Annotated in this window: 49 protein-coding genes; 20 read left to right on the top strand and 29 right to left on the bottom strand. The window is 35.2% G+C overall.

The genetic code is table 11. From position 1 onward, the window contains the following. Positions 1-260: TIGR03643 family protein (locus EA412_08015; protein TVR78614.1), on the top strand; the 260-nt coding region annotated here is incomplete at its 5' end. Between the two features lie 163 nt (positions 261-423). Beyond that, positions 424-1029: a carbonic anhydrase gene (locus EA412_08020; protein ID TVR78615.1), complete on the top strand. Its 606-nt coding sequence runs from the start codon at positions 424-426 to the stop codon at positions 1027-1029. A 100-nt stretch (positions 1030-1129) separates the two neighbouring features. Here the strand turns inward: EA412_08020 and EA412_08025 are convergent, their stop codons facing one another. From EA412_08025 to EA412_08070, 10 genes are all read right to left on the bottom strand, one after another. Then, a complete protein-coding gene (locus tag EA412_08025) occupies positions 1130-1414 on the bottom strand; it encodes an RNA-binding protein (protein ID TVR78616.1) in 285 nt (94 codons plus the stop codon). A gap of 181 nt (positions 1415-1595) precedes the next feature. Beyond that, the gene (gene xth / locus EA412_08030) at positions 1596-2366 is read right to left on the bottom strand and encodes an exodeoxyribonuclease III (GenBank protein TVR78617.1); all 771 of its coding nucleotides are present in this window, start codon (positions 2364-2366) and stop codon (positions 1596-1598) included. 19 nt (positions 2367-2385) lie between these two features. Continuing rightward, positions 2386-3795: an Asp-tRNA(Asn)/Glu-tRNA(Gln) amidotransferase subunit GatA gene (gene gatA, locus EA412_08035; GenBank protein ID TVR78618.1), complete on the bottom strand. Its 1410-nt coding sequence runs from the start codon at positions 3793-3795 to the stop codon at positions 2386-2388. Between the two features lie 60 nt (positions 3796-3855). Continuing rightward, the gene (locus EA412_08040) at positions 3856-4110 is read right to left on the bottom strand and encodes a twin-arginine translocase TatA/TatE family subunit (protein TVR78619.1); all 255 of its coding nucleotides are present in this window, start codon (positions 4108-4110) and stop codon (positions 3856-3858) included. A 35-nt stretch (positions 4111-4145) separates the two neighbouring features. Beyond that, the gene (locus EA412_08045; GenBank protein TVR78620.1) at positions 4146-5384 is read right to left on the bottom strand and encodes a peptidase M23; all 1239 of its coding nucleotides are present in this window, start codon (positions 5382-5384) and stop codon (positions 4146-4148) included. Beyond that, the gene (locus EA412_08050) at positions 5368-6135 is read right to left on the bottom strand and encodes a DUF4292 domain-containing protein (protein TVR78621.1); all 768 of its coding nucleotides are present in this window, start codon (positions 6133-6135) and stop codon (positions 5368-5370) included. The genes EA412_08045 and EA412_08050 overlap by 17 nt, the downstream gene beginning before the upstream one ends. Further along, positions 6125-7894 (bottom strand): tetratricopeptide repeat protein, encoded by a 1770-nt coding sequence (locus tag EA412_08055; protein ID TVR78622.1) that lies wholly within the window; start codon positions 7892-7894, stop codon positions 6125-6127. Before EA412_08055 ends, EA412_08050 begins: the two co-directional genes overlap by 11 nt. A gap of 106 nt (positions 7895-8000) precedes the next feature. After that, positions 8001-9011, bottom strand: coding sequence for a nucleotidyltransferase (locus EA412_08060; GenBank protein TVR78623.1), 1011 nt, complete (start codon positions 9009-9011; stop codon positions 8001-8003). Between the two features lie 11 nt (positions 9012-9022). After that, a complete protein-coding gene (locus EA412_08065) occupies positions 9023-9469 on the bottom strand; it encodes a dUTP diphosphatase (protein ID TVR78662.1) in 447 nt (148 codons plus the stop codon). A 26-nt stretch (positions 9470-9495) separates the two neighbouring features. After that, complete coding sequence (locus EA412_08070) at positions 9496-10224, bottom strand: PorT family protein (protein ID TVR78624.1); 729 nt, start codon at positions 10222-10224, stop codon at positions 9496-9498. A 429-nt stretch (positions 10225-10653) separates the two neighbouring features. Between EA412_08070 and EA412_08075 the strand changes: the two genes are divergently transcribed. Continuing rightward, a complete protein-coding gene (locus tag EA412_08075) occupies positions 10654-11151 on the top strand; it encodes a hypothetical protein (protein ID TVR78625.1) in 498 nt (165 codons plus the stop codon). 120 nt (positions 11152-11271) lie between these two features. Here EA412_08075 and EA412_08080 read toward each other — a convergent pair whose 3' ends face one another. Continuing rightward, a complete protein-coding gene (locus EA412_08080) occupies positions 11272-11913 on the bottom strand; it encodes a hypothetical protein (protein ID TVR78626.1) in 642 nt (213 codons plus the stop codon). 157 nt (positions 11914-12070) lie between these two features. Here EA412_08080 and gcvH point away from each other — a divergent pair, with 157 nt between their 5' ends. The 5 genes from gcvH to EA412_08105 all read left to right on the top strand — a co-directional run bounded on the left by gcvH (position 12071) and on the right by EA412_08105 (position 15781). Continuing rightward, entirely contained in the window at positions 12071-12451 is a 381-nt protein-coding gene (gene gcvH / locus EA412_08085; GenBank protein ID TVR78627.1) for a glycine cleavage system protein GcvH, read from the top strand. 11 nt (positions 12452-12462) lie between these two features. Then, complete coding sequence (locus EA412_08090; protein TVR78628.1) at positions 12463-12837, top strand: VanZ family protein; 375 nt, start codon at positions 12463-12465, stop codon at positions 12835-12837. A gap of 9 nt (positions 12838-12846) precedes the next feature. Further along, positions 12847-13644: an energy transducer TonB gene (locus tag EA412_08095; GenBank protein ID TVR78629.1), complete on the top strand. Its 798-nt coding sequence runs from the start codon at positions 12847-12849 to the stop codon at positions 13642-13644. Positions 13645-13806: 162 nt separating this feature from the next. Further along, on the top strand, positions 13807-14610 hold the full coding sequence (locus tag EA412_08100) for an energy transducer TonB (protein TVR78630.1): 804 nt from the start codon (positions 13807-13809) through the stop codon (positions 14608-14610). A gap of 364 nt (positions 14611-14974) precedes the next feature. Next, positions 14975-15781, top strand: coding sequence for a DUF1566 domain-containing protein (locus EA412_08105; protein TVR78631.1), 807 nt, complete (start codon positions 14975-14977; stop codon positions 15779-15781). 333 nt (positions 15782-16114) lie between these two features. Here the strand turns inward: EA412_08105 and EA412_08110 are convergent, their stop codons facing one another. Then, positions 16115-17365, bottom strand: coding sequence for an aminotransferase class I/II-fold pyridoxal phosphate-dependent enzyme (locus EA412_08110; GenBank protein TVR78632.1), 1251 nt, complete (start codon positions 17363-17365; stop codon positions 16115-16117). A 168-nt stretch (positions 17366-17533) separates the two neighbouring features. On the opposite strand from EA412_08110, the gene bamD reads away from it, so the two are divergent. From bamD to EA412_08155, 9 genes are all read left to right on the top strand, one after another. Then, positions 17534-18346: an outer membrane protein assembly factor BamD gene (bamD, locus tag EA412_08115; GenBank protein ID TVR78633.1), complete on the top strand. Its 813-nt coding sequence runs from the start codon at positions 17534-17536 to the stop codon at positions 18344-18346. 9 nt (positions 18347-18355) lie between these two features. Next, a complete protein-coding gene (locus EA412_08120) occupies positions 18356-18703 on the top strand; it encodes an RNA polymerase Rpb6 (protein ID TVR78634.1) in 348 nt (115 codons plus the stop codon). Between the two features lie 6 nt (positions 18704-18709). Then, on the top strand, positions 18710-19933 hold the full coding sequence (coaBC, locus tag EA412_08125) for a bifunctional phosphopantothenoylcysteine decarboxylase/phosphopantothenate--cysteine ligase CoaBC (protein TVR78635.1): 1224 nt from the start codon (positions 18710-18712) through the stop codon (positions 19931-19933). Then, positions 19920-20855 carry a DUF4835 family protein gene (locus EA412_08130; GenBank protein TVR78636.1) on the top strand — a complete coding sequence of 312 codons (936 nt, stop codon included), beginning with the start codon at positions 19920-19922 and terminating at the stop codon, positions 20853-20855. Before coaBC ends, EA412_08130 begins: the two co-directional genes overlap by 14 nt. Positions 20856-20908: 53 nt before the next feature. Then, positions 20909-22576: a DNA repair protein RecN gene (recN, locus tag EA412_08135; GenBank protein TVR78637.1), complete on the top strand. Its 1668-nt coding sequence runs from the start codon at positions 20909-20911 to the stop codon at positions 22574-22576. Positions 22577-22647: 71 nt separating this feature from the next. Next, a complete protein-coding gene (locus tag EA412_08140) occupies positions 22648-23466 on the top strand; it encodes an enoyl-ACP reductase (protein ID TVR78638.1) in 819 nt (272 codons plus the stop codon). A gap of 53 nt (positions 23467-23519) precedes the next feature. Next, the gene (locus EA412_08145) at positions 23520-23777 is read left to right on the top strand and encodes a hypothetical protein (protein ID TVR78639.1); all 258 of its coding nucleotides are present in this window, start codon (positions 23520-23522) and stop codon (positions 23775-23777) included. Between the two features lie 55 nt (positions 23778-23832). Continuing rightward, positions 23833-25176, top strand: a complete 1344-nt coding sequence (gene mtaB / locus EA412_08150; protein TVR78640.1) for a tRNA (N(6)-L-threonylcarbamoyladenosine(37)-C(2))-methylthiotransferase MtaB — start codon at positions 23833-23835, stop codon at positions 25174-25176. 12 nt (positions 25177-25188) lie between these two features. After that, positions 25189-26127 carry a prolipoprotein diacylglyceryl transferase gene (locus EA412_08155; GenBank protein ID TVR78641.1) on the top strand — a complete coding sequence of 313 codons (939 nt, stop codon included), beginning with the start codon at positions 25189-25191 and terminating at the stop codon, positions 26125-26127. 53 nt (positions 26128-26180) lie between these two features. Here the strand turns inward: EA412_08155 and EA412_08160 are convergent, their stop codons facing one another. After that, a complete protein-coding gene (locus EA412_08160; GenBank protein ID TVR78642.1) occupies positions 26181-29024 on the bottom strand; it encodes a T9SS C-terminal target domain-containing protein in 2844 nt (947 codons plus the stop codon). A gap of 206 nt (positions 29025-29230) precedes the next feature. Here EA412_08160 and EA412_08165 point away from each other — a divergent pair, with 206 nt between their 5' ends. Further along, positions 29231-30211 (top strand): deoxyhypusine synthase, encoded by a 981-nt coding sequence (locus tag EA412_08165; protein ID TVR78643.1) that lies wholly within the window; start codon positions 29231-29233, stop codon positions 30209-30211. A gap of 1 nt (position 30212) precedes the next feature. Here EA412_08165 and pdxH read toward each other — a convergent pair whose 3' ends face one another. The 14 genes from pdxH to EA412_08235 all read right to left on the bottom strand — a co-directional run bounded on the left by pdxH (position 30213) and on the right by EA412_08235 (position 45548). Further along, positions 30213-30866: a pyridoxamine 5'-phosphate oxidase gene (gene pdxH, locus EA412_08170; GenBank protein TVR78644.1), complete on the bottom strand. Its 654-nt coding sequence runs from the start codon at positions 30864-30866 to the stop codon at positions 30213-30215. 1 nt (position 30867) lies between these two features. Next, positions 30868-32817 (bottom strand): S9 family peptidase, encoded by a 1950-nt coding sequence (locus tag EA412_08175; GenBank protein ID TVR78645.1) that lies wholly within the window; start codon positions 32815-32817, stop codon positions 30868-30870. A gap of 119 nt (positions 32818-32936) precedes the next feature. Beyond that, positions 32937-33389 (bottom strand): thioredoxin, encoded by a 453-nt coding sequence (locus EA412_08180; GenBank protein ID TVR78646.1) that lies wholly within the window; start codon positions 33387-33389, stop codon positions 32937-32939. 73 nt (positions 33390-33462) lie between these two features. Next, a complete protein-coding gene (gene murI, locus EA412_08185) occupies positions 33463-34293 on the bottom strand; it encodes a glutamate racemase (protein ID TVR78647.1) in 831 nt (276 codons plus the stop codon). A gap of 14 nt (positions 34294-34307) precedes the next feature. After that, complete coding sequence (locus tag EA412_08190) at positions 34308-34820, bottom strand: OmpH family outer membrane protein (GenBank protein ID TVR78648.1); 513 nt, start codon at positions 34818-34820, stop codon at positions 34308-34310. 79 nt (positions 34821-34899) lie between these two features. Beyond that, a complete protein-coding gene (locus tag EA412_08195) occupies positions 34900-35421 on the bottom strand; it encodes an OmpH family outer membrane protein (GenBank protein ID TVR78649.1) in 522 nt (173 codons plus the stop codon). A 72-nt stretch (positions 35422-35493) separates the two neighbouring features. Next, positions 35494-38163: an outer membrane protein assembly factor BamA gene (locus EA412_08200; protein ID TVR78650.1), complete on the bottom strand. Its 2670-nt coding sequence runs from the start codon at positions 38161-38163 to the stop codon at positions 35494-35496. Positions 38164-38253: 90 nt separating this feature from the next. Then, the gene (locus tag EA412_08205) at positions 38254-39003 is read right to left on the bottom strand and encodes an isoprenyl transferase (protein TVR78651.1); all 750 of its coding nucleotides are present in this window, start codon (positions 39001-39003) and stop codon (positions 38254-38256) included. A 36-nt stretch (positions 39004-39039) separates the two neighbouring features. Next, positions 39040-39981, bottom strand: coding sequence for a hypothetical protein (locus tag EA412_08210; protein ID TVR78652.1), 942 nt, complete (start codon positions 39979-39981; stop codon positions 39040-39042). Continuing rightward, positions 39974-40951, bottom strand: a complete 978-nt coding sequence (locus EA412_08215) for a M28 family peptidase (GenBank protein ID TVR78653.1) — start codon at positions 40949-40951, stop codon at positions 39974-39976. The genes EA412_08210 and EA412_08215 overlap by 8 nt, the downstream gene beginning before the upstream one ends. A 46-nt stretch (positions 40952-40997) precedes the next feature. Next, entirely contained in the window at positions 40998-42500 is a 1503-nt protein-coding gene (locus tag EA412_08220; GenBank protein TVR78654.1) for a cysteine--tRNA ligase, read from the bottom strand. A gap of 53 nt (positions 42501-42553) precedes the next feature. Beyond that, positions 42554-43654: a hypothetical protein gene (locus EA412_08225; protein ID TVR78655.1), complete on the bottom strand. Its 1101-nt coding sequence runs from the start codon at positions 43652-43654 to the stop codon at positions 42554-42556. A gap of 18 nt (positions 43655-43672) precedes the next feature. Next, positions 43673-44515: a hypothetical protein gene (locus EA412_08230; protein TVR78656.1), complete on the bottom strand. Its 843-nt coding sequence runs from the start codon at positions 44513-44515 to the stop codon at positions 43673-43675. Between the two features lie 115 nt (positions 44516-44630). Further along, positions 44631-45548, bottom strand: a complete 918-nt coding sequence (locus tag EA412_08235) for an alpha/beta fold hydrolase (protein ID TVR78657.1) — start codon at positions 45546-45548, stop codon at positions 44631-44633. A gap of 84 nt (positions 45549-45632) precedes the next feature. Between EA412_08235 and EA412_08240 the strand changes: the two genes are divergently transcribed. Beyond that, complete coding sequence (locus tag EA412_08240; GenBank protein TVR78658.1) at positions 45633-46358, top strand: hypothetical protein; 726 nt, start codon at positions 45633-45635, stop codon at positions 46356-46358. A 36-nt stretch (positions 46359-46394) separates the two neighbouring features. Next, entirely contained in the window at positions 46395-47303 is a 909-nt protein-coding gene (locus EA412_08245) for a DUF3078 domain-containing protein (GenBank protein TVR78659.1), read from the top strand. A gap of 30 nt (positions 47304-47333) precedes the next feature. Here EA412_08245 and EA412_08250 read toward each other — a convergent pair whose 3' ends face one another. Then, positions 47334-48218: an NAD kinase gene (locus tag EA412_08250; protein TVR78660.1), complete on the bottom strand. Its 885-nt coding sequence runs from the start codon at positions 48216-48218 to the stop codon at positions 47334-47336. Next, the gene (locus EA412_08255; GenBank protein ID TVR78661.1) at positions 48218-49318 is read right to left on the bottom strand and encodes a hypothetical protein; all 1101 of its coding nucleotides are present in this window, start codon (positions 49316-49318) and stop codon (positions 48218-48220) included. The genes EA412_08250 and EA412_08255 overlap by 1 nt, the downstream gene beginning before the upstream one ends.

The raw sequence follows: 49318 nt of genomic DNA on the forward strand, positions 1-49318 counted from the left end.
GGCAGAAAGACAGAATTATCGAAATGGCATGGGAAGACAGAACACCATTTGAGGCGATAGAAATACAATTTGGTCTTTCAGAAAAAAATGTCATTAAATTTATGCGCTCCCAATTGAAAGCTTCTAGTTTTCGGATGTGGCGAACAAGAGTCAACGGCAGAAAATCAAAACATCTGTCTTGCAGAACTTTTACTGTTGGCAGACATAAGTGCTCACTACAAAGACAAATTAGTGGCAATAAAATTTCTAAGCGCTTTTAAATAAAGTCTTTGTCAGACAATTTCTAATATTTTTTTATTTGCAAATGCATTTTTGATTTTGCTTTTTGACAAATCATGCCCGGGTAGTATTATCTAAAAAACATCAGACTTTCTTATTTTTGCCCAACAGAATAAATAGTTTTATTCTAAAAGTTGAAAAATTATGAGAGATATATTCAAGGGGGCAAAAGCTTTTCAGGAAATTGAATACCCTAAAAGGAAAAAGGTTTTTGATAAAATAAAAATAAATCAAAAGCCACATACATTATTTATAGGTTGCTCAGATTCCCGTATTAGTCCGGATATGATTACTCAGAGCTTGCCCGGGGAGCTGTTTGTCGTCAGAAATATTGCTAATATAGTACCTCATTACGATATTAATGAGGCTTTTTTGGCAACAACATCTGCAATAGAATATGCCGTAGAAGTTTTGAATGTAAAGAATATCATTGTCTGCGGACATTCTAAGTGTGGTGGATGCAAGGCTATGCACTCCGGTCAAAATTTGGATCATCTGCCGCATGTTAAAAAATGGATTGAAATGTCATGCCACAATTCGCAGCAAGTAGATTTTGGAGATAAATTCAGTGCGGATTCTAAGGTAGAATTAAATAATGTTATCGAACAGCTTGATAAACTTAAGACCTATCCGTTTATCAACGAAAAAATAGAAGAGAAAAAGCTTAAAATCTTCGGCTGGTATTATGATATAGGAGAGGGTAGTGTCTATAATTATGACAAAGAAGAGAAAGTCTTTAAAAGAATTTAATTTCTATACGGCCATTTTAAAAGATTACTAAAAAAGAAAAAGACTGTATTCACACTAATGTAAATACAGTCTTGAAAAATTAAATGCCTTTATATGCTATTTAGTCTCTATTGTAACCGCCGCGGTCGCCATCAAAGTTTTCACGCTTTGGTCTCGCTTTGTTAACAATGAGCTTTCTTTCCATAAACTCAGTTTCGTGTAAAGATTCGATTGCCTCGTTTCCGGCATTCTCGTCTTCCATTTCAATAAAACCAAAACCCTTAGAACGCCCAGTGGCATTATCAGAGATGATTTTAACAGAACTAACAGTTCCAAATTCAGAAAACAAATCGCTAAGGTCATTTTCTCTAGCTCTATAGCTGAGATTTCCTACATAAATTGTCATTGGTAAAAAAAATTATAAAAGTGAAATAAAAAAATGTAATAATGTCTATTTTAAGTTGTAGCAGATAATATCTTTTAAAGCTAAAATTTAGTTATATAACAAAGTTAGTAATTTAGTATTTCTAAACAAACTTTTTTGCAAATAAATTAAATAATAGGCTAATTCCATTTTGTTTTTGGTATTAAAAATCAAGTTGCATGTGCACAGGGCAATGGTCTGAGTGTTTTACATCGCTCAGCATTTTGCAAGATTTTATTTTATTTTTTAAAGCATTTGAAACCGTCCAGTAATCAATTCTCCATCCTTTATTGTTATTTCTTGCATTTGCCCTGTAGCTCCACCATGAATATGCATCTTTTTCTTCAGGATTACAATACCTGAAGGCATCTGTAAAGCCATTATCAAAAAAGGTATCCATCCAGGCTCTTTCTTCCGGTAAAAATCCGGATGATTTGGCATTTCTCACCGGATCGTGTATATCAACTGCACGATGACAAATATTAAAATCACCACCAACTATTAATCCTTTTCCGGATTTTTTTTCCAGGTTTTTAAGATAAGGCAATATATCTCTCAAAAAATCCATTTTTATAGCTTGTCTGTGGTCACCACTGCTGCCTGACGGGAAGTAAATATTCAGCAAAATAAAGTCGGCAAACTCAGTTTCGAGTATGCGTCCTTCTGAATCGTAAGCTGTAAGTCCGCTTTCTGTATTTACATTCAGGGGCGTTTGTTTAGTGAGTGTAGCCACACCACTGTATCCCTTTTTTTCGGCTGCTTTCCAATAGACCTGATAACCCAGCTTTTTAAAGTCTTCTAAATCAATTTGGTCAGGAGTGGCTTTTACTTCCTGAAAACAAATTATATCAGCCGGATTTTCTTCTATCCATTCAACAATCCCTTTTCTAAGGGCTGCCCGTATTCCGTTTATATTGTATGTTACTAATTTCATGCTTAAGTCTTGGAAAAAGTTAAAAATCTCTTGAAAAACTCAGCAGAGATGATTCATCAAATTTTTTACTCATTAGCTGCATCCCAAAAGGCATGCCATTGGAATGTACTCCGCAAGGTATGGAGATTGCCGGAAATCCGCATAAATTTGCCTGCACTGTAAATATATCAGATAGATACATAGTAACAGGGTCTTTAGTTTTTTCTCCTATTTCAAAGGCTGTGGTGGGTGTTGTAGGCGAAAGAATAAAATCAAAATCGGTATAAATTTCATTGGTAGCTTCAAGTATAAGCCTTCTGACTTTTTGCGCTTTTCCATAATAAGCATCGTAATAACCGGCACTTAGGACAAATGTGCCCAGCATGATTCTTCTCTTCACTTCTTTACCAAAACCTTCTGAGCGGGTTTTTTTATATGTTGATTCCATATCAGTAGCATCCTGACTTCTATAACCATATTTTACGCCATCGTATCTTGATAAATTTGATGAAGCTTCGGCAGTTGTCAAAACATAGTAAGTCGGTACGAGATAATCCAGATAAGGAAAAGATACAGCTTCTACAGTATGGCCGTCTGCTTTTAAAGAAGCAATTTTATCATTTAAATAAGTTTTAATTTCTTTATCTAAAGCCTCATTCTCAATTACTTCTTTGAAGTATGCTATTTTATATTTTTTATCAGAAAGTTGGAATTGACTATACTTTTCAACATTTTTTTCACTAGAGGTTGCATCATTTGGGTCTTTTCCGGAAATAACTTCCAATATGAGTGCCAAATCATCTACAGATTTTGCAAAAGGACCTATTTGGTCAAAAGAAGATGCAAATGCAATCATTCCGTATCGGGAAACTCTTCCGTAAGAAGGCTTTAAACCATAAATTCCACAAAGAGAAGCGGGCTGCCTGATGGAGCCGCCTGTGTCAGTGCCTAAACTTGCATGACATAAATCAGCTTGAACAGCAACGGCAGAACCGCCACTGGAGCCACCGGGTACTTTATTAAGATCCAATGCGTTCAATACATTTCCAAAAGCTGAGTTTTCATTACTGGAACCCATTGCAAATTCATCACAATTGAGTCGCCCAATGATTATGGCATCTTCAGCTAATAGTTTTTCTATAACAGTAGCAGAATAAATAGCCTCAAAGTTTTTTAGGATTTTAGAGGAAGCTTCCAGTTTATGGCCTTTATAACTGAGTATATCTTTAATTCCAAAGACAACTCCTGCCATTTTTCCGGCTGATTTGTCTTTTATTTTTTTATCGATGACTTCAGCACGGGCTATTGCTTCTTCAGAAAACACTTCGTTAAATGCATTTAAGTGTTTATTTTTTTCGATGTTTTGAAGAAAATAATTAACAATTTTTATGCAACTTATCTTTCCGGAATATAAATCCTTTTGAAGAGCAGAAATTTTAGTGTAGTTCATGTTGGATGGAATCAAAAGTCAATTGAAAAATAGTTTTACAATGAAGGTCGGGAAAGCTTATCATTCCTTTTTTTCATCTTTATCACTATCTTTATCCTTGTTTATTGACTTGTTTTTTTTTTCCTTATCGGCTTCATCCATTCCTTCTTTCATTTCACTTTCCAGATTAGTTCGGGCATCATTAAATTCTCTGATGCCTTTTCCGATGCCACGCATCAGTTCAGGAATTTTTCTACCGCCAAAAAGAAGTAGCACGACGAAAACGATTATGATCCACTCCCAGCCGCCCGGTAATCCAAATAAAAAGATATTCATGAGTTATGTATTTAAATATAGTGCGAAATTACGGTTTATTGACTTAATAACCATAAAGCAGGATTGAGTTTTTTAGTTCCCTGCCAAATTTCTAAATGTATTTCAGTTTTATCTTCAGAGCTATCAGTATAAACGATGCCTAAACGTTCACCTGTTCTTATTTCTTGTCCTGATTTAACAAAAACTTCACGGAGATTTGAATAAACAGTGAAATATTCACCATGCCGGACAATGATGGCATTTTGAAAACTTGGGTTATAAATCACACTGGAAATTCTCCCGTTAAAGAGCGCTCTGACTTCAGCATTTTCTTCCGTGCGAATGTTTATTCCATTATTTGTTATTTGAACACCTCTTAATACGGGGTGTGGATGTGTGCCGAAAGAAGATGTAACCACTCCTCTTTGCACCGGCCAGGGCAGTTTTCCCATATTGCTGGCAAAATCAGCTGAGAGCCGGGCTGCCTCGGGAGTCAGGCTTAAGACATTTCCGTCTTGTCTTTGTTGTGCTTCGGCAGCTCTTCTGCGGGCTTCTTCAATTTCCCGCTTAATGATATCTTCAATTGCTTTATTTAATCGTTCTGCTGTTTGTTGCTTTTGATTAATTTCTCTTTGAAGTTCTCTTTCCTGAGTTCTTAATTGATTAACTAAACGGTCGTGTTGGTTTCTCTCGTTAGATAATTGTTGCTTTTGTTGATTTTCCTGCTGAAGTAAATCGCTTTTTTCTGCGCGCACTTCACTGATTTCTTCAACACGTTTATTTAAGGAAAGTCTGGTGTCTTCAATTAAACCTGCTTGTTTTTTCCTGAAATCTGTAATCTCTCTGATGTAACGGGCTCTTGAAATTGACTTATTGAAGTCTTCCGCCGCAAAAATATACATGATTTGATTTAGGGATGAGCGGTTGCGGTATGCAAAAACGATTAATTGCGCATATTCTTCGCGTATACTTTCCAGATCTCTCTCTAAAGAGCTTATTACTTTATTGATTTCTTCAGATTTGTCATCCAGGAGGTTTAAATCCCGGGAGATATTCTGCATTAATTCTTCGCGAATCTGGATTTGACGATTTAATGTTTCCAATTCCTGGAGAGACTCCGTACGCGTTTGACGGGTTTGCTCAAGCATTTGCTGGGTAAGCTTAATTTCTTCCATTAGCTTACCTCTCTGCTTTTCCAGCTCAGATCTGCTTTGTGCATTACTTTCAAAAGATGCCAGAAAAAGCAGGCCCCCTAAAAGTAAAATTATGGCTGATATTTTATTCAACTCTTTCATAATTGTCGCTCACCCGAAATGGGAATGTTAAATCTTCGTCAAAGGTAATACGATTTAGGTTGAAATCTATTTTTAATCCATTTTCCGGGAATTCAAATTTTCTGCCAAAGGCTATGTGATTATTTTGAACAATCTGAAAATCCTTCATTTCGACAGTCATGCCCCTGTTAGATACTAAGTCTATCATGCTGGAATGATGTATTAAAAAGTTACCCGGTTCTACCCAATAATAAGATTCAATATATGGTGATTGGGATTTTAAACGGTGATAACGTTCGTCATGACTTGATTCCCAACGGTCGTCAGAATTATCCATAAAGACATTTCCGGCAAGTAAATCAGCCAATAAGTTTATATCTACTGAAAAGGGAACAAAAGTCTCCAGAAATTTAAAAGGCTTTTGAGTGTATTTACGGTTTAGGCGATCAATTACCTTTACTGTGTCTGAAGTTATCAAAACTCTGGCTGCCTCAACCCCAAGCGGACCGGTTATGCTTGCCCAAATTATGCTATCCCTTTTTGTTCTCAGGTTTAAGGTAAAGTTTTGGCTTTCATTTTTAGTCTCTGTACTAACTCTTGCCCGCAAAGAATAAGAATCATATTGGGGCAATTTTTCTTTTACATTATTTCTTAAACTATCGGCGGATAGCTCAGTAGTTATTTCTGTTTCAGGCAGAGCAACCTCTTTTTTGCTTTTACAGGAAAAAAGGATAATAAATGAGGCTAAGACTAAAATCAGGCTATTCTTCATAGAGCGTTCTGTCCTCTATTTTTTTACCGATAATATCTGACTCCAAACCTAAGTTTTTGGCTTTTTGCCAATATTTTACTGCCAACTCCAGCTCCCCTAATTTATAAAGTATGTCTCCATAATGGTCAAGTATCACTGCACTTTCATCACCTCCGTGCTCCAAAGCTTTTTCTATCCATTTTTTTGCTTCTTTATAATTGCCTTTTTTATACATTATCCAGGCATATGTATCTAAAAAAGCTTCGTTGTTTTCAATGAGTTCGTTAGATCTTCTGGACATTTTTTCAGCTCTTTCTAAATCTTTGTTTCTAATGCTCAGATTGTAACTGTAGTTATTTAAAACAAAAGCATTTTCAGGATTTAACTCGAGAGAACGTTCATAAGCAATATCTGATTTTGAATATTCTTCTAATGTTGAGTAAACGTCTCCGAGCGAACCATACATTTGGGATTGCAACTGCGGATTTCCGTAAGCTATCATTGCACCCTCTTCTAATATAGATGCAGCTGCTTCATATTCATCCAGTTGTATTTTTGCAATACCATTAAAGAAATAAGAAATCGCCTGATTTGGGAAGTATTCAATTGCTTCAGCGGAGTAATACTTTAATGAATCAAAATTTTGTTTATCGGAAAGGATGAATAGTATTTGCTGCCAAACCATAAAGACACTTTTGTCATAGTCAAGGGTTTTTATGTACATTTCCAATGCTTCATCAACCATATCTGCCTGGTAAAGTAGGTCGGCATAAACTGCATAAGCTTTGGCTTCTTCCGGATGCACTTTTTTTGTTATTTCGGCTAATTCAAGCGCTTCATTTTTTTTAATGCTGTCCTGCATACTTTCAATGTAAGTAACTAAGACACCAACTTTTGGATCTATTTCTAAGTCAGGATTTTCAAAACCTTTTTTTAGATATTTTATATAATTTTCACGGTCTTCCAATTGAAGAAAAGCATTTGCCATGGATAAAATAGCATACGGGTTATTTGGTTTGTTTTCTAAAAGTCTTTGATAGACTTTAATAGCCATGTGATACATATCATTAGCTTCATAAAGTTCAGCTAAAAGCCCGTAGTATCTAATGTCATTTGGGAACTGCTTTATTAAGTTTTCCAGTTCTTCTGCTGCTTTTTCAAACTGACCAAGACGAATATAAATTTGACGTTTTTGAAGTGCTATCTCTTCATCAAATCCTGTTCTGCTTTCAATTTCATTGTACACTTCTATTGCTTTTTCATATTCCTTAAGCTGGGTGTACATAAAAGCCAGATCAAAATATACCTCAATAAAGTTTTCATCCAGTTCGATGGCTCTTTCATACAGTTTTGCGGCTGCGGAATATTCTCTTAAAACAGCTTTTAATTCTGCATAAAAAATAACATACCATTTGTTATTCGGAGATATTTTAATGGCTTCTTTTATCTGGTTTTCAGAATCTTCCATCATCTCCATAGCATAGAAAATGCGAGCCAACTCAAAACGAGCGGCATCATTATTGGGGTCTAATCTGACAGCTTGTCTGTAAAGCCTCAATGCCTCTTCATAATCTTCGAGCATTCTTGCCTTTACGGCATCAATAATGGTTCTTTGAGATTGTACCTGACGGGAAATAGAAACTTCGCTTGTTTCAACAATTTCATCTCCATCAAATTCTATAGTTGATTCTCTGGCTCCGGTACAAGCTGTGAAGGCAAAAACGAGTACTACAAATAGCTTATAAATTGATATGGGTAAAAAAGAATTTAATTTCAGCATGTGTTTTTAGTTTGGACGAAACAAGCTAAATCATAACGTTTCGGACTCAGTTTTGTTATTAACCCTTTTTATTTATGAAGACAAAAAAAGGTTTGTAAATGTAAATTTAATCTTTTTTATGATTATAATCTCCAATGCTTAAGTCTTTGGCTGCTGAAATAATAGAAGTGTTATTCCCAATCATAGAATTATCAATTACATTTCCTTCTATTTCGGACTCTGTTTGTATGATAGAATTAGAAATTACTGACTTACGAATAACTGTATTTTCACCTATTGAAACGCCAGGTCCGATAACGGAATTTTCTATTTTAACACCTTTAGCAAGGTAGCAAGGTTCAATTATAGTTGAATTTTTAATGATAGCACCTGCGTCAATCATTGATTTGCCTTTTTTCATATCGTGGTGCAAAACTCTTCCGTTTGTTTGGACGGTTGCATCTTTATTTCCGCAGTCCATCCATTCCGTAACTTCTCCGGGAATTAACTTAATGCCTTTGTTTTTCATATTCTCCAGGGCATTGGTGATTTGATATTCTCCTTTATCTTTAATATCATTATCTATCAAAAAGTTTAACTCATTTTTAAGATTTTCACCGTCTTTGAAAAAATAAATTCCGATGATAGCCAGGTCAGAAACAAAAGTTTCCGGTTTTTCAATAAAATCAGTAATCATGCCGCTTTTATCTAATTTCACAACTCCAAAGCTGGAAGGATTTTCAACCTTGTGTACCCAAATGATACCATCCTGAGAAGTGTCCATTTTAAAATCAGTACGAAAGAGCGTATCTGCAAAAGCAACCACAACCGGTCCGCTTAATATTTTTTTAGCGCAAAGTATAGCATGTGCTGTTCCTAAAGGCTCATCCTGATAAAAAATATGTCCTTTTGCACCCATTTTTTCAGCAATAGCCAGTAATTTGTTTTCTGTTTCAGTTCCAAAATCTCCAATGATGAAACCGATATTTTCTATTTTTTGATCGACTACATCTGTAATGTCTTCCACTAACCTCTGTACAATAGGCTTACCTCCAACCGGGATAAGGGGTTTCGGAATAGTAAGTGTATGAGGTCTCATTCTTTTTCCCATACCTGCCATTGGAATAACTATATTCATAACTACGTATTTTATATACCGGTATGACCAAAGCCTCCGGCATTTCTATTTGTTAAATTTAATTGTTTGCTGAGTTTCCAGCTAATTTTTGTGTAAGCTGCTATTACCATTTGCGCAATTCTTTCTCCCGGTAAAATCTCTTGTGTTTCTCCGGAAAGGTTTATAAGAATCACTTTAATTTCTCCTCTGTAATCAGAGTCTATTGTGCCCGGTGAATTTAAAAGGGTAATACCTTTTTTTAAAGCAAGACCGCTTCTGGGTCTAATTTGAGCTTCATATCCATCAGGAAGTTCAATTTTTAAACCCACCGGAATTAAGGTTCTTTGAAGTGGCAGTAATTCAATTTTTTCGTTGATGCATGCCCGCAAATCCAAACCGGCAGAGCCCGGAGTCTGATACTCAGGCAATTCAAAGCCGGATTCATTGATTACTTTTACTTCTAAATAATTATGTGACAAAGGCTTTTCTTGCAAAGTTACACTGATTATAAACCGTTTAAAGAAAGTCCGATAGAAATTGGGGTAAGGGAAGGTCCGCTGCCTTCTTCAAAAACTCCATTTAAGGAATAATAGGCTATTAAGTTGAAGACACCGTATCCAATCCGAAAGGTTGGACCATATCTAAATTGATTTAAGTTTGCAAGATTTTTTTCTTTAACTCTTTGTACATCGCCGTCTTGCTCAAATTTGATTTTAGTTTTAGAATCTATTCTGATTCCGCCTTTAAAGCCTAAAGCTACTTTAAAACTACTGCCTCTTTGATTGGGGCGAGTTCTGAATCTTAATTCTATAGGAACATCAAGATAAGAGATGTTTAACTTTTTTCTTTTGAAATCATCAAATTCCGGAAGATCAGTAAAAAATGTATTTCCATTAGTATCAATTGATAGCTGAGCATTGTGAAATACATTGGTGCTTTGAAATCCTATACCCGGAGCAAGACTAAATCTGGAGTTGCCAAATACGATGTCATACATAAAGTTTATGCTGATTCCTCTTGAATACCAAAGGGTTGAGAAATCATCAGACATATTTATAAATTCATCATCGCTTTCAAATAACCAATTGTCGTGCGTTAGTTCAACTACCAGTCTATCCTGGCTTTCTGCCTCTACAATTCTTTCTCCTTCATCAAGAATAGTTCCCTGAGCAAAAGTTTGTATTGAAAATATACTACTGATAAGTAAAAGGTAAATTAAATTTTTAAGCTTCATTTTTAGTGATTTTAAATTAGGTGACTATATGGTTAAGTATGCAATTTTTATCTTTCAAAAGGCAAAGTTAAAACAAATCGGACTATAAACAATATTTCAACATACAGACTGATTGAATTATCGTTTCCATTTTAATAGATAAGTACCTTTAACCATAAAAAATGATTGTTTAGTGTACTTATTTAAATATTTTGACAGGATTTGAAAATAAGAGTTTGATTATTCGATAGATTCTTTAAGCAGTTAAGCATTATTTGAAGTTAATTTGTTGTGGACAACATATCCTTCAAAATTCTTCGTTTTACTGCTATATAATTAGCTGGAAGTTCTTGATAAATATTTTAACATATGAAACTCTCAAAAAAAAATATCGTACAAGCAATTAAAATTCTACTTATGTTTTTCAAATTAAGTTTTCTTTCAGCATTCATGTTTTTACTGACGTTTACTATTTTAGATACTTTTGCAGGGGCTCAGGATTTGGAACAACCCAGTTGGGGCACACGCATTGATGAAGTTCGTTCAATGATTCAGCAAGAGCCGGATGTTGAAGAAAGCGATTTGTTGCTTTACGAAGGATATAATTTCGGAGATATGGTCGCTACAGTAGGTTATGTTTTTAACAGACGCCAGCGATTAATCAAGAGATCTTATGTTTTTCATCAGGATTACAGAGACCCCCATCAATACATTTTAGACAAAGTGAACATGAAGAATCAGTTAGACATGATTTACGGTTCTATGGAAATGAAAGCTAACTGGAAAGACCCGCGTTATTCGGGTGATGTAGCTTTGCTTGGTGAAGCTGTATTAAATGGTGCACTTGAAATCGTTACTGTTTGGTATGATAACAACTCCGCTATTGTATTAACACTTCGAGGTGATGATGGAAGAGCCAGAATGGTTTTAGATTACGTTAGGAAATAATTCCCCCTTTTTACATAGTACTTAGTTATAAGCATGGAATCCTGCCAGGGTTAAGGGTCTGTAAAGGCCCGTGCGTTACTTTGGGTGCTCCCGTTTTTTTACGGGGGCATTTCCATGTTTTTAGTAAATAAACTCTTCGTCTCCCAGAAAGTAAGGTTCGGTATTCAAAATATAACAGTCTAAAAAAGCCTTTATTCTTGCCGGAATTTCTCTTAGATATACTCTTGCGGTTTTTACAGGCGGGTCTTTTGCCTTGAAACCAATTGCATTAATGTCCTGACTATTTGCAATAAATAAAGCTCGCTGTAAATGAAAAGACTGACTGACGATTATGAAGTTTTTTTGTCCAAAAACCTTTTTTGCTCTTAAAACGGAGTCAAATGTTCTGAACCCGGCATAATCAAGTACTATACTTGAGTCGGGAACTCCTTTTTGCATGAGCGCTTCTCTCATATCTCTGGGTTCATTATATTCTCTGAAGCGATTATCACCACTCAGCAGTAATTTATTAACCTTTCCGGAGTGATAGAGTTCGGCGGCAGCTTCAATGCGATATTGGAAGAATAAATTGCTTCTGCCGGTGATAGTGTGTTTTGAGGTGCCTAAAACTAATGCGACATGTGTTTCGGGAATACTATTTACAGAAGTATAAATTTTTTTTTCCGTAGAAAACTTAACATAAAAATAGATAGAAAAAACTATAACTATTATTAATGTAGAGAATAGAAGTAAACTTAGTAAAAGTGTTTTTAAAACTTTCATGAATTTCATAGGCAACAAATATAAAGGTCAATATCCACTTATTTATTTTTTTCTCTCCAAAAAAAATATCGATTAAATAAATAAAAAAGCTAAATGGAATGTGGTTATTTCCTTATAATTGTCACTCATTTTAATTTTTTAACTAAAATACAATACAATGAATTTTCCGGATAATTTGAAGTACACAAAAGAGCATGAATGGGTTAAAGTTGAAGGTGACATAGCCACTGTCGGAATTACAGACTTTGCTCAAAGGGAATTGGGAGATATTGTTTATGTTGAAATAGAAACAGAGGGAGAATCGCTTGAGCAGGATGATGTTTTTGGTTCAGTAGAAGCGGTAAAGACAGTATCGGAGTTATTTATGCCGGTAAGTGGTGAGGTGATTGAGATTAATTCTGACATTGAAGACGCTCCGGAATCTGTAAATGAAGATCCCTATGGGAAAGGTTGGTTAATAAAAATAAAAATGTCTGACAAAAATGAAGTGGATTCATTAATGGATGTAAAAGAATATAAAGAACTGGTGGAGGGTTGATAAATTAAAGTATGTATTCCCGGTTTTATATTCTTCCCTTAATTTGGGCTTTAATGTCCGGAGTTTTATTGCTGATGCCGGGAAGTGAATTGCCGGATAATCATACTATATTTCCGGGCTTTGATAAAGTAGTTCATGTTTTTTTGTTTGCAATTATGACATTCCTGTTGGCGCAGGCATTTAAAAAACAATACGAGATAAAATATATCCGTTATAATAATGTTATACTTTCTTTTGTAATTTGTTTTGTTTACGGCTTTGTTTTAGAAGTTTTGCAGTTTTTACTTTTTTGGGGCAGATATTTTGAATGGGAAGATTTATTAGCTAACTTTACGGGCTGTATAACAGGAGTTTTGATTTATAAAATCGTTTTTTTTAGGGTATAATTTTAAAATATGTTAGTAATCTTAGGTTTAATTGGAGGATTAGCATTGATAATAGCAGCAATTGTTATGTCAGTCAAGCTATTTTTTATATTTAAAAAACCGGAAGAAATTATCGCAAAAAATAAAGAATCAGGGGCATCGGCCTCTACCTTTGTTAAGAAATATCCGGAAGCAAATCCTCAAATCTACCGGACTACTTTCACTTTAATTGGATTTATATTTAGTATTGGTTTAGCTATTGCAGCTTTTTCATGGACTGTTTACGATAGAACGGCTTCGCTTGACGGTGATATTTTTATACCGGATGAGTTTGAAATAGAGCCCCCGCAAACAAGACAAGAACCACCGCCTCCGCCACCACCACCGCCACCGGAGATTGAAATTATCGAAGATGATGTAGAGGTAGAAGATGAACCGGATATTTTTGATGTGGAAGTTGAGCCCGAAGAGGTTATAGAGATACCGGAATATGTTGAAGAAGCACCTGAAGAAGACGAAATCTTCACCATAGTAGAAGATATGCCTGAATTTCCGGGAGGAGAAGCTGCTTTGATGAGATATTTAGCAAGCATACCTTATCCGCCAATTGCGAGAGAAAATGATATTGAAGGCTCCGTTTTTATTCGTTTTATTATTGATAGGGATGGAAGAGTTATAGATGCTGAAGTTGTTAGAGGTGCTGATAGATTGTTAAATGAAGCAGCTTTAAGACATATTAGAAATATGCCAAACTGGAGTCCCGGCAGACAAAGAGGACAACCCGTTAGAGTTCAGTATACTGTCCCTATAAGATTTAGATTGGACTAATCTTTTTTACAAGTTCTAACTTAAGCCCGGATAAATTATCCGGGCTTTTTTTTTGCATTAAACAATACTGCATAAAATATATACGTTTTGTAAAAGAATTCGTATTAAAAAGGTAATGATTTTGGTATGATTAACTAATTGTAAATATATTAAATTTAAATTATGTTAGTATTGTTGGGTATAATTGCGGGATTAGTATTAATAATAGCAACAATTGTTATGTCAATTAAGCTATTTTTTATGTTTAAAAAGAAGGAAGAAATTATTGTAAAAAATAAGGAGGCAGGTAACACCTCTAATTTGTTTCTAAAAAAATATCCGGAAGCGAATCCTCAAATTTACCGAACTACCTTTACGTTAATTGGCTTTATTTTTGGCATAGGTCTTTCTATAGCTGCTTTTTCCTGGACGGTATATGATAGAACAGCCTCTCTTGGAGGAGAAATTTTTATACCGGATGAGTTTGAGATAGAGCCTCCGCAAACCAGACAAGAGCCACCTCCACCACCGCCTCCGCCGCCACCTCCCGAAATTGAAATTATTGATGATGAAGTTGAAGTAGACAGCGAGCCTGATATTTTTGATGTGGAGGTCGAACCGGATGAAATTGTAGAGATACAGGAAATTTTTGAAGAATTACCGGATGAAGATGATATGCCTTTACCAATTGTGGAGGATATGCCGGTATTTCCGGGAGGTGAGGCCGCTTTACTGAGATATTTAGGAGGTATACCATATCCGGAAATTGCGAAACAAAATGATATTGAAGGTTCTGTATTTATTCGTTTTGTTATTGAAAGAGACGGAAGAGTTACGGAAGCTGAAGTAGTTAGAGGTGCTGATAGAGTGTTGAATGAAGCAGCCCTCAGACACGTAAGAAATATGCCAAACTGGAAGCCGGGAAAACAAAGAGGGCAGCCGGTTAGAGTTCAATTTACTGTGCCAATCAGGTTTACTTTAGATTAGAATATGCATGGTTTAAAATCCGCACTTTACTGGATAAGCAGTTAATAACTGCATTAAACTAAAGTTAGTTGCCACAAAATAGCCATACAAATTTAATTAAGTGATTTAGTTCACCTTAAAGTTGAATAACCCATACAGATTTTTTAAATTTACTCATTTTAGTTGTTGGATGCAGTGTGTCATTAGCAATAATTTCTATTTTTTGCATGAACTAATACTAATGAATGTAAATGCTGAAAGTTAGGCTTAAATGATGTCTTGGAAAGGTGAACATTTTTGTTAAAATATAATTCCAACAAGTTTGCAAGTTAATGATACCTAAAGTACAATGTTTAAATATGATTTATCTTAAAATTTACTTAATATGAGAAACTTGATTTTAACCGGCAGGTATAAACCTGAATGGATTGGCCACCGGATTCTTGTCTCAATATGCTTCATTTTTTTAAACAGTAGTCTTTTTGCTCAGCAAGATGGTATCTCCATAAATCAGGATGGTAGTCCGCCTCATGAGTCGGCAATACTGGATGTGCAATCTACAAACAAAGGTTTTTTGCCTCCCCGGATGACTACGGCAGAAAGGGATATGATTACTAATACTGCAGAGGGCTTGCTCATTTACAATACTGACACAGAATGCATTGAGAATTATTCGGGAGGTCAATGGGTTTGTCTTTTAGCCGGAAGTGCTTCAGGGCGAGTAATTGGTGAATTGTATGGTGGGGGAGTTATTTTTTCCGTACACAAAGATGCAAATGGTGATGAGCGGGGTTTGATAGTGAGCCTTGTGGATAACAGTGCCGGTGCTGCATGGAGCAGTTCTTCTAATCAGATTAACACAAGTGCCTGGGATGGCGCATCAAATACAGCGGCTATTATCAGCCAACATTCTTCAAGTGCCGCTCAAATTTGTGCTGATTATACCGGTGGCGGCTATACAGATTGGTTTTTACCGGCTATTTCTCAGTTGGGTAAGATTTGGAATGAATTATATGTGATCAGTCATACACTAGAGTCAACAAGTGGTGCTGAATTGATGACAGAAGTCTCATATTGGTCGTCTTCTTCAGATCAGCAGAATAATGCACAAATTCAGCGCTTTAATCACGGTAACGTTTTTGGATCAAACAAGAGTAATTTACTAAGGGTTCGTTGCATCAGGGCTTTTTAAGCCAATGTTTTAAAATTTATAGTAAACACCAAACATGGGGAATATGGAGATTATTCCAAATCCAGGGAGAATGCATTTAGCGTCCAATTTGTCACGCGCTAAACACAAATCGGTTAGTACTAGCTTATATGTTACCTAAAAACAATTGAATTGCGTCTCTAAATGAATATTAATGTGTCTAGTTAGTCGACATCGCATTAAAGTAATTAAAATGATTATTTCCCCACTCTCCTCACCCCCCCCCAAACTTAAAACAACTACATTACCTAAAAAAAAGACCTGCATAAATCATCTTTACACAGGTCTTTCAGTTTATAAAGCGCAGTTAAACTTTTAATGAGCCATACTTGGTAGCTGCATTTTTTTGTAAACGCCCTTTTTTAGTTTTTCTGCTACCGCATCAAATGCATTTAATGAGGTTTCAATGTCTTCCAGTGTATGTGTAGCAGTAGGTATTAATCTCAATAACAAAACCCCTTTTGGTACTACCGGATAAATAACTGCAGAGCAGAAAATGTCATAATTTTCTCTCAAATCAATTATTAGGTTTCCGGCTTCTGAGGTGTCTTCACTGTTCAGATAAACCGGAGTTACACATGAACTGGTATTGCCGATATTAAATCCTCTATCTTTTAAACCATTTTGTAAATTATTGACATTCGTCCATAGTTTTTCACGGAGTTCAGGTTTTGATTTTAATAAATCAAGCCTTTTTTGATTTCCTAAAACTAAAGGCATTGGTAATGATTTTGCAAAAATTTGAGAACGGCTGTTGAATCGTAAATGATTTATAACCTCTTTATTTGCTGCAAAAAATCCACCGATGCTGGCCATTGATTTTGCAAAAGTAGAAAAATAGATATCTATTGATTCGGTTGCTCCTTGTTCTTCCGCAGCTCCTGCGCCGGTTTTCCCAAGTGTTCCGAATCCATGCGCATCATCTACCATGAATCTGAAGTTATACTTAGATTTTAAAGAGGCAATTTCTTTTAATTTACCCTGATCACCGGCCATGCCAAAAACTCCTTCAGAAATAACTAAAATACCGCCACGGGTAGTTTCAACAACTTTCTTTGCTCTGATGAGCTGCTTTTCTAAATTATCTATATCGTTATGAGCAAATACAAATCTTTTACCCTGATGCAAACGAACGCCGTCAATTATACAAGCGTGTGATTCGGCGTCATAAACAATTACATCGTGTCGGCCAACCAGACAGTCAATGGCAGAAACCATTCCCTGGTATCCGAAGTTTTGTAAATATCCGGATTCTTTTCCAACAAAAGTAGCCAGATCTTGCTCCAGTTTTTCGTGCTCATCAGAGTTTCCGGACATCATTCTGGAACCCATTGGTAATCCTAAACCATATTTTTCTGCTGCTTCAGCATCGGCTTTTCTAACTTCAGGGTGATTGGCTAAGCCTAAATAATTATTTAAACTCCAGATAATTTTTTCTTTTCCCCTGAAAGACATTCTGTTTGAAATTTCACCTTTTAGTTTAGGAAACATAAAGTAACCGTCTCCTATGCTTGCAAACTTGCCTAATGGGCTGTTGTTTGCCTTTGTTTTATCAAATAAATCCATATTTTAGCTTTTATTTTTTTGCAAAATTAAGAAATTTTATCTGACTTGCACTTTTAGTGAAGTTTTTCACAGACTTCCATCTTATTTTTATTTGATAAACACTAACGATATTTTTTGTACGTTACAGACAATAGTTTAATTTTGCCATTTTTAAAGACAACAATTTTAATGTTCAAAAGAATTAAAAAGCCTTTAGCACCGGTCTTATTTTTATTAGCAATTATCGTTTTTACTGCCTGCGATCCTTATCAGAGGATATTGAGAAGCAATGATCTTGAGCTGAAGCAAAGAAAAGCGATGGAATATTATAATGATGGAGCTTACCATCGTGCCATTCCTTTATTTGAAGAATTGATTCAAATTTTCAGAGGTACCAGAAGTGTAGAGGAGTTATACTATTACTATACAGACAGTCATTTTCAGGAGGGTAATTATCTGATTGCTGCTTTTCACTTTAATGCGTTTCATCAGCAGCATCCAAATTCAAAGTTTGCTGAAAAAGCGCTTTATATGCACGCCTATTCTTATTACCGAATGTCTCCGGTTTATTCTTTAGACCAAACCTATACTCAAAAAGCATTGGATGGTTACAGAAGATTTGTAAACAGATATCCGCAGAGCGGGAAGATTGAAAAGGTAAATGGAGAAATGGATCAGATGAGAAGAAAGTTGGAAATGAAAGCTTTCAGAAGTGCTGAATTGTATTTCAGAACAAGAAATTACCGGGCTGCAGCCAGTTCATTTGAAGCCTTTTTAAACAGATTTCCCGAAACCAGAGATACAGAGAAAGTTTACCTTTATATCATAAGGTCTTATTATAATTTTGCAGAAAATAGTGTGCAGAGCAGAAGAAAAGAAAGATATGAGTTAGTAATAGAAAATTATCTTAACTTTGTAGAGAATTTTCAAAATCCTTTAATTCTAAAAGAAGCTGAGGATTTTTATGTTAGCGCATTAGAAAAAATTGAAGCTTTAAATTAATTATATAACATGAGTGTAGCAAAGAAATTACAGAACAAAGGCATTAACCCTTTCATTGAGACCAGAAATTTAAATCGCTTTGTAGAAGATGATAAGAATATCTATGAAATGTTAAATGTTATTTCAAAAAGAAGCAACCAGATTGGTCAGGCTTTAAAAGAAGAGTTACACCGTAAATTGAAAGATTTTACCCCAACATCTGACAGTTTAGATGAGATTTCTGAAGATCTTGATACGATTGAAATTTCAAGATACTATGAGAAAATTCCACACGCCACTCTTATTTCTGTTCATGAGTTTCTGAATAATGAAATTTATTATAGAAATCCTAATACAGAAAAAGAAGAGGAATTATAAATCACCATGTCCTCTTCAAAAAAAATACTTCTTTGTGTAACAGGCAGTATAGCCGCATATAAAAGTGTTTTTTTACTTCGACTTTTGCTCAAAAACGATTACGATGTCAAAGTTGTAATGACTCAGTCTGCAACAGAATTTGTAAAGCCTTTGAGCTTTTCTGCCTTTCTTGAAGATCCGGTTTATACCGGCCTTACAGATGAAGCCGGAGATTGGACGGAACATGTTAAGTTAGCTCTTTGGGCAGATTTAATATTGATAGCCCCCATTACTGCACAAACTATTTCAAAATTAGCAAATGGCGCCTGTGACAATTTGCTTTCTGCCATATATTTATCTGCCAAATGCCCGGTAGCTATTGCGCCGGCTATGGACAGAGATATGTGGAAACATGCGGCTGTAAAAAGAAATTTAGATTTACTAAAAAAAGATGGAGTGCTTGAAATTCCGGTAGGCTCAGGTGCATTGGCAAGCGGATTGGAAGGAGAAGGCAGAATGGCAGAACCGGAACTTATTCATGAGTGGCTGGAAAACTATTTTCAGAAAAAAACTGAATTAAAAAATAAAAAAGTATTAATTACTGCCGGACCCACTCGTGAACCATTGGATCCTGTTCGCTTTATCAGCAATCATTCAAGTGGAAAAATGGGATACGCCCTCGCTGAAGCAATGGCTAACAATGGGGCGGAAGTTTTTTTAGTAAGTGGACCCGTAAGTATTCAAACAAATTACCCGAATATTAAAGTGATTTCCATCGAAACTGCACAAGAAATGTTTGATGCGTGTCATAAACTATTTTCGGATACAGATATTGCAATAATGTCAGCAGCAGTTTCAGATTATAAACCGGAAAATAAAGAAGAAAGCAAAATCAAAAAGAAGTCAGAAAGGCTGAGTGTTACTTTTGAAAAAAATCCGGATATACTGGCATCATTAGGCAAACAAAAGAAAAAGCACCAAATGCTTGTGGGCTTTGCATTAGAGACAGATAATGAAATTGAAAATGCCCGCCAAAAACTGAAATCAAAAAATTGTGATTTTATTATCCTAAATTCGTTAAAAGATGAAGGAGCCGGTTTTCAACATGATACCAATAAGGTTACTTTGATTGATAAAAACAATAATGTAAATAAGTTTGAGTTAAAAAGTAAGGTTGAGTTATCAAAAGACTTAACAGAATATTTGATTCAAGAATATAAATCAAGTTTTAAAACAGATGATTCTAAGTAAGTTTCCTTTTTTCAGGTTTTTTAAACGAGCATTTTTAATAATGCTTTTCTTACCATTTTTTTCATTAGAAAAAGCTGAGGCACAGGAGTTGAATATGTCTGTTCAGGTGATAGCCAGGCAGCTTCAGTCTACGGATCCGCAGGTTTTCCAAACATTAGAAACCTCTATCAGAGAATTCATGAACACCCGCCGGTGGACAGGCGATAATTTTTCTGTGCAAGAAAGAATAGAATGTGGAATGGTCATAAATATTACGGAGGAACTTTCCGGCAATTCTTTTAAGGCACAGGTGACTATACAATCATCGAGGCCTGTACATAATGCTTCATATAATACTGTACTTTTAAACCATAATGACAGGGATTGGGTATTTGAATATATTGAACATCAGCCTATTGAGTTTAATCCCAATTCGTTCACAAACAATCTGAGTGCCTTGTTGGGCTTTTATGCTTACCTTATCATCGGCATGGATTATGATTCTTTTTCTCCGCGTGGAGGTGATCCGTATTTTGATGTTGCACAAAATATTATTGGCAGCATTCCTCCGAATTTAGATGCTCCCGGTTGGAAACCTTTTGAAAGTAACCGAAACAGATATTGGATAATAGAAAATTTACAAAATTCAAGGTATGTAAAAATTCGGGAATCTTTTTATCAGTATCACTTAGAAGGTCTGGATTTGATGTATGAGAACACGAGTAAGGGCAGAGAGAATATTCTTCAATCTTTGAGAAATATGGAGCAATCTGTCGTGGAGAACCCAAATACAATGATTTCAACGATGTTTTTTAATGCAAAAAGTGATGAGTTAGTTAATATTTTCTCCGGAGCCCCGCAACCCGAGAAAGCTCAGGCAATTCAACTTTTGTATAGAATGGATTCAGGAAACACTTCTAAATATTCCAGAATATTACGTTAAGCCGTTAGCCCATAATTTATTAACTTTGGTTTTTATATTTCAAATATTTGGGCATGTTAAAACGACTGTTAATTGAAAATTATGCCATCATTGATAAGCTTGAAATTGAATTAGGTTCAGGCTTACACATAATAACGGGGGAGACCGGTGCCGGAAAGTCAATACTTTTAGGAGCGCTTTCAATGGTCTTAGGTCAACGTGCTGACACATCTGTGCTGAGAGATGTAAATACAAAAACAATTATAGAAGCTACATTTGACATAAGTCACTATGATTTAAATGATTTTTTTATAAAAAACGACCTGGATTTTGAAACGCATTCTATTTTTCGCCGGGAAATAGCTCCTTCCGGGAAATCAAGAGCTTTTATAAATGATACACCGGTTAATTTAAATATTTTAAAAGAGATTAGCAGTAGATTGATAAATGTTCACTCTCAGCATGACACTCTGGAGCTTGCCACTCCTGCATTTCAGTTAAATATGCTGGATCAGATTGCTGAAAATGATACTTTACAAGCAGAACATTCTAAAAATTATTATTTATATAAATCAACTGAAAAAAAGATAATCGCTTTAAAAAAAGAGCTTGAGCAAAATCTGGCGGACAAGGATTTTATCACTTTTCAATTAAATGAGCTTAATCAGCTGACAGAAGAAGATCAAAGCCTGGAAGAGTTGGAGCAGGAACTCAATACTCAGCAACATGCAGAAGAAATAAAGGTGAAACTAAACCATGCTTCAGACATGTTACAAAACTCTGAATATGCTATTCAGACTCATTTAGATAGTCTTTTAACAGAATTATCTTCTATCAAAAAAATCTTACCTTCCATAGCAGAGCTTTATAGTAGATTAGAAAGTATATCGATAGATTTAAAGGATATTTCAAATGAAATCGAACACTTAGAAGCAGATATTATCTATGACCCTAACAGCCTCGATATAATTCAGGAAAAGGTTAATTTTATTAATAAATTACTGCACAAGCATCAGGCAGAAAATTTAGAAAAACTCTACGAGATTCGAGAGACTTACACCAGTAAGCTGTCATTGTTAGAAAACTCTGATTTTGAATTGGACAGCCTTCAGTCAACAGCAGATGCACAAAAAAAAGAATTACAAAAAAGTGCAGCTTTACTTAGTGAAAGCAGGCAGGCTGCCATTGAACCAATTGAAACGGAAGTAAATAAGATGATACGCGATTTGGGAATGCCTCATTCTATGTTTCAAATTCGTATTGATAAAAAGCAGGGAGATTTACCGGGCGAAAAAGGGATAGATGAAGTTGCATTTTTATTTTCTGCTAATAAAGGCAGTCGTCCTGATGAAATAAAAAAAGTGGCTTCCGGAGGAGAATTGTCCCGGCTTATGTTGAGCATAAAAAGTTTGCTGGCTGAAAAAACAGCACTACCCACTTTAATTTTTGATGAAATTGATACCGGTGTCTCCGGGGAAGTAGCGCTGAAGGTGGGAAAGCTTCTTGAAAAAGCAGCTAAAGGGATTCAAATCATCAGTATTACACATTTGCCTCAAATAGCTGCCAGAGGGGACATGCATTTTTATGTGTACAAAGATGAATCAGCGGATAAAGTAAATACAAGGATGAAGCTGCTTTCGCCGGCAGAAAGAGAGCAGATACTAGCTAAGATGCTTTCAGGAGAAGCGTATACGGATGCGGCACTTGAGAATGCCCGTCAACTTTTAAAATCTTCTGTATAATTGGCGACAAACTCAAATGTTTCAAAACGGGTTTTCCCCTTTTTCTTATTATATTTGCAAAAATCTTTTTTATGAATTTTGAATTATTAAAAGGCAAGAAGGGAATCATATTCGGAGCTCTCGACGAAAGTTCTATAGCATGGAAAGTTGCAGAAAAAGCTCATGAAAATGGTGCTGAGTTTATATTGACCAATGCACCTGTGGCATTGAGGATGGGAAAAATTAATGAGCTTGCTGAAAAGTGTAATACAGAGGTTATAGGTGCGGATGCTACTTCAGTTGAAGACCTGGAAAATCTTTTCCGTAAAGCAATGGAGAAATACAACGGAAAAATTGACTTTGTTTTACATTCCATAGGCATGTCGCCCAATGTTAGAAAGGGAAAGTCTTATACAGATACAAACTATGATTTTTTCTTGAAAACTATTGATATCTCTGCTTTAAGCTTTCATAAGGTTTTGCAAACGGCCTATAAATTAGATGCTTTAAACCCCTGGTCAAGTGTTTTAGGTTTGACTTATATAGCTGCTCAAAAATGCTTTCCGGGATATAATGATATGGCTGAGGCTAAAGCAATGCTTGAGTCAATAGCGAGAAGTTTCGGATACCATTACGGGAATAAAAATAAAATAAGGGTAAATACGATTTCACAATCTCCTACTGTCACTACAGCAGGCTCCGGTGTTGAAGGCTTTGATAAGTTTTTCACCTATGCCGACAAAATATCTCCCCTGGGTAATGCGACTGCTGAAGATTGCGCGAATTTCTGTGTAGTCATGCTGTCTGATTTAACAAAGATGGTGACCATGCAAAATATTTTCCACGATGGTGGATTTTCAAATACGGGAGTGAGCGAAAAAATTATGGATTTAATCCCTGACAATAGTTAGGTAAATACTGAACCAAAGCTGTTAATCGGCTGTTTTCAAATAAAGTTTATACAATGAAAAAGTTTCTTTTTAAGATAAGTGTTTTAACTGTTTTTGTACTACTTGTTTCAAGTAGTTTAGTCAGTGCACAGTGTCCAATGTGCAGAACAGCAGTTGAAAGTGCAATGGAAGGTGGTTCAAGCATTGGTAATGGTCTTAATTTCGGTATACTTTATTTGCTGGCAATGCCATATTTGTTTTTTACAATAATTGCTTTCTTTTGGTACAGGAATTTCAAAAAGAAGAAGCAAATGGAATCTATATTTGAGTAAATATCTTTTTTTGGCTTTCACTCCTTTTGTGAAGCTGTCTACTGAATGAACGAAAATGACCCCTTTCATAGAAACTAAAGTTGCTTTTCACACACTTGGTTGCAAGTTAAATTTTGCCGAAACATCTGCTATCAGTAAAAAATTTAAAAAAGACGGATATGCTGTTGTGGATTTTGATGATGAAGCAGATATTTACGTAATTAATACTTGTTCAGTAACCGATCATGCCGATAATAAGTGTCGCTATTTTATTAATAAATCAAAGAGAAAGAACCCCGAATCTAAAGTTGTAATAATTGGTTGTTACGCTCAGTTAAAACCAGATGAAATAGTTGAAATTCCGGGAGTTGATATGGTTTTAGGTGCAAAAGAAAAATTCAATATACTCGATCACGTTGAAAAATTATACTCTGCCGACAAACCATTAAATATAAGTTCAGAAATTAATGAAGTTGATTTCTTCTCTCCTTCCTGGTCAGTGGATGACAGAACCCGTACCTTTTTGAAGATACAGGATGGCTGTGACTACAGTTGTACTTTTTGCACCATACCTTTAGCAAGAGGCAAAAGCAGAAGTAGTGATATCCCCGGTGTTTTGAGCGAAGTGGATAAAATTGCCAAAAACGGAGTTAAAGAAATAGTTTTGACAGGAGTTAATACCGGTGACTTTGGCAGATTGCCCGGTGAGAAAAAGTCAGACATTGGTTTTTTAGACTTAGTTAAGGAATTAAATGAAGTGCAAGAGATTGAGCGTTTCAGAATTTCCTCTATAGAACCGAACTTACTTCATGATGAGATAATTAAATTTGTAGCATCCTCAAAAAAGTTTGTACCTCATTTTCACATACCATTGCAATCCGGCAGCAATAAAATTTTAAAATTAATGCGCCGTCGTTACCTCAGAGAATTATATCAGAAAAGAGTTGAAACCATACATTCATCTATGAATGATTGTGCAATCGGGGTGGATGTAATTACCGGTTTTCCCGGAGAAACAGAGGCAGACTTTTTGGAAACCTATAATTTTTTGCTTGATTTGGACATAGCATACCTGCATGTATTTACCTATTCTGAAAGGCCCAACACTCCGGCAATTGAAATGGATAATGTTGTGCCTTTTAAAATCAGAAAGAAACGAACTAAAATGTTAAGGTCATTATCAGAGAAAAAGCGTAATGCATTTTACAATCGTTTTTTAAACACTTCCAGAAAAGTGCTTTGGGAAGGGCAGTCTACAGAAGATGGAAAGATGCTGGGATATACAGATAATTACATTAGAGTGGAACAAGACTTTGAAGAATTTAAGGTAAATACTATTGAAGAGGTATATCTTAGCGGAATATCCCCAAATGGTTATGTGCAAACAGAAATGTCTCAATTGCAAACTTCCCGGGTTTAAGTATACTTGCTTATGATTTTTTTGCACAGGTCATATGCAACTCTTACGGATTTCATTTATGACCTGACAGGTTTATATATTCCCCTTCCTATCTATTCTTTTGGTTTTTTTGTAGCATTAGCCATATTTACTTGTTTTGCTTTTGCTTATTTTGAATTAAAGAGAAAAGCAAAAAATGGTGAGTTTAAATATATAGAGCGGAAGAAAAAAGATAAAACGCTGTATTATTTACCTCATCAATTGGCGGCGAACATGTCAATGAGGTCTGTTGTTTGGGGATTTGTCGGGGCAAAGTTGTTTTATTTATTAGAGTCGCCTCAAGAGATTAAATACATTTTTCAGGACCCGCTGCTATTTTTAACCAGCGGATTAACTGTTTATGGGGGAATTATTTTCGGCTTTTTTTCTGTGTTGTTTGATGCAAAAAGATATAAGATTTCATTTTGGAAATTGGCCGATGCCACTGCGCCGGGTCTAATGTTTTCTTACGGAGTTGGTCGCCTGGGATGTCATGTTTCGGGAGATGGTGATTGGGGGCGGGTTAATTCGCATGAAAAACCTGAGTTTTTTTCATTCTTACCGGATTGGTTATGGGCTCATGATTATCCGCATAACATCATTGATGCAGGAAAGCCAATTGAAGGTTGTGTTGAAAAGCATTGTTACGTTTTAGCTGAGGCTGTTTACCCTACACCTGTTTATGAGTTTTTTATTTGCCTGCTTTTATTTTCGCTTATTTGGTGGTTGAGAAAAAAAATATTTATACCGGGAATTTTATTTGGTGTTTACCTTGTGCTTAATGGAATTGAACGATTTTTTATCGAATTTATCAGGGTGAATCAATTGTATGAAATTTTATGGTTTCACTTATCACAGGCTCAAATAATTTCAGTATTATTAGTCTTAAGTGGTTTTGTTTTAATTTTTTATATGGTTTATAAAAAAAAATAAACTCCACCCGAAGACGTAAAATTACAATCCCGGATGGAGTTTAAGCGGGTAAATTATTGAATAATTAACCTTTCAGCGGTTTCTATCTCTTCATTTTTTATTGAAACAATATAAATCCCGCTTTTTAAAGTGCCGTTAGGAACAAGTAAAATTCTTTTATCGGCAGCATTTATTCTCACTCTGCTTTGTAAACGACCTTGCAAATCAAAAATGTTAGCTACCAGGTTTTGATTCGTTTTTATTTCATTTGAAATAATGTTTAAGTATACATCCTGATTGTTACTTGGGTTTGGAAACAAGTTTATTTGAAAGTTTATTTCCTTTTCAAGGTTAACAGCTACTATAGGGAAGGTTTCACTGGTCCCGTCAAAATCCGTTTGTGTTAATCTATAGTAATTAGTGCCTGAAGATGGATTAAAATCCTCTGTATGATAGCTAACTGTTCTGGTTGAATTGCCCATTCCCTGGACAGTTTCAAATATTTCAAAGTTTATTCCATCAGAACTTTTTTCAACAGTAAAATAATCATTGTTTATTTCTACTGAGGTCTGCCATTTTATGTCTACACTTGTTCCATTATAAGAAGCATTAAAAGACAGCAACTTGACAGGAAGAGTGGATGAGGAGCTTTCATACCCCATCGCAAACTTTGATGATTCTTCATCTTCAACATAGAAATATTCAGAGTCACCGGAAGTTTTGAATAATCGGGCATTTCCAAGTAAATCTCCCGGGCCGGGAGAAAATGAAGGTAAATCCGGATTGGTTGGATTGACTTGAAGTGCACTTGCACTTACTTTTAACCAATTAAATTCTCCATTAATGTCTGAACAAATTAAGCTAGTTTTAAACGCTGCTGTATCAATGTTAAGGTTAGCTCTATTGTATTTATAGAAAAAGTCATACTTATTTTTCAGATTAGGGTTTTCATTGTAAATAAATACACCATAGGAATAGTAATCTAAGCTTCCATCAATCCCGGAAGGTAATTGCACACCGCTTAAATCTAACTGACTTCTATAAATATGAACGGTACTAGGGGTGTTTAAAAAATTTAATACCCCGGCATAGTATGTTTCATCAGTACCTAAAACTAAGGCTGAATCACTATCATATTGAAAAGAGGAAGCTATTCCTATTGGAGCTGTTGATGCAATTATATTTTCAAGATTACTGAAGCTGGTTATTAATCCATTATCTGTTAAATCTTGAAAAGTGTTTCCATCATTCTTATCAAAGTTTAGATAAGTAACTAGGTTTGAATCATTATCTTTTAAGATTCTGCACATAAATGTTCTTAGCTCTTCTTCTGACCTTGATGTTTTCCAATATCTTACTTCATCAATATAGCCTGAAAATGTCCTGTTCGGGTAATTGAAATTTTTTCCTATGCTAAAATCTTCATCTGAAATCACAATTTGGCCATTGTAAGTTTCTTGTGCTGATAAAATTCCATTTTGATATAGTTTCACAATAGATTGATTGATAGCTGCATCGTATTCATAAGTTAAAGCTACATGATTCCAGGTATTTTGGACAATATTTTTATCAGAAGTTAATAAACATAAGTCATCAGGGCACCCATTGCCTGGAATATAAACTGCCGCTCCTAATTCTCTGGATGACCCACCTGCAAGTACTTCCCAGCCACCATTACTGTTTAACTTACTGATTAGAGGGTTTCTTATCAACTGATTACTGGAATGTGTTAGCATAAACCAGGTTTCGATTGTAAATGCCTCATCTAAGTCAAGAATTGGAGAGTGGTCAATTTTTACCCCGTGTTGATTTTTTGTTAAATGAATCATATTTCCTGAATCATTAGATGTATTAAAGCTAATTTCCGGTTCTTCAGGAGTTATAAATGAAATACAGTTAACCGTGACATTATTAATACCCGGACCATGTACTTTAATTTCTATTTCATCAAAATTAAAATCCTCCAGATTTACTGTATTACAGTTGCTTTCTGAACTCCAGGAATTGCTGGTAGTAGTTGTCCCACTTCCTCCATTATTTGGTAAATCAAAAAATAATGAATATTCACTATTTTTAAGATACCCTTGCAAAGTCCAAAGTGATGAAGGTGCATCTGAGCCAACAAATGCTATTTCATACTCTAAATCAACGGTAAAATTATATCCCCAATCACAGCTTGATGTAGCAGGATTAATACTTATGGGAGTAATTGAGATATCTACAATATAATTATTGTCTGATTCTACCTGACAAGTTCCTATAGTTTCAATTTGAGGATTTTCAGTTGGTGGTTCGCTACTATAACCTCCGGGTACGCCTTCGCACACTATAGTTTGTGAAGGAATACCTTGTCCTGAAATAGTTATTTCAATGGTATGAAAATTTAGTGTTTCCAAATCTATGGTTTGGCAATCAGAGTCAGATCTCCAAGCGGTTGATGTAGTTGTTGTTCCGGTACCTCCATTATTATTTAAAGGAAAAAACAGATTATAATCATCGCTTTTTAGGTTCCCCTGTAGAGTCCACATACTTGAAGGAATATTATTTCCAACAAATGAAATATCATATTCTAAATCAATAGAAAAGTTATATCCCCATGGACAGTTACCCGGGTTTTTGTTTATTTGAACCGGATTAATTGAAATAAGTACTTCATAACCTTCAGAAGAGCTTACAGAACAAGTCCCAATTTGTTCATTTCCGGAAGCAAATGTTTCTTCTGTAGAACCGAACTGGCTGACTAAAATTGCAGTAGCAGAAATTAATAAGACTCCAAATAATCCGAGAATCATGTATTTTGTTCTGCTTTGAGATAGTTTGGTCGTTTGTCTTAATAGTTTTCGTCTTTTCATTGTTTTAGAATTTTTGTTTGAGTCGAAAAAATTGTTTTCAAGGATTTTGTTTATAAAACGTTTCATTTCTTTGGATTTTGAAAAAAGTTAACTTTGATATATGGAGTTCATACGGGTAAGTGATATTTTAGAATGAAGAAGTAAAATGAAATTTCCGACAAAAAAAAGCTTAAATAGCCGCATTATAAGTATAGAATAAAAAAACAATTTAAATCAAAACAATAATAGTTTTGCCCGAAAAAATGTTATTTTTGCATAAAAAATAAAAGCTTATGTCTGAGAGAAATGGATCTGTTACAGCGTTCATGAAACATCATTACCGTCATTTTAATGCTGCTGCATTGATGGACGCAGCTAAAGGATATGATAAGCATTTAACAGAAGGGGGGAAGATGATGATTACTTTAGCCGGTGCTATGAGTACTGCTGAGATAGGCTTGTCACTGGCTGAGATGATTCGACAGGATAAAGTTCAAATTATATCGTGTACCGGAGCAAATTTAGAAGAAGATCTGATGAATTTAGTTGCCCATACGCATTATAAAAGAGTGCCTCACTACAGAGATTTAAGTCCTCAGGACGAATGGAATTTACTTGAGGATGGGTTTAACAGAGTAACGGACACTTGTATTCCGGAAGAGGAGGCATTCAGACGGCTTCAAAAGCACATCTATAAGATTTGGAAAGAAGCTGAAGAAAAAGGCGAAAAGTATTTCCCTCATGAGTATATGTATAAAATGTTATTATCGGGAGTTTTAGAGCAGTATTATGAAATTGATCCTAAAAACTCATGGATGCTGGCTGCTGCTGAGAAAAACATACCTATAATAGTTCCCGGCTGGGAAGATTCAACTATGGGCAACATCTTTGCATCCTATTGTATTAAAGGGGAGCTGCAATCTACGACCGTAAAGAGCGGAATAGATTATATGGTATGGTTATCAGAATGGTATAGAAATAACAGTTCCGGTAAGGGTGTTGGCTTTTTCCAGATAGGAGGAGGAATTGCCGGCGATTTTCCTATTTGTGTAGTGCCTATGATGTACCAGGATTTAGAATGGCATGATGTTCCTTTTTGGTCTTATTTCTGCCAAATATCTGATTCTACTACCAGTTACGGGTCTTATTCAGGAGCTGTTCCCAATGAGAAAATAACATGGGGAAAGCTTGATATTAATACACCTAAATTCATAATAGAATCTGATGCAACTATCGTAGCGCCCTTGATTTTTGCTTATTTACTCGGTTGGTAATTTAAGGAGCTAAGCGGGATTTACTCCATTCATTCATGCTTGTTTTTTCAAAGCAAATACGATCATGGAGTCTGCCGGATCGTCCCTGCCAAAATTCAATGCTTTCGGGTATAACTATGTAGCCTCCCCAAAATTCAGGTCTCGGAACCCGGCTACTTTCAAATTTCTCTTTATATTCATTGTGTTTATTTTCCAAAAAGTTTCTGTCTTCGACTTTTTGACTTTGAGGAGATGCCCATGCACTTATCTGGCTTTCCTTTGGTCTGGTATTAAAATAATCATCAGAATCTTTTTCAGTTTGCTTTCGGATGATTCCTTCTATGCGAACTTGTCGCTCCAGTTCAGCCCAAAAAAATAACAAACAAACACTTTTATTTACATCAATTTCTTTTCCCTTTCTGCTGTTGTAATTTGTAAAGAATACGAATCCATTTTCATCAAAATTTCTTAAAAGTACAATTCTTGAGCTCGGTTTTCCATTAGCGTTTACTGTAGATACCGCCATAGCATTTGCATCTTTTATTTTCTTTTCAGCAGCTTCTATAAACCATTTTTTAAATAAATCTATAGGGTTTGAAGGGATGTTATTTTCGCTCAAACTGTCTTTTCCGTAATCAATCCTGTTTTTCCTTATATACTCTCTTAATTCGTCCATTTTATTCGTTTAAAAGGTATTCTATTAAAAACATCGTTCTTAATTCGGTGAAAAAATCTCTGTTGGATTTCCTTCTAAAAGAATGTCCTTCATCTTTGGCTAACATGAACCAAACATTTCCATTGTTTTCATTAACGGCCGAAACCATTTGTTCTGCTTCAGAAGCCGGAACGCGGGGATCGTTTAATCCGTGAGCAATAAATAAAGGACTTTTGATTTCATCCGCTCTTGTAAGTGGTGAAATTTCTTCAAGAAAAGCTCTCATTTCAGGAATTCTTTCATCACCATATTCAACTCTTCTCAGGTCTCTTCTGTAAGATTCAGTATTTTCGAGAAAAGTGACAAAATTTGTGATACCAACTATGCAAATCCCGGCTTTCAGCCTGTCATTGAAATGTATTAATGAAGCTAAAGACATATACCCTCCATAAGAACCACCTGTTACAGCAATTCTATTATTGTCAAGGTCACTTTGACTATCTATCCAATCAATTAATTTCCCGATATCTTTAACGGCATCTTCTCTCTTTTCCCAGTTGTCAAGTGTAAGATAAGTCTTTCCGAAGCCCGAAGATCCTCTTACATTTGGATAAATAACAGCTATACCTAACTCATTTAATGTAAACTGCGTAATAGGATTAAAATATGGTCTTGCTTGTGATTCCGGCCCGCCGTGAATATCAATTAACACAGGAAAAGGACCTTCTCCTTTAGGTTTGTATAAAATTGCAGGAATTTCTCTGGTTTTTCCATCTACTTTATCAAATGTAGGGTATGTAATGATTTCAGGTATAACAAATGTTTCAGTATCTAATCCTCCAACTTCTCCAATCGTCCATTGGACTGTTTCTTTCTTTTTATAATCCAAAACATAGACTTCGCTTGGTGAGGTAGGTGTATTGATTGTCATAGCTAAATTAAGCTTATTTGGGTGAAATTTCATGGATGTGATTATGCCCGGAGGTATATTCTCGTTTTTTCGAAATCGTTTCGTGCGGGTATCTAAGGTATACAATACACTAAAGCCATTTTCATTTGTTACGAAAGCCAGTTTTTTCCCATCATGACTAATATCAAAAGCAGTGACATCCCAGGGGATATTATGGCTAATGGGTACCATTTCTTTCTCAGTAATACTATAGTAATGCAATGTTCTGAATTCGTGATTTTGATCACTTACAATAAATAACCCTTGGTTGTCGTGGCTAAACATTGCAGTTCCGTATGCTGTTTTTTCACTGTCAGGATTAATTTGAACCTTTTCATTAGTGTTTAAATTCAAAATATAATAGTAGGATTCATTTGCGGAAAGGTAATTAAAAATGAGTTTATAGTTATTGTCAGGAGAAATATCCCCTCCTCCCCAATAGCCCGTTCCTTCAAATATAACTTCAATATCTTCCGGATTTTTCAAACTTGCCCTGAAAATATCATAATCTCTACCGTTTCTGGGGGTCCCGTTATAATAAAAATATTCTCCATTGTTGTCCCAATAGCCACCACTGAACCGATGTTTGCCATCGGTTAGAAGTTGTACTTTACCGGAAATTTTATCAAAATAATACAACTGAAAATTTTCATTACCATCGGCATCCATTCTGAAGATAAAACCATTTTCACTATCAGCCGGATTTACACTTGCACCCATAGCTGCATTATCAAAGAAGGTTATTTGTTGTCTGGCTCCCTTTGGTTTTGCAACATAGTGAACTTGGGCTGTTTCTCCAAAACGGGTTCCAATCAACATGCCGCCATCCTGCGTCCAATCTCTAAAAGCTGCACCACGTGTGTTTTGATATTGTTGTAAACGGTTTTTAATCTCGATGGGGACTTCATCCGGGATGTTTTCTAAAACTAAATTGCCTCTTTCAATACGATTTTGGCTATTTGCTTCGATTGTAAACAATACAATCATTGAAAAAATAAATGCTAAAAAGAATATGTGTTTCATAGATATTTTTTAAGTATAAAATTGTTAAACTTTTTAAGAATTAACAAAAGAATTGATGAGTGATTTTAATAAACAAAAAAGCCCGGAAATAACCGGGCTTTTAATAATAGACTTAACCTTTATCTGGAAGCATTAAAAATTTGAAGTGCTCTTTGACCTTCTTCAATAAGCACTTTTGGCGGCTTAGCTCCCATTGTTTTATGAACAGTTTCTCCATTTGGCTTTATATACACAAAAGTAGGATATGCATTTACTCTGTATTTACGGGCAAAATCTCTGCCTTTGCCCTTTTCCATATCATATTTATAATTTATAAAGTTGGCATTATAGAAATCACCTACTTCTTCCTGAGGAAATACATTGCTGTCCATCCATTTGCATGGACCGCACCAAACAGCAAATGCATCTACAAAAATAGGTTTATTTTGTTTTTTGGCTTCTTCTAAAACTTCTTCCCAGGTTCCGTTAAAAAAGTTTATACCTTTATTTTCTACAGCTGAGTTCCCGGCAAATAGGGTAGATGTAAAGAAAAAAGAAAAAAGAAAAAATATGGGGATTTTAAAATGTCTCATGATTTTGATTTTATAATAAAGATAGTGATTAAAACATCTACTCAAAAATTTAAGTTTCAAATATTAGGCCAAACTAAAAGATTTCATTTTTTGAGTTTCTGAAAATTTGGGCAAGTTCAAGTTTAATCTCTTTTCCATAGAATATTGAGGCTGTTTCAGCAAAGCTTTCCGTCCAGTCTGAGACAAAAAAAGAAGTTTTTCCTTTTGTTTTGGAAGTGTTTAAAATTTTATTCTTACTCAGATTTTCTTTTAATTGATCAGCTAAAAAATCAGTAGAATCAAAAAGTTGTATATTATTCCCTACAACTTTTTTAATATCATTTTTTATTAGAGGGTAGTGAGTACAAGCAAGAATTAAACCGTCTATGTTTTCAAAGTCCGGATATTTTAAATAGTTCTCGATTATGGTTCGGCTTATTTTGTTATTGAAATAGCCGGATTCAACCATTGGTGCAAGTAAGGGGGTGCTCAGAGAAGCTACTACCAAATCTGAACGATGTTCTTTTAAAATATTTTCATAAATACCTGAATAGATGGTGGCCTTAGTGCCGATTACGCCAACTTTTTTAATGCTTTTATTTTTAATAATACTGTCTGTAATTGGGTCAATAACATTGAATAGTAAGCATTTTTCGGAAAAATTCTCTGCTAAAAAGTCAAAAGCCATTGAAGAAGCACTGTTACATGCTACCACAATGGCTTTACATTTTTTTTCAAGTAAAAACTCTACTATTCTTTTAGAGTATGATTGTATCGTTTGAGTTGATTTATCTCCATATGGAAGATGCGCTGTGTCTCCAAAGTAAATAATATCCTCGTTAGGCAGATACTTTGATATATCACTTGCTACGGTAAGTCCACCAATACCTGAATCAAAAATCCCAATAGGTTGACTCGTTTTCAAAATAGCAGCAGTGATTAAAGTCCTAATTTCTGTCTTACCAGAGGTAAAATATTATCAGATTGTTCTGCGTGTAATAAAGCTCCAGAGCTCGTGTCAAAGATATAAGTGTAACCATGTTCTCTGGCAACTGCTTTGATAGCATCATCAGCTTTTTCTAAAAGCGGACCGTAAAGTTCTTCTTTTTTGTTTTCAAGTCTTCTTTGTGCATTTTCTTGAAAGGCAACAATCCGTTGCTCTAAATCTGAAATTTCACGAAGTTTTACTTCTTTCACTGCGTCTAACATCATTGCTTCACGGCTTTGATATTCCTCCGCTTTGGTCTGATATTCCCTAAGCATGTTTTTGTTTTGCTCTTCCAATTGTTTAGCAAAAGCTTCTAACTGTTGGTCAGCTTGTCTAACACCCGGCAAAACACTAAGTAATTCCATTGAATTAATATGTCCGAATTTAGGTGCTTGTGCTGTAGTTGTAGACATACCGGTGAAAAGCAGTCCCAAAATTAGCAATAATGAAAATAACCTTGTCATAATTTACTTTGTTTGAATTTTGATATATTTAAGAGAAAAAATTTAATTTTTGCAAAGATACTAAATGTATATGATTTTTTTAGTTTGATGGAGTATAGCCTAATGCTCTTATGATTACATCACTTTGGTCATATCTGGTATTGGCATGTAACATGGTTACTCCACCGGATTTATCAAAGATAAAATCATAATTTCTGGCAGCAGCTAATTTTTGTATTTCATCGTAGACTTTATCCTGAATAGGCTTCACTAAAGACTGTCTTTTTTGAAATAATTCCCCTTCAGGACCAAATTTGCTTCTTTGAAATTCTTTAACTTCTCTTTCTTTTTTCATGATTTCTTCTTCCCGCTGACGTTTCATGTCATCAGTTAAAAGTACTTGCTCCGATTGAAAGCTTCTGTAAAGTCTTTCAATATTCTCGTATTTAGCACGTATTTCTTGCTGCCATTGCTCAGCGGCATCGTCCAACTTTTTTTGTGCATCGTTATATTCAGGAATATTTTTCAATATATATTCAGTATCAACATAGGCAAATCTTTGTGCCATTATAGAAGTAACACCAAATAAGAACAGAACGGCAATTAGAGTTAACTTTTTCATAGGTTTTCATTTTAAATTTTAAAAATGTATTTTCTTTTGATTAAAAATTTAAATTCAAAGTGTTTATTAAAACTATTCAGGTTCGAAACCTAAAATTATATTGAATTTACCGTATCGGCTAAGGTAATCACCAAAACCATCGGCTGCTCCAAATTGATTATCAAAACCTATGCCATAATCAAAACCAAGTAGTCCAAACATAGGTAAAAATACTCTAAGACCCAGTCCTGCTGAACGGTTTAGTTGAAAAGGATTATAACTATCAAAGCTTTCATAGAAATTGCCACCTTCTGCAAAAGCAAGTACATATATAGTTGATGAAGGGTTGAGAGTCAGTGGATATCTCAACTCCATAGTGAATTTATTAAAGATTGGAGCTGCCTCAGGAGGTGTTAAAACGTCATAACCTCTAAGTGAAATGATATCTCTGCCAAAAAAAGTAAAGTTTGATATTCCGTCTCCACCTACTTCAAATCGTTCAAAAGGTGAGTAGCCCAGGTCTTGATTATAGTACCCTAAAAATCCGAAATTCGCACTTGTTTTAAGAACCAGATTACCTACGATAGGGGTGTACCAGTCTGCTTTGAATCTCCATTTATGATATTCAAGCCATTTGAATTTTTCAGCAGGCTCCATAGCCGCATAATCTTTGTCGCTAAAGGCGGAATAATATGGGGTGAATTGTACAGAGGCAGTGATAGAAGAGCCTCTCCTCGGGAAAATTGGTTGATCTATAGAATTTCTTGATAAAGCAAGTTTCAAACTCAGGTTGTTAGAATATCCGTCAGTGAATAAGAAGTTAGAGCTTCTCCAATTATTAAGCGTATAATTCTGAAAGCTTAGTGTTGGTTGAAAAACGAAAAAATCATCCGGCCAGTTTAAGCGGTTCCCTAAACCAACTGAAACTGCATTTGTAACCAAACTACCAACCACTTCATTTAAGTCTCTGTCGATATCTGCAAATCTGCTTCTGTAAACATTGAAAGTAAATTGGTTCGGTTTGTTTCCGCCTAACCACGGTTCGGTAAATGATAGGTTATAAGACTGGTAGAAACGACCGTTAGTCTGGACTCTGAGCGTTAATCTTTGTCCGTCTCCTGAAGGCAATGGTTGCCATGCTTCAGGTCGGGTAATGTTTCTTAGTGAGAAATTAGTGAAAGCGACACCTAAAGTACCGACTACACCTCTTCCTCGTCCACCCCAACCGGCAGAAAGCTCCAACTGATCAGAAGGCTTTTCTACTACTCTGTATTCAAGGTCTACAAGGCCTCTTTGTGGGTCCGGAATTGGTATGATTTCGATTCTTTCAGGGTCAAAAAATCCCAAGTTAGCAATTTCTCTTTGAGAGCGAATTATGTCAGAACGACTGAATTTACTTCCCGGAAGCGTACGTAATTCTCTTCTGATTACGTGTTCATTTGTTTTGGTATTTCCTAAAATCCGAACTTCATTTATAGTTGCCTGTGCACCTTCATAAATTCTTATTTCAATATCAATGGAGTCATTAGTAACAGCTACTTCAACCGGTGTAACCTGAAAAAAGAGATAACCATCATCCATATATAATGAACTAATATCGTTACCCATTGGATCCATAAATAATCGCTTTTCCAATATGGATTGATTATAAACATCTCCCTTTTTAATGTTCAGAATTTCATCTAACTGACTTTGTGAGTATTTTAAATTCCCTCTCCAGGCTATGTTTCTAAAGTAATACTTAGGTCCTTCGTCTATATTCAGTTTTACATTGACATGCCCATCCGGAGTCCTGTATACAGAATCAGATACAATACGAGCATCTCTGTATCCTAATTCATTGTATGTTCTGACAATCGAACGTTTATCTATTTCATAATCTTCCTGTATAAATCGGGCAGATGTAAAAATATTTAAGCTTGTTCTGTCAGCTACATATTCATATGCTTCGAAAAGGGATAGATTTCCTAAAATTCTCCAAGGCCTGAACCGGACAACGGTATCGCTTTCTGTTTTTTCCAATCCAAGTAATTCTTTTGGACTGAAGCGAACTCGTTCATTCGTATTTCGCATGCTACCTCTGATTTTCATATCAGATAGGTTTTCATTACCATTTATGTATACTCTATTTACCCTTACACGACTTCCCTTATCAATATTAAAAATAAGCTGAACACTATTAGATAAAAGCGTATCAGGCGATTCATCTACGTCAATTGAAACATTTAGAAATCCTTTTTGGAAAAAGTAGTTTTCAATTGCATTGCGGGCATTCATTTTAGTGTTTTCTGTAACCACTCTGCCCCGTATCAAATTCACTTTTGATCTTAAGTCATCCGCTTCTGCTTTTCTAACACCTCTGAATGAAAATCTGGAAAGCCTGGGCCTTTCCTGTATAGAAATATCCAGAAAAATTCTTCTGTCTACAATTCTGGACACTTGAATTTCAATATCTGTAAAGAGGCCTTGTTCCCAGAGACGGTTAATTGCTCTTCCAATTTCTTCACCGGGTAAAGTAATATTTTGTCCAACACTTAATCCGGAAAGTGAAATAACAATATCAGGGTCTAAATGTCTGGTTCCGGATGTAGTTATTCCCCCAATTTCATAATTAGCCGGAGCTGTATATGATAAAGCAGGTAAAGGACTTTCCTGATTTGTTTGAGCGAAAGCAGGGCTATTTATTAATAGAGAACTTATGATAAAAATAAAAAGTCCTGTAATTGATCGACAGAGAAATGTCTTGGAGTAATTTTTACTCATTTGATATGTATTTTCTAATTTGTTCAGCAAGTAGTATATATTAATGATAAGGACGTTTTTTTAGACAGTTTATTGCATCTTTTTTTAAAATTAAGCTTGTTTAATTAGCTGTTCACTGGTTTTCCCAAATCTTCTTTCCCGATTTTGGAACTCAGATATGGCTTGATATAGGTCTTTTTTTCTGAAATCGGGCCACATAGTTTCTGTAAAGTAAAGTTCGGCATAGGCAAGTTGCCATAATAAAAAGTTGCTGATTCTTTTTTCACCACTGGTTCTGATAAGTAATTCGGGATCGGGTATATCTTTTGTTTCTAAATATTCAGAAAATAAATTATCATCTATTTCTTCAGCCTTTATCAGGCCTTTTTCTATATTTTCAGCGATGTTTTTAGTTGCTTTTATGATTTCCCATCTAGAGCTGTAACTTAGTGCAAGAATGAGATCCATTCTTTTATTGTTTTTTGTTTCTTCTATTGCTAATTGCAAATTTTCGGCACATTGATCCGGAAGTGTATTTATATCACCAATAGCACGGAGTCTGATGTCATTTTTCATCAAGGTTTTTATTTCGCTTTTAATTGTTTTTATCAGTAGGTTCATCAATGCACTAACTTCTTTTTTGGGTCTTCCCCAATTTTCAGTTGAAAAAGCATAGAGTGTTAAATATTTTACACCGATTTCAGCACAACCTTCTGTAACTTGTCTGACTGCTTTTACTCCATTTCTATGTCCAAATAAACGGGTTCTTCCAAACCCTTTTGCCCATCTTCCGTTGCCATCCATGATTATGGCGATATGTCCGGGGAGTTGATTTAAGTCAATATTTTCTTTTAGTGACATTCGTTTTACAGGTTTTGTGATAAAGTTAAGGATTTATCAGAAATTATTCCCGGGTTTCGGACATTTCATGTTTCTAAATGTATATGAAAGGGTCAATCCTAAAAATAAAAAACTGTCATTCTTTTTTACATTACCTCTTTGTTTTCCAATGCTGCCAATGGGTTCGCCCACCTCACCGGACCTGTCAGCTAATGCAGCCCGAACTCCGGTACCTTCAATGTTTTCGGTATAGACATCGCTCACATCATCCAGATAGTCAGTAAAAGTTTTTCTGTTAGCAACTTCCAGGCCCAAAGTCCAAAAATCATTAACAGCATACTTAAATCCACCACCTATAGGTATTGCTATTGCAAATCGATTGTATCTTGTGTCTTCAGTTCTCAACTCTTGCAATACATAAGTTTCTCCCTGATAGCGAACCTTTGGATTAAAGTAAAATCCGGATATACCGGTTAATAAATATGGGGTGAAGCGAGTATCTTCCCTGGTTTTTTTAAAACTGAAAAAATTAATTTCTATTTGAGTAGATATTTCAAAAATATTGCTGAAAAAGGATAAGTTTCGGGATTGTTGATAGGAATAAGGAGATTGACTGTCTTCAAAAGAGACACGCCCACCGCTAACGGCATTTTTCCAAACAAATCTATCGTTAATATTATAGCGAACAAAAACGCCACCACCCGGGTGCATGCTTTCAAAGCTGGTATTTGTATTTAAATCTCCAAAATAATGCGCTCCACCTACCCATCCGCCGACTTCCCATTCCTGAGCTACAACACTACGGTTTGCTAAGAAAACAAAAAACAGACTGAAAATTAAAAATGATAGAGTTTTAAACGGAGGCCGTATATTCATGGCACAAAAATAAAAAAAATATGAGGTTGAGGATAATTTACTGGAAATACTTGTATTTCTGATTTCAAACGCTTTAAATAATTGAAAATTGCTCAAATCTCTTAGCTGGCTTTTCTCACTCATTAAATTGTTTGTTTTCCTGAAAAATAGTAAAGATTACAGTTGAGCCTACTGCATCTAAAGTGCTTCTATCAATGATGTCCATATTATCAGCATGCGTATGCCAATAAGTTCCAAATCCTGAGCGGGTACTTAAATCACGTTGAATGATATTTATAGTGGGAATGCCGGCTATAGTATTGATAAAATAATGGTCATCGATAACGGGACCGGTTCTCTGGCGGATAAAATAATTGTCAAAACCAAGATGGGAAGCATTCTCCCAAACCCGATTCATTAAATTAGGGTTATAAGTCATTGAGAATTGTTCGAGTGTAAAAGTTGCGTCTTTTGCTCCAACCATATCCAGTAAAATGCCTTTTGAGGCGGTATAATTTGGTTTATGAGGGTTTCTTGACCAATATTGAGAGCCCAGACACCAAGTTTTTTCACTGTTTGCTTGTCTTTTCCAGCTTGGAAGACCATAATCTTCAGCATCAAAAAAGATTATATCAATACCAAAATCTACCGGATTTTCTTTTAAAATTCGGGCAATTTCCAATAAAACACCAACCCCACTGCCTCCATCATTGGCTCCCGGAATGGGTTTCATCATTAGGTCAGGATCTTCTTCCTGATCGGCAAAAGGCCTTGTGTCCCAGTGAGCACATAAAAGTAAACGATGGCCGGCATTTGGATTGAAACTGCCAATAATATTTTTTATTTCCAGTTTTGTGCCATCAAAAGCCTCAACCTCTGCAAACTGTATTAAAGCAGTATCAGCATATTCAGATAGTTTCTTGTGTAACCATTCGGCACATTCTTTATGTTCATTGGTATTGGGCACTCTCGGGCCAAAATCTACTTGTCGCTGAATGAAATAGTAAGCTGAATCAGTATTGAAGCCTGGCACTTGAAACCCGCTCATTGGGGTTCTTTTTATTTCAGGCCTCGGCATTTCTCTGCCATTTCCACCACAGGCGAAAAGGGACATAGATATTAATAGTAAAAGGACTTGGTTAATATTCACTTTGCATAATTTAAGGTAATTTCCAACTTACTTTTCCGTCTTTTTCATCTTTCATTTGAATTTTCAGGCTGCTGAGTTTATCTCTAATCTTGTCTGACAATTCATAGTTTTTATCTTTTCTTGCCTGAGTCCGTATTTCTGAAATTAAAAGCATTAATCCGTCAACTATTTCAGTATCAATAGAAGATTTGCCTTTTTTTAATCCCATTATATCTACCAACAGAGCATGGAAAGTGGTTTTAATTTTAGAAAAAACAGCTTTTGAGATAACTTCATCCGGCAGCTGATTATTTTTCAATGCATGAATTTTTGAAGATATGTCAAAGAGTTCAGCTAATGTTTTAGCCGTATTAAAATCATCATCCATGTATTCAAAAGCAGTATCCAAAGAATCGGAGAACTCTTTATCTCGAGTGCCTTTTTCTCCAAATCTGTCAGGAGCAGTGTTTTCCAGAAAATCTAAAGCACTCATCAATTTATTAAAACCTTTCTCGGCAGCATCTAATGCATCATTTGAAAAGTCTAAAGTACTGGAGTAATGAGATTGAAGCATAAAAAATTTAATGACCATAGGAGGATAACCTCTTTCAAGTAATTCGTGATTACCGGTAATCAATTCATCCGGAAGGAATGCATTTCCCAGTGATTTGCTCATTTTTGTACCATTAACAGTAAGCATATTGGAGTGCATCCAGTATTTTGCAGGAGAAACACCGGTTCCGCCATGCCCCTGAGCGATTTCACATTCATGGTGTGGAAATTTTAAATCCATACCGCCTCCATGTATGTCAAATTGTGTCCCTAAATATTTTGTGCTCATAACGGTACATTCCAGATGCCAGCCCGGAAATCCTTCGCCCCAGGGTGATGGCCACCTCATAATGTGAGATGGACCGGCTTTTTTCCATAAAGCAAAATCTTCGGGATTTTTTTTCTCGCTCTGACTGTCTAATTCCCGACTTCCGGCTTTTAAGTCTTCTAATTTTCGTCCGGACAAAATTCCGTAACTCTCTATTTCATTATATTTTCTGACATTAAAATAAACAGAACCGTTTACTTCGTAGGCCAAACCTTTATTGATCAAGGTTTTTACATATTCTATTTGTTCTATGATGTGACCTGTGGCTGACGGCTCAATATTTGGAGATAGGGTGTTGAAAGTTCTCATTACATCATGAAATCCATTGGTGTATTTCTGAACAATTTCCATCGGCTCCAGATTTTCTAATTTGGCTCTTTGAGCGATTTTGTCTTCTCCCTGATCGGCATCATTTTCTAAATGCCCTACGTCTGTCAGATTTCTCACATATCGCACTTTGTAGCCCAGATAAAGTAAGTATCTGTAAACAATATCAAAACTTATAAATGTTCTGACATTACCAAGATGAACATCATTATAAACGGTTGGTCCGCAAACATACATTCCCACAAAAGGGTTATTTATAGGTTTGAATTCTTCTTTTTGTTTGCTTAGACTATTGTAAATTTTTAATTGATGTTTTTTTATTTCCATTAATCTTTATTTATATGGTATTCATTTATTTTTTTGCAAAGGTAATCAATAAACTATTTTAGTTGTAAGGTTGATACGATAGGATAGTGGTCTGAATATTTAATTTTTTTCACTTTATAATCAACTATTTGCCATTCTAACGAAGAGCTTATGTAATCAATTCTGAAAAAAGGAGGAAAACTTTTTATAGTATACGGAAAAAAACTATTTCCTGAAAGGGCAGTGTCATAGAGCTTATTATGAATTGTGGTGTAGGTTGAAGAGCCCGGAATGTCATTCATGTCACCGGCAGCTATTACGGGATATTTTTTTTGATCCAGGTGATTGGATACTATTTTAGCTTGTTTCATTTTTTCTTTCATGGAAGGAAGCATATGTAAAATAATAGGTTTCATGTTTTTAAACCACCAATTTACTTTTCTATAATTTTGATTTGCATCTAATTGAAACCGACTTCCTAATTTATAGGATTCTAAATGGTAGTTAAACAAATAAATTTTTTCATTAGTGTTTATCTGTGCATTTAAAATTTGAAGGCCATTTGTATTTGCTTCTTTTTTGGTGCTTTGAAAGGGTACAAATAATTCTTTTTCCAGCGGAAACCGACTAAAAACAGCCAGTCCCCATTGATGTCCTTTTCTATTGGTTAGGGTTGGTGAAAAAGCAAAGTGATTATAGTTGAGTTTGTCTTGTAAATAGGCAATGTTGTTTAGTGCTCCGTCAAAAGTTGTGAAAAAATCCTGAAAAAACAGGATGTCCGGATCTTCAGATTTGATAAAAGCCATTATGCTGTCTCTGATTTCGATATTCATATCCCAGGAGTAAAGTCCGAAATTATTGACATTATAAGACATCACTTTTATGGCATTTTCGCTCTTTTGAACACTACCGCTAAGATTTACAGAAATGAAAAAACGACTTTGTGCTAAAAATAAAAAAAGCATCAAAAAGGCAGCAATTTTGAAATGAGACTTTGTACTTAAAAACACTACAATCAGGGAGCTAATTATGGCGGGAAACAGCAGATAGGGGAAAGCAAAATACAGTAAATCACTGATAGCGATATGTTGAGGCGATATTAAACTTCCACTAAGACATAAGAGCGTAAGCAATTGAAAGAGAAGGCAAAGAAATATAAGGATTTTTTTAAGCATGGCAGATTTTTCCCGACTTTAGGCCGGAAAATTAAAACCGGGAATGCTTACTTTACAAATTGTCCAAAAATCAAATTCATTTTTTTCCAGTTTAAAAGTCGCGTCACCGGTAAAAACAGACTTTTCATTTTGCAAAGTAGTTTCATTTTTAAAAGTAATGCTATAGTCAATATTATAAAGCGCTTCTGATATGTTCCGATCAATAGTTAAAGAATGCAGATTGAATTTATACAGTTCAAAGTCAATAATTTCTTCTTTTTTATTTTTTAATAAGTTCACAAATTCGCCGGCGGTTAAAGCAATATCAGAGCCAACTTCAATTTTTTCACTAAAAAAATCATCTTCAATTTGAAGTTCTTTTATAAAAAATCTATCTAAAAACTCTTCAATCATTTCTCTGATTTCATCATGCTCATCGGGGTAGAAATCTTCATATCGAAAATGTGAGAAAAATCCTTTCAGCTCATCTTTCGGGATTTTTATGTTAAAAAGATCTTCCGTTATAAAACGATACATTTCTCTTTTTGAAACTTTAAAAGAGGGGTCGATTATAATTTTGTGTGTTAAAAGATAGTCTGTTAAGTCCCGTAGCATATCTTTTAAATCTTCATCACTAATATTTTCTACATTTTCAAAATCCGGTTGGTCAATGTAATCATACAAGCGAACCATATTGTTTTTTTCTTGATTTTCTTCATCAGACTTCAAAGACTTCAGCAACAGGTTTTCAACTTCTACCGGCAAATTTTCAATTTCAGGCATTTCATTACCTAACTTCTCCTGCAGCTCCAGTCGAAGGAGTTCGTTTTCAAGCTTTAATTGCTTGTCTTTTGGCGTAGTATTCTTATTCTCTGACTGCATGAGTTTTAAATTAAATTTTAGACTTTTCAGTTTTTAAAATTATTCAAACGAGTAAACAAGGATAAATATAAAAACAAATTTTAAAGAATGAATGAACCTTTCTTTTTTTTAATTATCAATCTTTATTTCCGGATAAAAAGTTTTCTATAAACGGATATACATCTTCTTTTGCTTCTTTGCCGGTAAGGATGTCAATGTGGCCATAGTTTTTTTTGAAACCGTCAGCTTTGCCAATCTTTTTAAAAATGGTGTTTTTCTGATCTGTTTCATTAATTAGTCTGATTACATCTTTTGGATTCCCCAAGACTTTATCATTGCTGCCTGTGATGTATAATGAAGGCGGTAGCTTTATTTTTCGGAGTGCATCTGCATAGTTAAACTTATTCCCCGGATGCATCCATTCAGTTTCATTAATCCAACGGGTAATTTCTTCGTATGACTTTTTTGTTTCTTTATCACTCCCCATTCCCCCCGGCAGTTTATCGGGTAAAAAGCCTTTTTTTGAAATCAGGGATTTGAAATAAAAATTCCAAAAGAAGTCTATATAAAGCAATTTCTTTAAATTTTTTGTACCAATATATCTTTTAGTACCTATAAAAACCATTTTCTTCGGAAAGTGATCTTGCGGACAGTCAGCCAGATAAGCCAGCATTAAAACTCCTCCCCATGAATGGGCTAACCAGCTGATTTCTTTTATTTGAAATTCATTTTTCAGGTAATTAATCATAAAGGGAAAATCATCTTCTAAGACATCAAAATGTCCGAAATCAGAATCTTTATTTATAGTTGGTGTGCTTTGGCCTCTTCCTCTCAGGTCAGGAATGAAAACATCATACCCTTTTTCTGCAAGATAGGGGCCTAATCCTTTACCGGAATTGGAATAGAAAATCTTTCCGTTTTCAATTGAACCATGTAACATCAACAGGGCTTTTGCGTTATTTTCTTTTCGAAATCTCTTTAGATGAAGCTTATAGCCATTCGGATGGTCTAAAAAAATAGACTCGCTAATTATATGTTTATTATTTTTGTTCAAAAGGATATAATTTTTAAGTTTTTAATGAAAAGCTTGAGTTTTCAGGGTGTGAAATTAGCTATCTTTCAGTTTTAAAAAAGATAAATGCAGATTAAATTTAAATACATAATGAGCAGAATCGGAATCATGGCGATTTTCTTGCTTATTTTTTTAGGAAAAACCTATTCACAGAGTCATGAATGGGAAACAGAGGGTGCTTCTTTCGGATTTCAAATACAGCCAATTATACCAAATGATATGTTTCGTTTCAGGGGTGAAACCCGAAATGTTCAGGGAACAGATTTTAGTTTGAACCCCAATCCGGGTTATGTTGCCGGAGCTGTAATTCGCTTTGGGGTACATAGAAGATTTACCTTGGAAACCGGGATAAACTATGTTAGAAGACCTTATGAAGCTATCATTGAAACAGATGGAGATACCTATCGATTAGATTTAAGAATAATTTCTTACGAGCTGCCTTTATCTGCTACATATCATGTGAGATTAGGCCAACAACTTTATTTAACCAGTACGGCCGGTTTGAGTTTGTATTTTTTACCCAGCAATTTATTTGTAGGTGAAAACCCTGCTTCGATAGCTGCAGCCAGAAGAAATTGGTTTACTCCATCTGCAAAAGCCGCTACAGGATTTGAATACCGCACCGAAAATAGTGGTTATTTTTATATAGGACCTTCCTATCAGTTTTTTTTCCGGGACTTATATCTGACTGAGATTGAATTTCGTAGAAACGGAGATTCTGTTACGAATCGTTTTTTTATAAGTGGCGAGTATTTTGGCTTGATTTTTCGATATACCTTTCCCACCGGGTAGTATTTTTTAGTTTTTTTTAACTTTGCCGAAAAAAACATGAAAAATTACAAGCTTTTATCTCTAATTGTACTATTCAGTTTCTTTACTACTTTATCATTATTTGCTCAGGATAATGATGCAGAACAAGATACAACCTATTGGGAAACCTCCGGATTTGTGAATATTAACTTTAATCAGGTTAGCTACAGCCAATGGGCAGGCGGAGGTGATAATTCTTTATCTCTAACAGGTATTGCTAACTTTAAGGCTGAATACAGAAGAGAAAGAATTGAATGGAAAAACTTTTTAGAGTTATCTTACGGCATACTTAGAACGGATCAAGATTTGAGAAAGAATGAAGACAGAATTCATGTTATCTCACAGTTGGGATATGATATAAATGATAAGTTCAGCTATAATTTGCTTTTCGATTTTAAAACGCAGTTTACAAAAGGCTTTAATTATCCGAATGATTCGGTGGCTATTTCAGATTTCATGTCACCGGCAAGTGTATTGTTGGCGTTGGGTATTTTATATGAGCCTGCTCCGTTTTTTTCAGTTTCACTATCTCCAGCAGCCGGGAAAGCGACTTTAGTGTTAAATGATGATATAGATGAGACTATTTATGGTTTAGACGAAGGCGAAAACGTTCGTTATGAATTTGGAGCATCTTTAGTAGCCACTTTTGATGCAGATATTTTTGAAAATGTTAACCTACGTTCCAGGCTGGAGCTTTTTAATAATTACACCAATCCGGTGGTTGAAAACAGAGGAAACATAGATGTTAACTGGGAGTCTCGCCTGAATATGAAGATTAATAGTTTCCTGACGGCTTCCATTTTGGCGCACCTTTTATATGATCACGATATAGATGTACCAAAAGTGGATGATGATGGAAATGACTATATGGGAAAAGGTTTACAGTTTAAACAATCCTTAGGAATTGGCTTGTCATTCAGCTTTTAGAAAAATTAATTTAATAACAGACTTTTTCTGTTAATTGCGTTGGTCTGCACCCCACATAAGTTTATTTCGAATTGTATTAAAGAAGCTTTTTTCTTTCAATCGGAATAAGTTTATTGCAAAATCTGCTTTACGAATTGTTAATTCAATATCTGTTTCAGCCGTTTTGTATCTGGAGTCAAGGGTGCACAAGAATCTTCCGCCACGACTTTCAATCTTCAAGCTGATGGTACTGTCATTTGGCACTATCATGGGCCTGACCGTCAGGTTGTGAGGTGCTACGGGGGTAATTACAAATGTTTTTGATGAAGGATAAATTACCGGGCCGCCACAACTCAGGCTATAGGCTGTAGAGCCGGTTGGAGTTGCAATTATCAAACCATCTGACCAATAAGAATTTAAAAGTTCCCCATCTATATAGGTATGTATAGTTATCATTGAAGAGGTATCCGTTTTATGAACGGTACATTCATTGAGCCCAAAATTTAAATTTCCAAAAATTGGTTTACTGCTGTCTAAATGCAGTAATTCTCTTTTATCAATATTAAATGATTGATTTATTATGCTTTGTACGACGAGGCTTGTTTCTTCTTTGCTGACGCTGGACAAGAATCCCAATCTACCTGTGTTTATGCCAATTATTGGAATCCCTGAATCCCGAATTATAGTAGTTGTATCCAGAAGGGTGCCGTCACCGCCAATGCTTATCAAATAGTTAATCTTTTTTGATATCACATCATTATTATCATTGAAAGTGCCATGAGAAAGCTTTTCAGGCAAATGGGCACTAATTTTTTGAGAAATCTTTTTGTGCAGAAATACTTCAATATTGTTCTGACTTAATTGATGTATCAGATCCAAAAAAGTATTTTCATTCTCTTTAGTAATGTTTCTTCCGTAAATAGCTATTCTGAGCATTATAAATCAGTTAAAAAATGTAAATATAATCCATTTTCTCCAAGGTGATTGACAGCATATTCCACTCTCCAAACAAAATCATAGGCTGTAACGATGTCCAGTCCTAAGCCGGCGCTCCACAATGGTTTATTAATCAAAAAATCACCGGTGTAAAAGTAATCATCATAAACATATCCGGCATCAAAAAAAGCTTTAAGATATACATTAACCGGTAATCTTTGTAGTTTGTCTAAGCCGGGAATCCAGCCATCATTTAGGTTGTAGTTGAAAATATTTTTTTTAAAATTAAACTTAAAAACCCCGTGGTGTCGGCCATCTATGACATAAAATTCATAGCCTCTTACCAAATCTTTTAAGAAACCGAGTGAACTTTGATTCAGATACGGTTGCTCTCTCGGGAGCGAAAATTTTGTTCTCAGTTGAGTTGAAATATAGAAACCGCTACCCAGATTTAAAAACTGACTGTAAACACCAAAAAGTTCAGTCATAAAGGTTTCAGACATTAATCCTAAACCGGATTGTTTTAGCCGGACTTCCCACATGCTGCCTTCTGTTGCGTAAATTTTTCTGTCCCGTTTGTCATTTCGATAATATAGGGATGCGCTCAGAAATCTTTGACGATTCTTTCCGGTTTCTAAAAAATTGTCATTTAGCTTAACAATAGTATCCGTCACCTGATTATCATTATAGCTGATTCCGGCACCAAATTCACTTATGTGGGCCGCTCTGTACGTTAGAAACAAATCTGTTTGAATAAAATTTATTGCATATTCCGGCAGTCTGTGAAAGATCTGCTTATGATTTTCCGCGGAAGTAAAAACCTCCCGGTTGCTTTGCCAGGAAGCATTTACAAAGGCTCCAAAATTTCTTTTTTTTCCAAAACCCGGGATGGTATAACTGAGCTCCAGTTTTCGGTTAAATCCGAGATGCCCGTTTATATGTAGTTTTTCGTTTCGGCCTCTCATATTAAAATGAGTAAAACTGAGACCATAAATAGTTCTGGAAAATGAGCGGTTAAAATCTGTCCACCAAACATTAAAATTTCTATCTGCCAGGCGGAAGATAGGGTGTCCTAAAAAGTGCCATCTTTCTCTAAGAAT

It is taken from the genome of Chitinophagaceae bacterium, from assembly GCA_007695095.1.
Taxonomy (GTDB): Bacteria; Bacteroidota; Bacteroidia; order Chitinophagales; family REEL01; genus REEL01.

What these genes read in the sequence shown, in the direction of transcription:
- EA412_08020 (TVR78615.1), top strand. Translation starts at nt 424, where the DNA reads ATGAGAGATATATTCAAGGGGGCAAAAGCTTTTCAGGAAATTGAATAC.
- EA412_08025 (TVR78616.1), bottom strand. Translation starts at nt 1,414, where the DNA reads ATGACAATTTATGTAGGAAATCTCAGCTATAGAGCTAGAGAAAATGAC.
- xth (TVR78617.1), bottom strand. Translation starts at nt 2,366, where the DNA reads ATGAAATTAGTAACATACAATATAAACGGAATACGGGCAGCCCTTAGA.
- gatA (TVR78618.1), bottom strand. Translation starts at nt 3,795, where the DNA reads ATGAACTACACTAAAATTTCTGCTCTTCAAAAGGATTTATATTCCGGA.
- EA412_08040 (TVR78619.1), bottom strand. Translation starts at nt 4,110, where the DNA reads ATGAATATCTTTTTATTTGGATTACCGGGCGGCTGGGAGTGGATCATA.
- EA412_08045 (TVR78620.1), bottom strand. Translation starts at nt 5,384, where the DNA reads ATGAAAGAGTTGAATAAAATATCAGCCATAATTTTACTTTTAGGGGGC.
- EA412_08050 (TVR78621.1), bottom strand. Translation starts at nt 6,135, where the DNA reads ATGAAGAATAGCCTGATTTTAGTCTTAGCCTCATTTATTATCCTTTTT.
- EA412_08055 (TVR78622.1), bottom strand. Translation starts at nt 7,894, where the DNA reads ATGCTGAAATTAAATTCTTTTTTACCCATATCAATTTATAAGCTATTT.
- EA412_08060 (TVR78623.1), bottom strand. Translation starts at nt 9,011, where the DNA reads ATGAATATAGTTATTCCAATGGCAGGTATGGGAAAAAGAATGAGACCT.
- EA412_08070 (TVR78624.1), bottom strand. Translation starts at nt 10,224, where the DNA reads ATGAAGCTTAAAAATTTAATTTACCTTTTACTTATCAGTAGTATATTT.
- EA412_08075 (TVR78625.1), top strand. Translation starts at nt 10,654, where the DNA reads ATGTTTTTACTGACGTTTACTATTTTAGATACTTTTGCAGGGGCTCAG.
- EA412_08080 (TVR78626.1), bottom strand. Translation starts at nt 11,913, where the DNA reads ATGAAAGTTTTAAAAACACTTTTACTAAGTTTACTTCTATTCTCTACA.
- gcvH (TVR78627.1), top strand. Translation starts at nt 12,071, where the DNA reads ATGAATTTTCCGGATAATTTGAAGTACACAAAAGAGCATGAATGGGTT.
- EA412_08090 (TVR78628.1), top strand. Translation starts at nt 12,463, where the DNA reads ATGTATTCCCGGTTTTATATTCTTCCCTTAATTTGGGCTTTAATGTCC.
- EA412_08095 (TVR78629.1), top strand. Translation starts at nt 12,847, where the DNA reads ATGTTAGTAATCTTAGGTTTAATTGGAGGATTAGCATTGATAATAGCA.
- EA412_08100 (TVR78630.1), top strand. Translation starts at nt 13,807, where the DNA reads ATGTTAGTATTGTTGGGTATAATTGCGGGATTAGTATTAATAATAGCA.
- EA412_08105 (TVR78631.1), top strand. Translation starts at nt 14,975, where the DNA reads ATGAGAAACTTGATTTTAACCGGCAGGTATAAACCTGAATGGATTGGC.
- EA412_08110 (TVR78632.1), bottom strand. Translation starts at nt 17,365, where the DNA reads ATGGATTTATTTGATAAAACAAAGGCAAACAACAGCCCATTAGGCAAG.
- bamD (TVR78633.1), top strand. Translation starts at nt 17,534, where the DNA reads ATGTTCAAAAGAATTAAAAAGCCTTTAGCACCGGTCTTATTTTTATTA.
- EA412_08120 (TVR78634.1), top strand. Translation starts at nt 18,356, where the DNA reads ATGAGTGTAGCAAAGAAATTACAGAACAAAGGCATTAACCCTTTCATT.
- coaBC (TVR78635.1), top strand. Translation starts at nt 18,710, where the DNA reads ATGTCCTCTTCAAAAAAAATACTTCTTTGTGTAACAGGCAGTATAGCC.
- EA412_08130 (TVR78636.1), top strand. Translation starts at nt 19,920, where the DNA reads ATGATTCTAAGTAAGTTTCCTTTTTTCAGGTTTTTTAAACGAGCATTT.
- recN (TVR78637.1), top strand. Translation starts at nt 20,909, where the DNA reads ATGTTAAAACGACTGTTAATTGAAAATTATGCCATCATTGATAAGCTT.
- EA412_08140 (TVR78638.1), top strand. Translation starts at nt 22,648, where the DNA reads ATGAATTTTGAATTATTAAAAGGCAAGAAGGGAATCATATTCGGAGCT.
- EA412_08145 (TVR78639.1), top strand. Translation starts at nt 23,520, where the DNA reads ATGAAAAAGTTTCTTTTTAAGATAAGTGTTTTAACTGTTTTTGTACTA.
- mtaB (TVR78640.1), top strand. Translation starts at nt 23,833, where the DNA reads ATGACCCCTTTCATAGAAACTAAAGTTGCTTTTCACACACTTGGTTGC.
- EA412_08155 (TVR78641.1), top strand. Translation starts at nt 25,189, where the DNA reads ATGATTTTTTTGCACAGGTCATATGCAACTCTTACGGATTTCATTTAT.
- EA412_08160 (TVR78642.1), bottom strand. Translation starts at nt 29,024, where the DNA reads ATGAAACGTTTTATAAACAAAATCCTTGAAAACAATTTTTTCGACTCA.
- EA412_08165 (TVR78643.1), top strand. Translation starts at nt 29,231, where the DNA reads ATGTCTGAGAGAAATGGATCTGTTACAGCGTTCATGAAACATCATTAC.
- pdxH (TVR78644.1), bottom strand. Translation starts at nt 30,866, where the DNA reads ATGGACGAATTAAGAGAGTATATAAGGAAAAACAGGATTGATTACGGA.
- EA412_08175 (TVR78645.1), bottom strand. Translation starts at nt 32,817, where the DNA reads ATGAAACACATATTCTTTTTAGCATTTATTTTTTCAATGATTGTATTG.
- EA412_08180 (TVR78646.1), bottom strand. Translation starts at nt 33,389, where the DNA reads ATGAGACATTTTAAAATCCCCATATTTTTTCTTTTTTCTTTTTTCTTT.
- EA412_08190 (TVR78648.1), bottom strand. Translation starts at nt 34,820, where the DNA reads ATGACAAGGTTATTTTCATTATTGCTAATTTTGGGACTGCTTTTCACC.
- EA412_08195 (TVR78649.1), bottom strand. Translation starts at nt 35,421, where the DNA reads ATGAAAAAGTTAACTCTAATTGCCGTTCTGTTCTTATTTGGTGTTACT.
- EA412_08200 (TVR78650.1), bottom strand. Translation starts at nt 38,163, where the DNA reads ATGAGTAAAAATTACTCCAAGACATTTCTCTGTCGATCAATTACAGGA.
- EA412_08205 (TVR78651.1), bottom strand. Translation starts at nt 39,003, where the DNA reads ATGTCACTAAAAGAAAATATTGACTTAAATCAACTCCCCGGACATATC.
- EA412_08210 (TVR78652.1), bottom strand. Translation starts at nt 39,981, where the DNA reads ATGAGTGAGAAAAGCCAGCTAAGAGATTTGAGCAATTTTCAATTATTT.
- EA412_08215 (TVR78653.1), bottom strand. Translation starts at nt 40,951, where the DNA reads ATGTCCCTTTTCGCCTGTGGTGGAAATGGCAGAGAAATGCCGAGGCCT.
- EA412_08220 (TVR78654.1), bottom strand. Translation starts at nt 42,500, where the DNA reads ATGGAAATAAAAAAACATCAATTAAAAATTTACAATAGTCTAAGCAAA.
- EA412_08225 (TVR78655.1), bottom strand. Translation starts at nt 43,654, where the DNA reads ATGCTTAAAAAAATCCTTATATTTCTTTGCCTTCTCTTTCAATTGCTT.
- EA412_08230 (TVR78656.1), bottom strand. Translation starts at nt 44,515, where the DNA reads ATGCAGTCAGAGAATAAGAATACTACGCCAAAAGACAAGCAATTAAAG.
- EA412_08240 (TVR78658.1), top strand. Translation starts at nt 45,633, where the DNA reads ATGCAGATTAAATTTAAATACATAATGAGCAGAATCGGAATCATGGCG.
- EA412_08245 (TVR78659.1), top strand. Translation starts at nt 46,395, where the DNA reads ATGAAAAATTACAAGCTTTTATCTCTAATTGTACTATTCAGTTTCTTT.
- EA412_08250 (TVR78660.1), bottom strand. Translation starts at nt 48,218, where the DNA reads ATGCTCAGAATAGCTATTTACGGAAGAAACATTACTAAAGAGAATGAA.